This is a genomic window from Ruegeria sp. AG6, from assembly GCF_056541565.1.
In genome coordinates this window covers 113535-171205 of the sequence record NZ_JBQFYQ010000003.1, presented here as the reverse complement: position 1 = coordinate 171205, position 57671 = coordinate 113535, and the positions used below count along the sequence as shown (strand labels likewise).

The following is a 57671-nucleotide window of genomic DNA, read 5'->3' as shown; positions in this document are numbered from 1 at the left end:
CCACGCTGAACGTCTGTCAAACGCGGTCAATATCGGTTTCGCCGGGGAATTCGGCGCAGGCAAGTCAAGTCTGGCGAACATGCTGGCTGGCGCGGACATTCTGCCAACCGGCCCGCAGCATCTGAAATTGCCGCTTGTGATCGTCGCCTACGCGGATGCGCCCGAAACGACTGTCGGTTGGTGGAACAGGGAACCAAAGACATACTCCGGCATAGTGCTGGAAAAAGCGGCCCAGGAAGAGCCCGATTTCATATCGGTCGGTATCAATACTCCGGCCCTCAAGGAAATATCGCTGTTTGATCTTCCGGGCTCGGGTGCTCTGGATGATACCTACAAGCCGACTTTGGATCTGCTGAAATTCGTCGATTGTGCCATCTGGTGCACAAATGGAACCAATGCCTGGCGCGAGACCGAGCGTCACTTGTGGTCTCAGGTGCCCCCGGAGCTTCGGGCCAACAGCCTGCTCGCCGTAACACATGCTGATCTGCCACCGGTGCAGGGTGCCCTGGACCGCGTCCTTGCGCGTCTGAACAAGGAAAAAGAAGGAATGTTCCGCGCCGTTGTCCCAATTGGCACACCGGTCGCCGTGCGTGCCATGGCGCAGGAGCCAGAGCCCGACTTTGCGCTTTGGGAAACCTGCGGCGGGCAGAACCTTGCGGAACACGTGCTGGAAGCGGCATCCGACCGGCGCCGTGGCGATCTCGAGGCTGCGCGGAAAGATTTGCAGCAGGACTTCCTGCCCTATCTTGAGGCGCTGAAGGGCGCAGAGCCAGAACCTGTTTCGAATGACACCACATCGATGCAGTCAACGCTTGGGTCTGCCCTGCCCCCGTTGAACAACCCCATTCTCGAGGACTGGCTGGCCGCAATAGCAAGCATCTATGAAGATCTACGTGAAACCTCTGATATCGAACCGGCCGCGTTTCTGAGCAGCTGTCAGGAGATCGTCGAAGATTTTGCGGAACGGCTGGAACAAGGTGGCGAAATCGACCCCGAAGCTGATTGGATTCCCGCAGAATTTGAAAAGGCGACAGATTTGCTTCTGTTGCTGCAATTCGAAAGCGGGGACGCACCATTGAAGGACGCAATCAGCATTCTGGCGCAGCTGGGCGACAACCTTGCATGGGCTGGCAGCACGGTCGCAGCGGCGCAGCCGAAAACCGGAACCTGACGCTTTCCCGTCAAGATTGAGCTGCATTGCAGCGATTCGAAGGGCCGAGGAATCGGCCCTTTATTGTTTCGAATTCGTGGACCAACACGCTTGATTTCGGGTTTAAGTTTTCAATAAGCCCATACTCATTGTCTATATATAGATTCACTTATACCGTTAGGCACAACATATGCCATCACGCGAAAAACGATCCATAGTGAAGCCATCAGGCGGCCCCAATAAAGTCAAATTTGAAACGTCTAACCGTTCTCAAGTGTCCTGCGGTTGTTTTTGGTTGTGAGTTCGTGGGCTGTCGGCCCGGTTTTTCTAAGCCGCAAAATGAATAGAACGGGCGGATTGAAATGAGCCACAACCAGGCTGTCGGCGCGACGCACGACGAACCGAAAATTGAAGGATTGCAGCCAGGCGCAAAGCTGTTGCGCGGGCAGTATGAAATCCTCCGCTATCTCAGCAACGGCGGATTTGGGATCACTTACCTGGCGCGCGACAGCCTGGAGCGCGACGTCGTGATCAAAGAGTGCTTCCCCGGAGCGCTGTGCCGCCGCAACGGTGATCTGGTCGAACCAAACGACCCGTCCTTCAAGGACGACCTGCGCTCGATCATTGACCTCTTTATTCAGGAGGCACGCAATCATGCGCGTCTGGTACATCCCAATATCGTAGATGTGCATCAGGTGTTCGAAGACAATGACACCGCATATATCGCGATGGATCTCATCCGTGGGTGCGACCTGCTGGATTACGTGGAAAACCCGGAGAATGACGGCGGCCCTGATTTCATCGTTCAGGTCACCGAAAAAATGTTGTCCGCGGTGTCTTTCATTCACCAGAGCGGCATGTTGCATCGGGACATTTCGCCGGACAACATTCTGATTGATGAAAACGGAGACCCCGTCCTGATCGATTTTGGCGCCGCACGCGAGCAAGCGGCGAACAAATCGGCAGCATTGCTGACACTGCGCGTGATCAAGGATGGATACTCTCCGCACGAATTCTATGTGCGGGGCGCGGATCAAGGGCCCAGCAGCGACCTTTATGTTCTGGCCGCCACGCTTTATCACGCCATCAGCGGTGAACGCCCCATCGACGGCCAGAGCCGCCTGAACGCGTTCAACAACGGGCAGGATGACCCCTACACGCCATTGACCGGTCGTTTCGAAGGATACCCAGACGGGTTCCTCGAGGCGATTGACAAGGCGATGGAAGTTCACGCCACGGATCGTCTTCAATCTGCATTGGATTGGTTGCGCATGTTCCGCGGCCCTGGTGTCATGTTTGACACATTCGCCTATCGTCCCGTGTCCGTGATTGTCGGCATGGATCGCAAAGACAAAGAGGAAGAAAAGGCCCGGATCAAGGCCGAAAGCGAGAACGCCGAAGCCGTAGTTACGGCCCTGCTGGCCGGAAACTCGGACATCGTTCTTGGCAACGAAGACAAAAAAGATGGCGATCTGGCCAAAATCTCAAAGAAAGAGGAAACCCCGGTCGCTGTCGATACAGTGGTTCAGAGCGGGTCCGGCGGCAGCGGCAAGCTGATTGCAGGCGCGGCTGTTGTTGCAGTTGCGTTGGCCGCAGGTGGTTTCTTTGTGATGTCCGGCGACAAGACGGAAGACCAGGCAGAAACACCGGTCGCGCAGCCCATGGCAGACATACAATCCGCTGAGACAGAGGCGCCCGTTACCGATCCTTCTGTCACAGAGGCCACCGATCCCGAACCCGAAGTGGTCGTTGCACCCGAACCCAAACCGGAAGAGCCTGTCGAGCAGGCACAACCAGTACCTGCGGAGCCAGCTGCCACAGAAACAGCCTCCGTAGACACTGAACGTTCCGAAATTCCGGCACAGTCGGAAGAAGTGACTGATATTGCAGCAGTGTCTGAGATCGAGACACCTGCGACTGATGCAATCGCCAACGCCGGTGTTCCGGCGGAACAGCAGGTGGCGTTTGCGCATTGGGATGTCGATATCCCCTTCCAGACATCCCGCCGCCGCGGCTCGACCGGAGCCACCATTGCAGTTACGGGGGTGGACGCCAATCAAGACATGAGCGTGATCGGCGATTGGGTACAGCGTGGCGCTGTCATCTATACCCTGAATGGCAGCCCGGTCCGCCAGGATGTACCTTTTGCGGCGCAGGTTCTGGATAACCTGAAGGTTGATGCCGATGGGTACACAAGGGTTGCTGCCCGCTATCGCCCGCTGGGTCAGACCCGGGCGCAAAATGGTTTGTTGGCCCTTCCCGCCATACGATCCGTTGGTTTAGAAAATGGTTACACCTTTACCGTGAGCGCCGATGGCAATAGCGGATGGCAAACCACGGTGAACGCAGTTCCGGCTGACGCGGCAGTAAGCCTGCAAAAAGACGATGTCCTTCTGAATGAAAGCCATTCCGGCATCACATTTGACGGCTCGGAAAGCCTTGATGAGATGCTGGCCGCACTCGTTTCAAGCGAGCAGCCTGAGGCAAATCTGACAGTGTTGCGCAATGGGGCCGAGACGGCCGCAATCATGCAACTTGCACAGGAGTAATCTGACCGGTTCGATAGTGATCTGCCAGTGTGTGTTTGCTGAGGGTGGTATCAAGGTGTGCCACCCTGGCGGGAACCGGCCCGCCGCAGAATGTACCAGTTCCCATGGGTATCCATTGAGTGGCTCTGCGCTGACGTGCAGGGAACAGTAGCAGCTTACGACGCGGCTTATCTGCGTCACTAACTTGAAGGTGTCGACACCATGTTCAAATACAAAAGCCCTCTGAGCCGGCTTCTCGAAGGTGCCGGCAAATCCAAAGAAGAAGACGTTGCCGAGAAACCGGCCACAGTAGACGGTGCTGTAAGCGAAGAAGAAAAGCAGGAACCCATTGCGGATTTCAACGCTTTGCGCGCCGCATTGGCCGGTGGAAACATGACATCCGAATCCTATGAGGAAACGGATGAACTGATCCCCGAAGAAAAGATGCCCGAGTTTGACGAGGCCGAGCCGGAGGCAGTGGCCGAACCCGAGGAGTCGATCTTTGCCGAAGACAGTTCGGAAGAAGACAACTTGGAAGAGGGCGACGCTCTGAAAAACGTTCTGGTGGAAGAGAATGTCGAAGAACTGGTTGAGGTCGAGCAGGTTGTCACCCTGCATGTGACGGAAACACCCGCCGAGACTTCGCCAGAGGAAGCAACGGCCGAGGTCGTGTCCGAACCTACCAAGCCAGAAGTCGGCGAGGTTGAGGTTGCCGAAGCTCCGGCCCCAGAAGAGAAGCAGGTCGAAGACGCGGTTGAGCCGGTGATTGAGCAGGTTGAAACAGCCCCTGCCCCGGTCGAGGATCGCCGTTCACGGGTCAAGACGACATTTCTGGGATTTGAGCGCGCCGATACGCATGTTCAGGACCTGATCGAATCCTCCGAACCCGTAGCGAAAGCAGAAGCGGCGCAAGAGACATTCCCGGTGGGCTGGCTGGTCGTAACAGCCGGTCCGGGACGAGGTTCAAGCATTACGCTCACCGAAGGCCTGATGCAAATCGGGCGCAACGATGACCAGGCCATTCAGTTGGATTTTGGCGATACCGGCATTTCGCGCTCGAACCATGCAGTCATCGCCTATGACCCCGAAGACCGGAAGTGTTACTTGGGCCATGGCGGCAAGGCCAATCTTGTACGTCTGAACGGCAAACCTGTTCTCAGCACCGTGGCCCTGTCCAACGGAGACCTGATCCGCATCAGCGAAACCTCGATCCGGTTCATGGCTTTCTGCGACGACGGTTTTGATTGGCGGGATTCCTGATAAATGCTGGCAACTCCGGCATATGATGTTGCGCTGATCCTGAACCAGGGTCAGCGGGAAACGCAGGAAGACGCGATTGCAGCCCGCATGTTTGACGCGTCGGACGCGGGCTATGTTGTGATTGCGGACGGTATGGGCGGCCATGAGGCGGGTGAAATAGCTTCGGAAATGGTAGTGGCTGCATGGCGCGACGCGCTGGACGCAGAACTTGAGGCAGAAACCCTGAACGAAGGATCCGCGATAGATGCGCTTCCTTTGGCCGCCATGCAAGCCAATGCCGCGATCGCCAACTACACCGAGGCCAGGGGTCATGGCTTCAACATGGGATCAACCATGTTGGGTGTCCTTCTTCTGGGGCGGCGTGTGTTCTGGATTTCGATCGGCGACAGCCCTCTTTACCTGTTTCGGGACGGAGCGTTGACGCAGGTCAACGAAGACCACTCGATGGCACCCGTGATTGCGTCGAAAGTGGCTTCGGGCGAGATCACCGAAGCGGTGGCCCGGGACATGGACAGCAATCAATTAACGTCCGTGGTTACAGGCGGGGCCATTCCCAAAGTGGATTGCCCGGAAGATCCATTGATCGTGTCGCCCGCCGATGTCCTGATCCTTGGAAGTGATGGGTTGCAGTACATCAGCGACACCGAAATTCAAGCCATTCTGCGGGATCATCAACAGGGGCTGGCTCAAGACATTGCCGAAGCATTGCTGACGGCTGTGCAGGCCAAGGGTGACCCGGATCAGGACAATCTTTCTATCGCAGTGGCGAAACTCACAAGAACCTAAACAGGCAAAGCAACAGGACCCATGATAAAGCACTTACTCATATCAAGCCTTGCCCTTGCTGCCGCCACGGGCGCGGCATCTGCGCAAAAGGCGTGTTCAAGTTATGAAATTCAACGCGGCGATAGCTTACGGGAATTGGCAATCGAAGTGTATGCGACCGAGGACTTTCGCATCATTTTCGACGCGAACCGGGATGTTATCGGTTCCAACCCCAATATCATCCGCGTCGGCGACGTTCTGGAACTGCCCTGTCTGGAAGATGTCGGGCGTGCTCCGGCGCTTGCTGACACCGAGGCAGAGCGGCTGGCCGCCGAAATGGCGGCAGAGCTGGTAAAAGCCGCAGAAGAACGTGCCGAGAAAGCCGTGGCCGAAGCGGAAGCCCGCGTTGCCGCAGCGGAAGCCGAGGCAAAGAACGCGAGTGAAGAGGCGGTCGTTGCAGCACGCGCTGCTGCCAAGGAAGAGATCGAAGCCGCCCGTGCCGAAGCTGCCGCTTTGATCCGAAATGCCGGAACGGGTGAACGGCCCGAAATCCGGGACCGTCAATTGCTGTTGATCACTGGCGGTAACTACGCTCCGTTCACCGATGAATCTCTGCCCAATCGGGGGCTCTATACCCATCTGGTTGAGACAGCGATGTTTCGTGCCGCTCCCGAACAGGCCTACAAGATTCAGTTCGTGAATGACTGGTCTTCGCATCTGGACCTGTTGATGCCGACACTCGCATTTGACGCCACCTTCCCCTGGTCGCGTCCCAATTGCGAAGAGGCCGTTGCGCTGTCGGAAGATGATCGCAATCGGTGCGAGACCTACAATTTCTCAAACCCGTTCTACGAGGTCGTGGATACGTTCTTCGCCCGCGAAGGTTCCGGCTATGAGGAGACATTGACCTATGCCGATTTTGCCGGTGCAACGATCTGCCGGCCAGAGGGTTGGTCTTTGTCTCACATGGACGCTGTAAGCCTGTACGAACCGGTCATCAAACTTCTGCGGCCAACGTCACCGGATGATTGCTTTCACGCTTTGATGGAAGGCACCGCAGATATCGTCGCCATCGAGGCACATCTGGCAGCCGAGGCAATTGAACGGCTTGGGTACAAACACCGGATTATCGAAAACCCCAACCTTGCGGCCATCAAGTCGCTCAACGTCATGACCCACAAAGATAATCCTGATGGGGAAGCGATCCTTGAGACGCTGAATCAGGGTCTGGCAATCATGCAGCAATCGGGCGAATGGCGCGACATCGTGTCAACCGCCCTGCGTCATCAAATGGAAAATGGATAAGGCCCCGATCTGGCCTGACAAACTAAAGTCTGGAGGAAGTGGACATGTTTAACGAGAAGATGAAAAAGGTAGCGCTTTCAGCAACTGCTATTACCGCTCTGAGCGCAGGTGCCGCTGCAGCACAGGAAGCTTGCACCAACTATACCGTCCAAGACGGCGACACCATGGCGACCATTGCAATCGCAGCTTATGGCACGTCGAACTATCAGCCGATTTTCAACGCGAACCGGAACGAAATCACCAACCCCAACGCTCTGGAGCCAGGTCTGGTTCTGGCCCTTCCCTGTGAGGACGGTAGCCTGCCCAATGGTCAGAGCGCGCAGGAAATCATCGCAGCTGAAGAACAACGCGCGGCCAGCGTCAAACGTTCGAGCGTCTACCAGCCACCGATCAAGCTGGTGACCGGCAATGGCTGGGCACCTTTCGCCGATGAATCGCTGAACGGCGGCGGAGCAATCACCCGTCTGGGCACCACGGCTTTGCAGCGTGGCGGCAACGCGCGCGACTATTCCGTAAGCTTCGTGGATGATTGGAACTCGCACTTGGAAACTCTTCTGCCTCTTGGCGCCTTTGACGTGTCCATGGCGTGGAACATGCCGGATTGCACCAACCGCACCTACGAATGGTCCTGGGAAACCGAGGTGCGCTGCACCCAGTTCGATTCATCTGTTCCGGTCTACGACATTGTCGTCGGGTTCTACACCATTCCGGAAAGCCAGTATGCGAATGCGACAACCTTTGAAGAGCTGAAGGGCGCCACGATCTGCCGTATGGATGGCTGGTTCATCCATGATCTGGAACAGGAAGGTCTGCACAACGGTGAAACCATGACGCTGATGCAGCCGATCACCGCACGCGAATGCCTTGACGCGGTCCTGACCGGCACCGCAGATGTTGCAACCTTTGAAGTTCAGCTGTTCTCGGACACAATGGTTGAAATGGGCCTGAACCAAAACGACCTGGTTGAGAACCCGTACGTGACCTCGCTTTCCTCGCTGCGCTTTATCAGCCACCGCAGCAATCCGTTCGGCAAGCAATACCTGGCGATGCTGAACAAAGGCCTGAACGAGATGCGCGAAACCGGGGAATGGTATGCGATCGTCTCCGACACGCTGCGCGAGCACAACGAAAAACTGATGGCAGCGTCGAACTGATCCCTCGGTTCAGCTGAAACTTTGGGGCCGGTTCTTCAATCGGCCCCTTTTTTGTCAGCGTCAAACACGAGGTTTTTCAGAATGACAAATTTTGGCCTCTTATCTGCTTCATAACAGCCTCAAATACGCAGCACCTTCAACCCCAAGCACGATCATCATTCAATTGATGCCAATGAAAGAGCGTGATTTGCATATGATACAGGGCGCCTTCAATATTCAGAATAACTCACCGTCGTCCGCGACCAGATCGGATTTGGACGTTGCAGTGATCTTGCCCTGCTACAACGAGGCCGTTGCCATAGGTGAAACCGTTCGGCAATTCCGCGCGGCCCTGCCCGACGCAACGATTTACGTATATGACAACAATTCCACCGACGACTCCGTCAAGGTCGCGCTTGAGGCAGGCGCGCGGGTCTATTCCGAAACATACCAGGGCAAAGGCAACGTGGTCCGTCGAATGTTTGCCGACGTTGATGCGGATGTCTACGTTATGGCTGACGGGGATGCGACCTATGACAGCGCGGCGGCGCCGGAATTGATCGACATGCTCGTTTCGCAGAATCTGGATATGGTCAACGGCGCCCGTGTGAATGAAGAAACTGAAGCCTATCGGCGCGGCCACAAATTTGGCAACGCGTTGTTCAGTTGGCTTGTGAAATTCTTCTTCAACAGCAAAATCAACGACCTGCTTTCGGGTTACCGCGTTTTCAGCAGACGCTTTGTCAAAAGCTTCCCCGCAGTATCAAACGGGTTCGAGATTGAAACAGAGCTAACAGTTCATGCGATGCAGATGCGCATGCCAATCGGTGAGGTTCAAACAAGGTATTCGTCACGCCTGCCGGATTCGAACTCTAAGCTGGCGACGTTTTCCGACGGGTGGCGGATTCTCAAAATGATCGGCTTGTTGATCAAGGATGAAAAGCCCGTTGCGTTTTTCCTGTCATTGGCCGTGTTGATGTTTTTGCCTTCGCTCTTTGTGTTTGCATCCGTATTCCGGGAATTTTTGGAAACAGGGCTTGTCGATAGAATTCCGTCTGTCGTCGTCGCAGTATCCGGTTTTGTTGCGACAATGCTGTCCATAGTCTGCGCTTTGATTCTGGAATCTCTGGCTCTTGCCCGGAGGGAAGCACGTCGTCTGTCATATTTGCAGCACAAAGGTGTAGCTGCGTCAGGCGTTGACCAAATCAAGCCATCGCTTGTCGAGGCTCAAACCCGTCGATTTGGCTGATTAAAATCAACCCCCAGTTCAATGCTAGGCAAATGAACGGCCTGTTCGCGCGTAAGCGTCTGAACACGCTGGTTTGTTCAAGGATTTGGTGAACCAGATACGCAAATGGCCAGCACCCCAAATGCTGGCCATTTTTCTGAGTGAGTGATATAGCCCTAAGGCCTCACCAGTGAAATTCTTTGTCCCCAAATACCTAACGCGGACTGAAAACCGGCGCTATTGGGGGAATCCCGTAAATCTTAAATTTTTCCAAAAATCAGGATTTTTCGATCCTTGCTGACCGCCCTGTTCGCAGTTTCAGGAAAGCGATCGAAATTTGCGCCTGGTGTCCGGACGGCCCAAGCGCTGGAACCCAACGTGATGCGCAGATGTTTACCGGGCACACATTGCGCAAGTCGTTCATAGGACCTGACAAGGTTGGTTTTAACGGCGCAGCCACAGCAAGCTACAGATCGTCAGGCGTAAGGTTCGGGGCGGGTCTTTGGGCAATCCCGCGTTCCATGAAAAGGACCGCACAAAGGCGGTCCCTTCGTGTTTTGATGTCGGACGAAACTCGCCCGCCTGTTCGACGGCGATCAGCCGATGATTGCGTTCAGCGTAGCGCTGGGGCGCATCACAGCGGCGGTTTTGACCGGGTCAGTGTGATAGTACCCGCCCAAATCCACCGACGGTCCTTGGACTGCGGCCAGTTCCGACAAGATCTGCTCTTCTTTCTCTGCCAGCGCTTTTGCAAGTGGTGCCATTTCAGCTGCCAGATCGGCATCGTCAGATTGGGCAGCCAAGGCTTGGGCCCAGTAGCGCGCGAACCAGTAGTGGCTGTCGCGGTTGTCCGGTTCGCCGACTTTTCGACTTGGCGACCGGTTGTTGTCCAAAATGCCCTGAGTTGCGGCCTCTGCCGCAGCGCCAAGAACACCTGCCTTCGCGTTTCCTTTGGCGTCGGCCAGGAAGTTCAGTGATTCCCCAAGCGCGCAGAATTCACCCATCGAATCCCAGCGCAGGTGATTTTCCTCGACCAATTGCTGCACGTGTTTCGGTGCCGAGCCCCCTGCCCCGGTTTCGAACAGGCCGCCGCCATTCATAAGCTTGACGATCGACAGCATTTTGGCCGAGGTGCCCAGTTCGAGAATCGGGAACAGGTCGGTCAGATAGTCACGCAGCACGTTGCCGGTGATGGCGATGCTGTCCTTTCCGGCGGTGATGGTTTCCAGCGTCTGGCGCGTTGCCTCGCGCGGGGCCATGATCTGGAACTTGTCAGCCACGCCCGCAGCCTCGAGCGCCGGTTCGACATATTTGATCAGCTCTGCGTCGTGGGCACGGTTCGCATCCAGCCAGAAGATCGCCTCGGATCCGGTCAGGCGCTGACGGTCCATCGCCAACTGTATCCAGTTCTCGATCGGCGCCTTCTTGACGGTGCAGGCCCGCCAGATGTCACCCTTTTCGACCTCGTGCGAAAGCAGGGCCTCGCCATTGGCCAGAACGATGCGCATTGAGCCGTCGGCGGGCGCCTCGAAGGTGGTCGGGTGGCTGCCGTATTCCTCGGCCTTCTGCGCCATAAGGCCAACATTTGCGACCGCACCGGCAGTGGCGGGATTCAATGCACCATTGGCTTTGAAGAACTTGATGCTTTCATCATAAACAGTTGCATAGCACCGGTCGGGGATGACGCAATTTGTATCACCCTTGGCACCGGTCTCATCCCAACCCTTGCCGCCCGCGCGGATCACCGCTGGCATCGAAGCATCAATGATCACATCGGAAGGAACATGCAGGTTGGTGATGCCCTTGTCGCTATCCACCATATACATGGATGGACGATCAGACTTGATCGCGTTTATTGCGGCGACGATCTCGGCATTGTTTTGTACCCGCTCAAGCAAATCGCCAAGACCCGAGTTCGGATTCACACCCAGCGCATCCAGTTCCGCACCGAATTTGTCGAAAACCGGCGCCAACCAGACCTTGACCGCATAGCCAAAGATGATTGGGTCCGAGACCTTCATCATCGTGGCTTTCAGGTGCAACGAGAACATTGTGCCGTCTTTCCTGGTGTCCTCGATGGCCTCTGCAAGAAAGGATGACAGTGCTTTGACTGACATGAAGGTCGCATCAGCCACGGTGCCTTCGTCCAGCGACCACGCGTCCTTAAGGACAGTCACACTGCCGTCTTTGCTGACAAACTCGATCCTTGCATCGCCCGCTTGGGCAGCGGTGATGGTGGACGATTTCTCATTGGCGTAAAAATCGTTGCCCGACATGGACGAGACTTTGGTTTTGCTGTCCGAGGTCCATTCGCCCATGGAATGCGGGTTGTTGCGGGCATAGTTTTTGACAGCCCGCGCCGCACGGCGGTCACTGTTACCTTCACGCAGAACCGGGTTCACGGCCGAGCCTTTGATGGCATCATAACGCGCACGGATCGCCTTTTCTTCGTCGGTCGAAGGTTCTTCGGGATAGGCCGGGATATCATAGCCTTGCGACTGCAACTCTTCTATGGCGGCCACCAGTTGCGGAACCGATGCCGAGATGTTCGGCAGCTTGATCACATTGGCGTCCGGGGTTTTTACCAGCTCACCCAATGCTGCCAGATCGTCCGAGACACGCTGCTCATCCGTCAGGTTTTCGGGGAAGGCTGCCAGAATGCGCCCGGCCAGTGAAATGTCCTTGGTGCCCACGCTGACGCCAGCAGCCGAAGCGAACTTGCGAATGATGGGCAGGAACGAGGCGCTGGCCAGTTCGGGCGCTTCGTCTACAATGGTATACAATATGTCGAAGTTCGATTTATCTGCCATATTCTTTTACCTTTTTAAGCCTTTCGGGGCGTGCGATCCAAGAGTTGAAGCCACTTCAGCGTGGCGCGGGAGGGGCGCGATCACGATACCGCCCCTGGGTGACTCTGTTTTGACAGGGCCTCCCTTAAATCACGTTACGCTGGGAATCAATCATCTGTGCCCGCGCGTTTTGCCACGGGCTGGGCTTGGATGGCTTTTGATGTCATCAGCTCAACGTTTCACCCGGCTGTCTTTGGCGTTTCCCTTCAGGTCACGCCACATGTTTTCCATGAAGCTGCCCGGCTGGTCCCACGAATTTTTTCGGGTTGCGGCCAAGGATTACCGAAATCTCTGCCCTGTCTCGGGATCAAATACCATGGCACGGTCAGGTTGAATGGATATGCCAATCCGGTCGCCGGTTTTGCTGCGCTGGTCATCCCGCTCTTCCACAATCAGTTTGTCTCCATTTGGCGTCAGCAAATACGAGTAGGATACACCCCCAAGCGCTTCGGTCAGGTCCACAGTGCAGGTGTCGGCAGACCGGTCGATGTGAATATGTTCAGGGCGCATCCCCAACGTCACCTTGCCCGTTCCGGCAGGAACAGTTGCCGAGACCGGCAATGGCTGGCCCAAAGCGGGATGGGTGACATGGCCGTCAGTATATTCGCAATCAAGAAAGTTCATCGCGGGCGAACCGATGAAACCTGCAACAAACCGGTTGTCAGGATCACGGTACAGATCCATCGGGGCGCCGACCTGTTCGATCCGGCCATCGCGCAGCACCACAATCTTGTCGGCCATCGTCATGGCTTCGACCTGATCATGGGTCACATAGATCATGGTTGCACCGATTTCCTGATGCAGACGCGCGATTTCGACGCGCATCTCGACACGCAATTCAGCGTCCAAGTTGGACAGGGGTTCGTCAAACAGAAAAACCTCGGGCCCGCGTACAATCGCCCGCCCGATCGCAACCCTTTGCCGTTGCCCCCCGGACAGGGCCTTGGGTTTGCGCTTGAGGTAGGGATCAAGCTTCAGGATGCTCGAAGCCTCCTGCACCTTCTGGTCGATCTCGGCTTTTGGGACACCATTCATGCGCAGGCCAAATCCCATGTTTTCCGCAACTGACATGTGCGGGTAGAGCGCATAAGTCTGAAACACCATCGCCACGCCGCGCTTGGCTGGATCCATATGTGTCACCTCGCGCGATCCGATGTGAATCTCACCTTCCGAGGTTTCTTCTAGCCCTGCAATCATCCGCAACAACGTGGATTTTCCGCACCCTGAAGGCCCTACAAAAACGCAGAACTCACCATCTTCGATTTGCAGGTCGATCCCATGAATGACCTGTGTCTGACCGTACCGTTTGATTGCCCGATTCAGAGTTACACCTGTCATGTCATCAGCATCCTGTCGTTTTTGGAACTAGGGCCTGTTTCGGGAAACCGCCAGGCTTGTGCCTCGGTTCCGATTTGTTCAGCCACGCGCCGCAGGCGCGGCACCCAGGCTTCGAGTTGATCGAAATCCATTCGTTCGGTGGACCCGGTTATCGAAATTGCCCCAAGCATCCGACCGTTCGACGTCAGAACTGGGCAGGCGATGCATATGATGCCAGGCTCGTGCTCTTCATCATCGATGGCAAATCCCCGGCTGCGAATTCTGTCAAGATCAGCCCGCAACATCTTTTCGGATGTCAGAGTTTTGTTGGTGAAGCGGTGATAGCTTTGCTGCGACGCCGCCCTGTTCAACGCATCTTCGTCCAAAAATGCCAGCATCGCCTTGCCGACCCCTGTGCAGTAGGCCGGGCCAACTTTACCAGCCTGAGAGTACATCTCGATTGGTTGTGCGGCGTTGCGTTTGTCGACGTAAAGAACCTGACTGGAATCAAGCTGCGCCAGATGCACGGTTTCACCGGTTTCTTGACTGAGGGCATCCAGAAAAGGCCGCGCTATCGGGGCCAATGAGCTTTGCGTCCATGCCGCATGGGCCAACCGGACCAGTCGCATCCCGGGCGCATAGGTCTGCCTGTCGCGGTTATAAGACAGCATTCCCTGGTTGGTCAGAGATTGCAGAAATCGATACAGGGTCGCCTTTGGAAAATCGCTGCTTTCCAAAAGTTCAGCGAATCGAACGGGGCGCTCGAACGATGCTACGTGATCCAGCACATCACATGCTTTGCCTATAGTTCCGTCACCTGACACGGGCCATCATTCTCCTCCGATTATCCCTCGCCATCCTCACGAGGGTCTTGACAACAGTAACCGAGTCGATGTGTAGTTTTCAATATATAAAACACGGTTTCACTATTTGGAACCTTGTGGGAGAGAAACAGGGAGGAAACTATGTATTCAACTTTCAAGCGCACGACGGCTGCGCTGGCGCTTGGTGTCGCGATGGCGGCACCAGCAGCTGCGGAACTCACCGGAGAGCTGCGGATCTTTCTGGACACATCGAACCCGGCGCCACGCGCGACGATGGAGGCGATGATCGAACGGTTCGGGGCACAGCATCCGGGGTTGGAAATCGAAACAACCGTCATCGACCGCGAAGCCTATAAAACGCAGATCCGGAACTTCCTGACGGCTGACACCCCGGACGTGGCCACGTGGTACGCGGCCAACCGTATGAAACCATATGTCGAGGCGGGTCTGTTCGAGGACGTTTCAGATTTGTGGGCCGAGCCCGAGATCGCCGACAATCTCGCTTCGACCAAGGGCGCTTTGACAATCGACGGCAAGCAATGGGGTGTGCCGTATACCTATTATCAGTGGGGTGTCTACTATCGCAAAGACATCTTTGACGAGCTGGGCCTGAGCGAGCCGATTACTTGGGAAGAAGAACTGTCCAACTGCCAGAAAATCGTCGATTCAGGACGCGCCTGCTACACGATCGGCACCAAGTTCCTTTGGACCGCTGGTGGCTGGTTTGACTACTTGAACATGCGCACAAACGGCTTTGATTTTCATCAGCAATTGGCCAATGGCGAAGTCAGCTGGGAAGACGACCGGGTCAAGCAGACCTTCGCCAACTGGAAACAGTTGATCGACATGGGCGCATTCATCGACAACCACCAGACCTACAGCTGGCAGGAAGCGCTGCCCTTCATGGTCAATGGTGAGGCAGCAGCCTATCTGATGGGCAACTTCGCAGTGGCACCGTTGCGCGATGCGGGCCTGACAGATGACCAGCTGGATTTCTACCAGTTCGTCGCGATCAATCCCGATGTTGAGCTGGCCGAAGACGCTCCGACAGACACGTTCCACATCCCGACCAATGCTTCGAACAAGGAAGCTGCGCGCGAATTCCTGCGTTTTGTGGTCTCTGCTGATGAACAGACCGAAATCAACAACGGCGCGAATCTCGGCCAATTGCCGGTCAACGCGCAATCCGCTGTGGATGACGACAAGTTCCTGCAACAGGGCTTTGAAATGCTTTCGTCCAACAGCCCCGGTGGGGTAGCCCAGTTCTGGGACCGCGACGCGCCTGCGGAAATGGCCAAAGTGTCCATGGAAGGTTTCCAGGAATTCATGGTCAAACCCGACAACTTGGACCGGATACTGGCCAAACTCGAACGCGCGCGCGAGCGTATTTACGATAACTGATCAGGCAAGGGTCGGGCCAAAGCCCGGCCCACGCTCCTTTGAATCGTAGGGCGGGTTCCGACCCGCCTTGCTCCAACAGACCCGAGTTTCCAATGACAGTTGCAGCCGACGCCTCAGAACAGGAAAGCTGGTTCCATCGCAATCAACAACGCATCGCACCCTGGCTGTTTCTGGCCCCCGGGATGCTGTTCTTCTTGGTCTATGTGATTATCCCGGTATTTCAGTCCTTCAACCTGTCGCTTTACGAGTGGGACGGCCTGGGCGCTGCGGAATACGTCGGCTTTCGCAACTACGAAGACCTCTATTGGGAATGGGTAGACCGGGATGCTTTCTACATCTCGATGAAGAACAATCTGATCTGGCTGATCCTGTACCTGGCCGCGATTCCGGCAGGTTTGTTCATCGCCCTGTTCCTGAACCAGACAGTTTGGGGCATCCGCCTGTATAAGTCCCTGTTTTTCTTTCCTTTCGTGATTTCTCAGGTCGTGGTGGGGCTGGTGTTCACCTGGTTCTACGATCCGACCTTCGGGTTGCTGAACGAATTCCTCGACCTCTTCGGCCTTGGTCCCCTGAACGTGCTTGGCGATGAGCGCTTTGTGACCTACGGCATCATCTTCGCCGGCCTCTGGCCACAAACCGCCTATTGCATGATCCTGTACCTCACCGGCCTGAACGCTGTGGACCCGGAACAGATCGAAGCGGGACGCCTGGACGGGGCCAAGGGTTGGAAGATGCTTTGGCACATCATCATCCCACAATTACGGCCCGCAACCTTTATCGCGTTTGTCGTGACCATCATCGGCGCATTACGGTCATTCGACCTGATCTCGATCATGACACAAGGCGGACCTTTCGGATCCTCCCGCGTGCTGGCCTATTACATGTTCGAGGTCGCCCTGTCCGAATATGGCTTCCGCATGGGTTATGGCGCGGCCATCGCCGTGATCCTTTTCCTGATCATGTTGTGCTTCATCGCCTACTTCCTGTGGTCGATGTACCGTGAAGAGAAGGGGCGCTGAGATGTTTCCCAAACCCATCGAAAAACAACCCCGCGCGGCGCAGATCACGTATCAAGCCATGCTTCCATTGGCCCTTCTGTTGTGGCTGGGTCCCCTGCTGGCGGTTGCTCTTTTCTCGGTAAAACCCGCTGCTGACTTCACCAACGCGAATTACTGGGGGATGCCGTCCAGCTTTGAGGGCGCCTTCAACTATGGGCAGGTGTTCTTTAATTCGGACATGCCCCGATACCTGCTGAATTCATTCATGATCACCGTCCCTACCGTGATCGGAGCGGTGGCGCTCAGCTGCATGACCGGCTTCGCGCTTGGCATCTACAAGTTCAAGTCGAACCTCTGGATCTTTTTCATGTTCGTGGCCGGGAATTTCGTGCCCTTTCAGATCCTGATGGTGCCGGTTCGGGATCTGACCCTGCAACTTGGGCTCTACAACACCAAGACCGGGCTGGTCCTGTTTCACATCGCCTTCCAGACCGGGTTCTGCACCCTGTTCATGCGCAACTTCATCCGCGCCCTGCCCTTTGAACTGATCGAGGCAGCACGGGTCGAAGGCATCAGCGAATGGCGCATCTTCTGGTACGTGGTCCTGCCGCTGATGAAGCCCGCGATCGCCGCGCTCAGCGTGCTGATCTTCACCTTCATCTGGAACGACTATTTCTGGGCCGTCGTTCTGACGCAAGGCGCGGAAAGCCAGCCTGTAACTGCCGGAATCACCAGTTTCAACGCACAATTCCGCGCCGCTTATCAATTGATGAGCGCGGGCTCCATCGTGGCGGCTCTGCCACCGGTGGCCATGTTCTTCCTGATGCAGAAACACTTCATTGCGGGTTTGACCCTCGGAGCTGTGAAATGACCAAAATTACCTTTATCGGTGCCGGGTCCACAATTTTCATGCAGAACATCGTTGGAGATGCTCTGTTGACCCCTGCGCTGGCCGACAGTCACTTTGCGCTTATGGATATCGACCCCCAGCGCCTTGCGGAAAGCGAAGCAGTTGCGCGCTCCATGATCCGCTCGGTCGGGGCCGGGGCGACTGTCTCGACCCATACCGACCGCCGTGCGGCGCTGGACGGGGCCGATTTCGTCATCACCGCCTTTCAGGTCGGGGGGTACAAGCCCTGTACGATCACCGATTTCGAGATCCCCAAGCAGTATGGCTTGCGTCAAACCATCGCTGATACGCTGGGCGTCGGAGGAATCATGCGAGGCCTGCGCACGGTTCCGGTGCTTTGGGATGTCGCAGGGGACATGATGCAACTCTGTCCGAACGCGACATTGCTGCAATATGTAAATCCGATGGCCATCAACACCTGGGCACTGGCCGAACGCTTCCCTTCCCTGAAACATGTGGGCCTTTGCCACTCGGTTCAAAATACGGTCGAGGAACTGGCCCACGATCTGGATCTGCCAAAGGATGAGTTCCGCTACAAAGTCGCGGGCGTCAATCACGTCGCATTCTTTCTGAAACTGGAACATCAGGGCCGCGACCTGTATCCGGCACTGCGACGGGGCTATCACACGGGGAAATTCCCGAAGGCACCGCTGCTGATGCCGCGCTGCCCCAACAAGGTGCGGTACGAGGTGATGGATCACCTGGGCTATTTCTGCACGGAAAGCTCGGAACACCTGGCCGAATACGTGCCGTGGTTCATCAAGGACGGGCGACAGGACCTGATCGAGGAATTCTCGATCCCACTGGACGAATACCCCACCCGCTGCGTCGAGCAGGTCGAGATGTGGAAGGAACAGGCCAAGACCCTGACCGACGGGCGCAATATCGATGTCACGCGCAGCCACGAATTCGCCGCCGACCTGATGAACGCGATCGCAACGAACACGCCCTACATGGCCTATGGCAACCTGCCCAACACCGGCCAGATCCCGCAACTGCCCATGGGCGCGGCGGTCGAAACCCCCTGCCTGGTCGACAGCAACGGCGTACAGCCTTCTGTCGTGACCGACATCCCGCCGCAGTTGATTGCCCTGATGCGCACCCAGATCAACGTACAGGAACTGACTGTTCGGGCCCTGACAGAACAGAACCCCGAATATATTTATCACGCCGCGATGATGGATCCGCACACCGCCGCCGAACTGGACCTGCGCCAGATCCGAAACCTTGTCACGGATCTGCTGACGGCCCATAACGATTGGCTGCCCGACTGGTGCCGACCGGCCCGCGCCGCCTGATCTTCATCATTTTACAAATACTCAGATCCAACTTCAGCCAAGAAAAACAAAGCCAGACATGATAAAACGCCGCTCACAGCATTGGTATGGAAAACTCGACAAGGATGGCTTCATCCACCGGTCGTGGATGAAAAACCAGGGCTTTCCCGACCACGCTTTTGACGGACGACCCATAATTGGCATCTGCAACACCTGGTCGGAACTGACCCCCTGCAACTCGGGCCTGCGCGACCTGGCCGAGGGCGTAAAACGCGGCGTGTGGGAGGCGGGCGGCTTTCCGGTAGAATTCCCCGTCATGTCGCTGGGTGAAACCCAGATGAAACCCACCGCGATGCTGTTCCGCAACCTGCTGGCCATGGATGTCGAAGAATCGATCCGCGCCTATGGTATTGACGGGGTCGTTCTGCTGGGCGGCTGCGACAAGACCACGCCGGGGCAACTGATGGGGGCCGCTTCAGTCGATCTGCCTTCGATCGTCGTCAGTTCAGGCCCGATGCTGAACGGTAAATACCGTGGACAGGATATCGGATCCGGCACCGACGTCTGGAAGTTTTCCGAAGCGGTTCGGGCCGGCGAAATGACCTTGCAGGATTTCATGAACGCCGAATCCGGCATGTCGCGCAGCGCTGGCGTCTGCATGACCATGGGCACCGCATCCACCATGGCGTCGCTGGTCGAGGCGATGGGCATGAGCCTGCCCACCAATGCCGCGCTTCCGGCGGTCGACGCCCGCCGCATGGCGCTGGCGCACATGACCGGCCGGCGCATCGTCGAGATGGTCGACGAAGACCTCAAGCCCTCGGACATCCTGACCAAAGAGGCGTTCGAGAACGCCATCCTCGCCAATGCCGCCGTAGGAGGCTCGACCAACGCTGTGGTTCACCTGCTGGCGCTGGCGGGGCGTGTCGGGGTTGACCTGACCCTGAAAAACTTTGAAATCGGATCCGAAATACCGCTGCTGGTCAACTGCATGCCGTCGGGCAAATACCTGATGGAAGACTTCTGCTACGCAGGCGGCATGCCGGTTGTACTGAATGAACTCAAATCGTTCCTGCGCCCGGCAAAGACGGTTCTGAACAAGGATATCTCAGCACATTACGAAGGGGCCGAGTGTTGCAACTCGGACGTCATCCGTCCCTTCGATGATCCTGTAAAGCCCGCTGCGGGCCTGCGAGTCCTGCGCGGCAACCTTGCGCCGAATGGGGCAATCGTCAAGCCTTCGGCGGCCACTGACGCGCTTCTTGAAACCGAGGGCGAGGCTTTTGTGTTCGACAACATCGAAGATCTGAAGGCCAATATCGACCGTGAAGACCTGCCGGTCACAGCCAAGAGCATTCTGGTGCTCAAAGGGTGTGGCCCCAAGGGGTATCCGGGCATGCCCGAGGTCGGCAACATGCCAATTCCGGCGAAATTGGTGAAAGAGGGTGTGCGAGACATGATCCGGATCTCGGATGCCCGCATGTCGGGAACAGCTTATGGCACCGTCATTTTGCATGTTAGCCCCGAAGCACAGGCGGGTGGCACGCTGGCGCTGGTCAAAAGCGGAGACCGCATCCGTGTTTCAGCCAGCAGCGGCGAACTGGAACTTCTTGTGGACGAAAACGAACTGAGCGCCCGCCGCGCCGCGTGGCAACCGGATGATCCGCACTACACACGCGGATATGCAAAACTTTACATCGACCACGTGCTGCAAGCGGATCAGGGGGCGGATCTGGATTTCCTTGTTGGCAAAGACACGCGCCTCGTGACCAGAGAGAGCCACTGATGACCCAACCAGCTACATTCCACGATCTCAACGGGGCCTCCGTCTATATCACCGGCGGCGGCTCGGGCGTTGGTGCGGCGCTGACAGATGGATTCATGGCACAGGGGGCCAATGTGGCCTTCATTGGTCGGTCGGATGCCAGCGGTTTTGTCGAAGAGATGCGCGACAAGCACGGCCGCGCGCCGCTGTTCCTGCAAGGCGACATAACGGATACCGAACTGCTGCACGCGACGATGGCCAAAGCTGCCGAGGCTCATGGCCCTTTGAACGTCTTGGTGAACAATGCAGCCAACGACCAACGTCATACGCTTGAGGAAACCACGACGGAATTCTGGGACTGGATGATCGAGGTGAACCTGAAAGCCTATTATTTCGCGTGTCAGGAAGCCGCCCGGCAAATGAAAGATGGCGGGTCGATCATCAATTTCAGCTCGATCAGTTACATGATGGGCAATGCTGGCTATCCGATCTATACGACCTCGAATGCCGGGATTACAGGGATGACACGGTCATTGGCACGAGAACTGGGGCCGAGGAAAATCCGCGTAAACGCTCTGGCCCCCGGCTGGGTTCTGACGCAAAAACAGTTGGATAAATGGGCCACGCCCGAGGATCTGGCGGCGCATTTGGACCGGCAATGTCTGAAAGCGCACCTGAAGCCCGAGGATATGATAGCACCAACACTTTTTCTGGCGTCCAAGGCCAGCCATGCAATGACCGGGCAATGTATGGCTGTTGATGGCGGCGTCGTGGTTTCGGGGTGATGTTATGAACGCTGAATGGATCGCCGTCGACTGGGGAACATCTCATTTACGGGCCTGGGCCATGCAGGGTTCGACTGCGCTGGACCATGCGCAATCCGACAAGGGCATGGCGCATGTCGGGCCTGACGGGTTTCAAGCCGCCCTGCTGGATTTGATCGAAAACTGGTTGCCCGGCGCGCCGGTGGATGTGGTCGCTTGCGGAATGGTCGGCGCACGCCAAGGCTGGGTGGAAGCCCCTTATTCGACCGTGCCGTCGGCCCCCTTGCCCGATGTCCCGATCCGCGTACCCGGATCAGATCCGCGCATCCGGGCCTATGTCATACCCGGTCTGAAACAGACAACCCCGCCGGATGTGATGCGGGGTGAGGAAACCCAGATTGCCGGATTTCTGGGCGCGCGCCAGAATTGGGACGGCGTTATCTGCCTGCCCGGAACCCACACGAAATGGGTTCAGGTAAGCGCTGGCGAGGTTGTAAGCTTTCGTACCTTCATGACGGGTGAGTTGTTCGACCTGCTATGTGGTCAGTCCGTGCTGCGGCACTCTGTAGGCCCGGGCTGGGACGAAGACGCTTTCGCCGAGGCGGTTGCGGATACGTTGTCAAAGCCCGAACAATTGGCTGCGCGTCTTTTCAACTTGCGAGCGGCGGACTTGCTGCAAGGTCAGGCCAAAGCCACCGCACGCGCGCGCCTTTCCGGAATGTTGATCGGGGCCGAATTGGCCGCGACACGGCCCTATTGGCTGGGCCAGCAACTGGCCATTATCGGAGCAGAAGGCGTATCGCAGACATATGCAACAGCCCTGCAACGGCAAGGCGCGTTCGTGGAAACCGCAAACGCCACCGAGGCAACTCTGGCCGGGCTTGCGCTGGCCCGAAACATGACAAGGCAAACCGCATGAGCCGTCCCATCATCGCCATATTGCGTGGCTTGCAACCGCACGAAGCCAAAGCCGTTGGCCGCGCCATTATCGATGCCGGCATCGACCGGATCGAAGTGCCGCTCAATTCTCCGGATCCGCTCAACAGTATCAGAACTTTGGTTGATGCGTTTGGAAACCAGGCCCTGATCGGCGCGGGCACTGTTTTGACAGTCGATCAGGTGGACGCTGTGTCGGCCGCCGGAGGCAAGTTGATCGTATCGCCCAACTATGACGCCGAGGTCATCAAGCGTTCAGCCGCGTTAGGCCTGCAAAGCTGGCCGGGGGTTTACACCCCAACCGAAGCTTTTGCGGCCCTCAAGGCCGGGGCCACCGGTTTGAAGCTGTTCCCCGGGGTGATGGCTGGTCCGGCGGGATTGGCCGCCTTACGTCCAGTTTTGCCCATAGGCTCGCTTGTTTTTGCCGTTGGCGGTGCCGGACCCGACAATTTCGGGCAGTGGATCAAAGCGGGCGCGGATGGCGTTGGGATAGGCTCTGCACTTTACAAACCCGGAATGGATGTCGCCGAAATCGCCGAGCGCGCCCGGCATATCGTTACGGCCTATGACGAGGCCGCCGGATGAGCACTATCTTTGACGACCGCCCCTGCGAGTTGGGCGAAGGCCCGTTGTGGCATCCTGAAAGACGTCAGCTTTTCTGGTTCGATATCATAGGCAAACGTCTGATGACCCGCGAGCGGGGAATGCCCAAAAGCTGGAGCTTCGATGAAAATGTTTCGGCCGCAGGCCGGGTGGATCGCGATACGCTTCTTATGGCGTCGGAAACGGGACTGTGGCGTCTCGATTTGCAATCCGGAAAGCGGAACTTGATCACGCCTCTGGAAGCCGACAACCCCGTCACGCGTTCAAACGATGGCCGCGCCGATCCGTGGGGTGGGTTTTGGATCGGCACAATGGGCAAGCAGGCGGAACCCGGGGCCGGATCAATCTATCGCTTCTGGAAAGGCGAGTTGAGACGATTGGTTCCGGATGTGACAATCTCCAACGCGATCTGTTTTGCCCCCGATCGTTCGGTGGCCTATTTCTGCGACACCGCAACGAAACAAGTCAGGCGCTGGCGTCTGAACGCCGAAACCGGGTGGCCGGAAGGCGACAGCGCAGTTTTTCTGGATTTGCGCAAAGAAGGTCTGAACCCGGATGGCGCGGTCATCGATGCCCAGGGGAATATCTGGATTGCACAATGGGGTGCCAGCCGAATTGCGGTATACAAGGCCGACGGCATGTTTCTGAAGGCCGTTGCATTTGACGCATCCCATACGTCATGTCCCGCTTTCGGGGGCGATGAACTGAATACGCTTTTCTGCACAACGGCCCGTCAGGGATTGAACGCAGAAACAATAGACAGCCAACCGACCAACGGCATGACCTTTGCCGCGCGAAATGCAGGTCAGGGTCAGGCAGAACACAAGGTCATCTTATGAAGCCGGAACTGGGCGTTTGTTATTATCCTGAACATTGGCCAGAGGCGATGTGGGCAGACGATGCCGCGCAAATGGTCGAAACAGGCCTGACATGGGTGCGCATTGGCGAGTTCGCGTGGAGCCGCATCGAGCCGCAATCCGGCGTTTTTCAATTCGAATGGCTAGATCGCGCGATTGAGACACTCGGAGCAGCCGGATTGAAGGTCGTGCTGGGCACGCCAACCGCAACACCGCCGCGCTGGATGCTGGACAAACATCCGGATATGCTGGCCGCCGATGAAAACGGCAACCCGCGCAAGTTCGGATCACGGCGGCATTACTGCTTTAGCCATCAAGGCTATATCGACGAATCTACCCGCATCGCACGCATATTGGGTGAACGGTTCGGTAGGAACCCGCATGTGGTCGCGTGGCAGATTGACAATGAATACGGGTGTCACGACACCACTCTCAGCTACAGCGCAGCTGCCCAACAGGCATTTCGCCATTGGCTGGCCGAACGGTACGGAACAATTGAAACGCTGAACCAGGCGTGGGGCAATGTGTTCTGGTCGATGGAATATCGCAACTTCAGCGAAATCGACCTGCCCAATCAAACGGTGACCGAGCCGAACCCGGCTCATGTGCTGGCATTCCGGCGCTTCAGTTCGGATCAGGTCGCGGCTTTCAACAAAGCACAGGTGGATGCGCTGCGCCCGTTGACCGATGCGCCGCTTTTGCACAATTACATGGGCCGTATTCTGGACTTCGACCATTTCAAGGTTGGCGCGGATCTGGATATCGCCACCTGGGACAGTTATCCGATCGGTTTTCTGTCGGACCGGCTGGATGCCGACGACGCGCACAAGACCGCCTTTTTGCAACAGGGTGATCCGGACATGCAGGCGTTTCACCATGATCTCTACCGGGCGGTCGGGCGCGGCCGTTGGTGGGTGATGGAACAACAACCCGGCCCGGTGAACTGGGCACCGTATAATCCGGCGCCCCTGCCCGGAATGGTGCGTCTTTGGTCCGTGGAAGCCGTGGCTCATGGTGCCGAGGTGGTGAGTTATTTCCGATGGCGGCAAGCCCCGTTTGCGCAAGAGCAAATGCATGCGGGCTTGCTGACATCGAACAATCACCCTGCTGCTGCACTGGCAGAGGCCCGCCAGACCGCAGATGACCTGAACACGTTGGGCGCGGTGCAACAGATACAGGCCAAAGTGGCCATTCTGTTTGATTACGCCTCGGACTGGGCGTGGACCACACAACCACAAGGCGCGGGATTTGATTATTTCCGATTGGTTTTTTCGGCTTATCGCGCGCTGCGACGGGCTGGTCTGTCGGTAGACTTTGTTTCGGCGAAGGACATTCCCGGTGATTACTCGGTGATCTTTGCCCCCGGTTTGGCCACAATGGATCCTGATTTGGAACAACGTCTGGCAGAGAGATGCGATCTTGCCATTCTGGGACCGCGCGGCGGCGCGATCACCCGCGATTTTCAAATTCCTGAAAAGGGCAGACCCGGTCTGAGAAGGATCGATTGCGATGTTGATCTGGTCGAAACTCTGCCGCCCACGGTTGAACGCGCGGTCAAGGGTGGCGGTGCGGCGCGGCATTGGATCGACCGATTGTCAGGAACGGCCAAAGACTTGCTGAGTTTCGAAGACGGAACACCTGCTCTCAAGGCAGGGGACGGAATCTGGTACTTGGCCGGCTTCCCGGATGCAAACCTTTGGGATCGCGTGATAGCCATGGCGGCGGAAGAAGCCGATTTGACATTGCGCAGGATGCCGCAAGGCCTGCGACTGCACGAGACGGCCGATCATGCCTTCCTGATCAACTACAACGCAGGACCGGTGGATTGGAACGGGCTCACCGTCGAAGGTTGTGACGTCAAAATCCTGAAACGCAATCCGCCCGAACAAACCTGAGGTCAGTCCGGGCGGATGCCGAAGCTACGAACCTGCGCCGCTATTCGTCGTTTTGCAGGCTATTGGGGTCAAACACCCCGCCGAAACCACTGTTATTGGACGGAGCGTTTTCGGATTCAGGCCCACTATCTGCGCCTTCGCTTTCTTCGCCCCCTAAAGAGTTCGGAGCGAAAACATTGCCAAAGCCGCTGTTGTTCGTCGGTTTCGGGGTGGATTGCGCACCGCCCTGTTCCGCTTCTTCAGCTTCGCGTTGCTTGCGGCGTTCTTCACGCTGTTTACGCAACTCCTGAATACGCTGTTCCGCTTCCAGCTGCTTCTGCTCGCGAATATCGGCGATACACTGCGCCGGATTGTAGGTGGCCGCAGTGCCGACAACTGTGATCGTTGCGACGGCAAATACAACCAACAGAACCGCTGCCATGTTGCCGGAAAAGAAGCTGGGCAGTTTGATCTTGCCGGCCAGCTCCTCAACCGTCGCGTTCTTGCGCGCCGCTGCCACCAGTTCCTGACGTTTCAGCTTGGCTTCGTTCAGCAGAGCGAAGAACACTGTCAGCGCCACGATGATGAAGGCCAGCGCCGAGATTGCGGGTGTGATGCCATACCGGACTTTTTGGGCCAGCTCGATCGTCAACGTCGGGTATTCACCGAAGGTAAAGGTGGTGGTGTTGTAGTTTTCGAACGATGCGAGGAACGCCAACACCGCTGCCGATGCAATCGCCGGACGCATGAACGGCAACAGGATCTTGCGGAAGGCCTGGGCGTGGCTGGCCCCAAGGTCCAGTGCCGCCTCGGTCAGGGCCACGTCGTAGCGCTGCAAGCGTGCCACCAACACCAGCATGCAGTAGCTGGCGATAAAGGTGGATTGGCCGATCACCGTCAGAAAAATGCCATTTGACAGGAAGCTGTCCGCCCCCAGTCCCAGCATCCGGTTGATACGATCCCAGAACACCAGCGTCGAGATACCCAGAACAACACCCGGGATCAGGATCGGAGCGATAATGATCGTATAGTAAGTCGCCCGCAGCTTTGGCCAGATCTGGGTCAGCATCAATGCGCCCGCCAGACCCATGGCCACTGACAGGATGACCGTGCCGATCCCGATGATCAGTGAGTTCTTGATACCGTTCAGGATGCGCTGATCCTGAAACAACTCGCCAAACCACTGGAAGGTCAGGCATTCCCACGGGCTCATCCGCGGGAAGCCGGACGAGTTGAACGCGGTGATCGACATGATCACAAGCGGGCCCAGCAGATACAGGAAGAAGATCGCCAGATAGACCCAGATGCTTATGCGGAGAAAGGAATTGTTCATTTCCCAATATCCCCCATGTTCACTTTGAACAGGCGCATCATGGCCAGCACGAACAGGATACAGGTCACCAGCAGGACGATCGCATAAGCAGCCCCTTGCGGCCAGTCGTTGTTATCGTTGAACTGCTGATAAATCAGCTGTGTGAACCACAGCGACGACGGCCCGCCCAGGATTTGCGGTGCCGCCAGCGCGCCCGCAGACAGCATGAACACCATCGTACAGCCCGAACTGATCCCTGGCTTGGCATAAGGAATGACCACACGCCAATGTATCCGCCACCACGGCGCGCCAAGGTCGCGCGCGGCTTCGATCTGATTTTTGTCCAGGCTTTCTATGACGTTATACATTGGGAAGATCATCAGCAGAATATAGGCATAGCCCAGCCCGGCATAGAGTGCGATATCGTTTCGGATGAAGTCGAACGGCGTATCCCAGACCCCCAGTCCCACGAACAGCGTGTTCAGAACACCGGTTTCACCGAAGATAATGCGCAACGCAAAGGCGCGCAGGATTTCGTTGATCCAGTAAGGGATGATCAGCATGATCGCGAAGATGCGGATATGGCTGCCTTCGGACTGCCCCAGATAGTAGGCGATCGGATAGCAGATGATCAGGTTGAAAATCGTGACGCAAACGGCCGCCACGAGGGTGCGGAAGAACACCCGCAGGTCAACCGTGTTGTAATCCTGACTGCCACCTTCGGGGCCGTATATCAGGTACTTGTAGTTCTCCAGCGTATAGACGTCCTTCGGCCCGCCAATTTCTGGTGGGGGCAGGTTTGGACGGAACGAGAAATCCAGCATCGACAGCTGCGGCAGGATAATAAGGCCGATTGTCCAGAACAAAACCAGACCTAGGATCGCCAAGCCCATACCGGTGCCGTTGCGATTGAAGAATTCTTTCAGAAATCGGGGCATGAACTGTTCCCCTTATTCCGCAGCCAGCTCACCCGCGGGAACGACGACGGCATTATGCGTCTCGTATTCCAGCGTGATGTTCTGTCCGGTGTGGTCCTCGAAGGATTGCCCATGGTTGGGGATCGAGACCTTGATTTCCTTTCCGCCTTCGCCTTCGGTGAAGATGTTGAAGACGTTGCCTTCGAACTCTTCATGATTGACCCGGGCGGTGACGAAGTGATCGCCCGTTGCGCCATCGGGGGCAATTGCAAAGGCCTCAGGGCGGATGAACATCATCGCGTCATCACCTTCTTTCATCTTGCCCTGATTGGCCGTCGAAATCCTTGCCACCAGATCCCCCGAACGGTTGGTCGAGATCAAAGCTTCCTTGCCCATCACTTGCTTGATTTTACCGCGGAACACATTGTTTTCGCCAACGAATGAAGCCGCAAAAGCCGTGTTGGGATCGTTGTAAATCGTCTTCCCGTCGGCGATTTGATCAATCACACCGGCACGCATGACGGCGATATTGTCCGACATGGTCAGCGCTTCACCCTGATCGTGCGTGATGTAGATGAAAGTAATGCCGACACGCTGTTGAATTTCACGCAACTCGGTCCGCATGTGCTGGCGCAGCTTCAGGTCAAGTGCCGACAGAGGCTCATCCAGCAACAGCACGTCCGGTTCGGCGCACAGAGCACGGGCAATAGCAACACGCTGACGTTGACCACCTGACAGTTCACTTGGCAGTTTGTCCCCCTGCCCCGGTAACGCAATCATGTCCAGAAGCTCATCGGCGCGCCTGCGGCGTTCGGCAGCACTGGCCCCTTTGATTTCCATGGAAAACGTGATGTTTTCCCAGACCTTCATCAGCGGGAACAATGCGAGGTTCTGAAAGATCAGCGCCGTCGGGCGCTTGTTGGGCCCGATGCCACGCATATTGTTGCCACCAATCAGGACGTTGCCTTCGCTTGGTTCAAGAAAGCCGGACACTGCCCTCAGAATGGTTGTTTTTCCGCAGCCCGATGGCCCGAGGAAAGAAAAGAAATCTCCCCCGTTGATGTTGACGTTTGCATCGCGCACGGCGACGAAGTCACCGAAACGGATCCACAGGTTTTCCAGATCGACTCCGACCCCTGCACTCATTTTTGGTTTCTCCCTGAGGTGCGTGTTGTCACCACACAGTATTAGCGTCCGCCACGCCGGGACGGCGCGCAGATGGGTGCCCCCCGCAGGATGCGGAGGGCGAAGGTTCGAAACGCTTAAGCGCTTTTGAACTTGTTGACGAACTCGGTCCGGGTTTCAGCATACCACGGCGCTTCTGCAGGCCACGGATTGAGGTTGGCCAGCGAGTCGCCCGGATAGGCCTCGGCAAAGTTCTTCTTATAGGTGTCGCCGGAATACTGGTCGGCCCCTAATACCGGCGAGTTGTAGCCATGACTGTCAATGGCGACACCGGCCGGCTTGGCCTGATAGGCAAAGTCGATAAAGGCGTAAACCTGATCGATATTCGCGGCACCAGTCGGCATGGACATACCATCCACCCAAGCCATCGCACCTTCGACGGGTGCCTGATAGTGCACCGGCTCACCTGCGGATTTCAATGCAAGGGGTGGGCCGTCCCAAGTTTGGCCAACGACAACGCCTTCGTTCAGAAGACCGTTCTTCTGTGTGTCGGCGTCGTTCCAGATCAGCTTGATGCGGTCCTTGCGTGCAATGCACCAGTCGGTGATCTGGCCCCAAACCTTGCGCATGGTGTCTTCATCACCATATGCCGCCCAGACCGAACCCGGCTCCATCTCGCCAGCGCGTTCCATATAAAGGCCGGCGCCCAGCATCATGGAATGCGCGCGGCCCATGGTTTTGCCAGCGTTCGCTTCCGACCACACGTCGCCATAGGACGGCGCATCACCATCCGGCAGCCACAGGTCAGTACGATAAGCAATACCTTCTGTACCCCAGATATGCGGAAGCCAGTGCGCACCTGAATCGCCAAAGTTCCACGCATCAGTACCAATCTTTGCCATGGCCGGGTTCACCAGATCGATCGGAACCTTGTTCATGTCGAAGGGCTGGAGCAGCTCCAGCGGTTCCCACTGCAACGACCGGTTGTTGGTCGGTGAAACGATATCAAAACCCTGGCCCTTGGTGGCCTTCATCTTGTTGATGATCTCTTCGTTCGAGCCGATGCCGGTATAGTTCACCTTGATTCCGGTCAGAGTCTCAAACTCTTCGATGAAACTGGGCGGCAGGTAGTCCGACCACATCAGAATGTTGATTTCGCCCGACGACGCCAGAGCGCTCTTGCTGTATAGGGGTGCCGCAAGTGCCGCAGCACCTGCGCCTTTCAACACAGAGCGTCTCGAAAGTGACGAATGTTTAGCCATAGGTGATCTCCCGTTGTTGGATGAGTTTATTTTTGTCTTTATATTCATAGGACTTTCTGTGCCCGTTCGTCAGTCCAAAAGTGACAGTTTGCGGAAATCTTATATCCAGTTTTTGTTTTTGACACGTTTTGGTTGAATCTCAGGGCGTTAGTTTACCTGCCAGACTGTGAATTCGTGCGCGCCGACCGGATCAGAGCCGATCAAAATTCGTCGTGATCCACCACCAGGCAGGGGTTTGGACATGTCACCAAAATTGAAGGCAAAATGCAACGTACCGAAGCGGGTTACACGTAAGTCTGGATCGCAGTCCAGAGGCTTCAGCCCTGCCCATTCCAAGACATCGCGCATAATCTCGTACAAGAGCGCACCGCAGGGCACCATGGCCAGATATGTCGCACGATCCGACCGGACAACCGCTGGGCTGGCGTCGCAATAGGCACTTTTGAAGCGCGCCAGGACATTTGCCTCGGTCTCGATGATTTCGCGCCAACCGGCAAAGTCAAAAAGCTGACCGTTCTGCAACAGCACGGATTCTCTTGCAATATCCGGCAGCGATTCGACACGGACGACACGGACGCCGGTCAGATCCGCCAACGCACCAGGCGCCAGATTCGAAGGCGTCTGCATTTGAGCCGTCTTGCTGCCGGACCGGGCACCAATCAAAAGCTTTGCCCCCGAAGCCTCAAGTCTTGCGGCCAGATCCGGGGTCACGATCATGCTTTGCGGCAGCACGATCAGGGCGTAACCTTCCAAACCATCCTGGGGACCCACAAAATCAATGTCCACCCCCAGACTGCGCAAGGCAGTGTACCATTCACGGAAGATATGGGAATTGGGGAAGTCATCATCATGCGGCAGAATATCGGCCGCCCAGATCGAAGCGTAATCCAGCATCATCGCCACCGAGGCTTTTCCGCGCGTCGTCGGCGGAAGCTTTTCACGATCCTGCACAATTTGAGCCAGTTCGAGCGCGGCTTGATCCACACTGCCATCCGAGCGCAGCAAGGCTGTATGGTATTGCTCCTGCGCGAACTTTGCCTGTCGCCATCGAAAGAACATCACAGCTTGCGCGCCGTGTGCATATGCGGCCCAGGTCCAAAGCCGAACCATCCCTTCGGCTGGGGAAGGGTTTTGTGCCGCCCAGTCCACCGGCCCCGGCTGCTGTTCCAACACCCATACCCGCCCCCGCCCCTGACTGCGATACAGGTCACAATGAAATCCCTGATAATCAGGCGCGCCGGTTCGCAGATAACGGCGCTTTTCCTTCTCTGACAGTGTTGAGCCCATCAAATTACCCAGCGGGTAGCTGTCAAAGCCGACGATATCCAGATCGGCGGCCACTGCGTGGTGATCGAATTCGAAACTGCCGGCCATGAAGTTGTGCGTGATATCTCGACCCGGCGCATGTTCGCGCAGCACGTCCACCTGTGTCTTGTTGAACAACCGCACCCTGTCCGAGGAATAGCGCCTGAAATCAAGGGCATGGGTGGGGTTGGGTGTAGCGACCAGACCATTGGGCAGTTCAATCTGGTCAAAGCCGGAATAAAGGCTCCCCCAGAACACGGTCCCCCAGGCCTCGTTCAATGCGTCAATTGTGCCGTATCGTTTTGCCAGCCAGCGCCGAAAGCCCGCCTGGGCAGCATTAGAATAGCTGAGAACGGTGTCGTGGTCATTGTACTCATTGTCGATCTGCCAGGCATGGACATGCGGGTTCTGGCCATACCTGGCGGCATATTCCGTGGCGATCCTTTGCGCCTCGGCCAGGTACACGTCACTGGAAAAACAATAATGTCTGCGGGAACCATAACCCCTGACCCGGCCGTCCGGGCCAACCGGCAGAATTTCGGGGTGCTCATCAATCAGCCATTTGGGAGGCGCAGCCGTTGGAGTCGACATCATGACCCGCAGGCCGGCCCGCCCCAGAATCTCGATGACGTCATCCAACCAGTTCCAATGAAACCGGCCGCGTTCCGGTTCAATCAGACCCCAGGTGAACTCGGCGATTCGAACCCAATCCAAACCCATCTCGACCATCCGTGCGGCGTCACTGCGCCACTGGGACGGGTCCCATTGTTCGGGGTAGTAGCAAACCCCAAGCTCCAGTTTGCTCATCGGTTGTCCTTTGCCGTGCGCCGTTCGATCCATTTCAGGAAGCTTGCGCAACAGAGGGTGAGTACCACATACAGAATTGCTGCCGTATTGAACGGCGCAAAGGGCAGAAAGCTTGCTGCCTGAAACTCTCGCATCCTTTGGGTCATGTCGCGGACGGACAGGATGGACAGCAACGAGGTATCCTTGATCATCGCGATGAATTCGTTGCCCAATGGCGGGGTGACGATCCGCAGGGCTTGCGGCAGAACGATCAGCCGCGCCGTCTGCCAGCGCGACAAGCCCAGCGAACTGCCTGCTTCCAGTTGCCCTTTCGGGATGGCCTCGATCCCAGATCGGAATATTTCCGCCATATAGGCCGAATACCCGACCGAAATCGCGATGATCCCGCGTGTCATGTTGGTCATATCAATGCCGCCCCCCGTGGCATCCTTGACCGCGCCCGCCAAGGGCAGGCCAATGTAAAGAATGATCACCAACATCGGAATGCCGCGTATCGTGTCCACGAAAAATTCGGCCCCGACCGCCAAGGGATGCAGCTTGTGCTGTGCGCCGCCAATGGTCAGCGTCAGCAGCAGAAAGCCGAAAACAGCAAAAGCCAGTGCGGGATTCCGGTATTTGTCAGGCAAGAAACTGGTCTGCCACAGAACTGGATAGCCTTGTGAATGAGCATCCACGGGAACAAACGCTCCGGAAACGCTGTCGACGGTTTCAATCTGCTCCAGGGCGGCCGCTGCATCAGTGGCGCTGCGTATGCGGTATTGTTGTTCGCCGGCACCGTCGAACTCTCCAAACCGGATGATGTCAGCCTGCGCCTGTGGTGTGCCGCGCACAATGGCAATGCGCCCTTCGGTGCTTCCGACCAGAACGTAACTGACCTGCGGCTGCATGAAGAAAAAGGCTGATATCGCAAGCAATGACAGGCTGATGGAACCATACAGAATCGTGGTGCGCGCCCGTGGTTTGAACGATTGCAACCCCACCCAGATCAAGCCCAGAATGGCCGAGAAGATATAGGCGAAGATGGCTGCGCGAAACGTAATGGCAACGCCCGTCGCGAACTGCCAGTGGGCCATGAACATCAGATAGAACAAAACCGCACCTGTAAGGCATTCCAGCCCCAAAAGAACGCGCCTGCGCCAAGGGGGTTGCAACCCCGCGGACAGCAGGCTCAAGGCGACAACACCTGTGTATGCGGCCAGAAGAACTTGCAGTCCTGTCTGAATCTGGGTCACGACTTCGGGATACAACACCCACGTCTGACTGGACCGGTCGATCAGGGTTGATGTGTTCTCGCTGAGCGCATGAAAGAAAACGGATTCCGCGAAGGGCATCAAAAGCTGTGGAGATAAAAAGCTTATGACCAAAAGCGCAATTGACGCGGGCAGCGCCGCAAGGGCCGAAGCGCGCAACCAGCCGGGGGCGTGATTGGTAAAACGTGCATACCGGGCGCAGAGATATCCAAGGATTGCAACCGAGACGATCAGCAGAAAGCCGACGAAAATCGGCCCTGCATTGTTGCCGATCCCCAGAATTGCAATCAGAGATCGCAGATATTTCGAGGACGTGGCGAACAGATAGACGATGAAGGGAGCGGCTGCGAGCAATACAAGATTGCTCGGGCGGATCGTGCTGAGACGCGACATGGAACTTCTCCGCTGAAACATGGCCCGGCAACGACTGCCGCCGGGCCCAGAAGGGCTTGGAGGATCAGTTTGTGCCCCAGTATTTGGCCTTCAGCGCGTCCAGCGTGCCGTCTTCCTGAATGGCGGCAAGACCGGCATTGATTGCATCCACCGTCGGGTCACCTTCCTGAAACACGATTCCCAATGGATCGGATTGCAGGCCTGTGATGCCTACGGTCAGTTCTCCGGCAAACTCCTGCTCGTAGGCCGCGGCAGAGGTGCCATCGATGATCACCCCTTGCACGTCTGCGTTCTGAAGCGCCAGAATAGCCGCCGAGAAATTGTCGTAGAGGCTGACATTCTCGCGCCCTACAAGCTCTTCCGCCAGTTGGGCGTTGGTCGTCGCGGTTTGTGCCGCCAGTTTCTGGCCACCCGCTTTGAAATCCTCAAGCGTCAAATCCGCGTTGTCGACTTGCATTAAAATGGCCTGACTGACAACGATGTACGGTTCGGAAAAGTCCATAGTTTCTTCACGTTCGGGCGTGATCGATACGCCCGAGATGACCAGGTCGAACTCACCCTGTTGAAGCGCCGCAAAGATGCCATCCCAGGCGGTGTTTACGAAATTCGGAACGCAGTTGATCTTTTCACAGATTGCATTCATCACATCGACATCAAAGCCTACGATTTCGCCAGTTGTTTCGTCGACGGTTTCCATCGGGGGATAGGTCGCATCCGTTCCGATCTTGAGAACGCGACCTTCCAGATCGGCGGCAAAGGCCGCAGGCGCTGTCAGCATTGCAAGCGTTGCAACGGCAAATAGGTTTTTGAACATGTTCGGTTTCTCCTCTGTTGGCTCAGTTGGTCTGCGCCATACCCGGCGCCGGGGTGTCAGGTTGCCGCTCGATCAATGTGGCCCTGATCTTTTTTTGCGTTTCCGACGGATCAACGCCGTCCAGTGTTTTTAGCATGAATTCACCCAGCAGGCGGCTGGTCTCGCCGATTGGCAAATAATAGGTGCTGGGTGGGGGGACGAAATACTGGCTGAGTTTCAGATCGTCGTTTGAAATGACGACGACATCCCTGCCGACCTGAACGCCCATATCGGCGGCGGCGGACAATGCGCCAAGGGTCATCGCCTCGTTGGCGCAAATGATGGCGCTTGGCCGGTTGTGCATTCGCATGAGCGACGCAAAGGCCCTTTGCCCGGTCTTCGCCGTGGTCGGGCCGGGAAGAACAAGGGCCGGGTCAAACTCCATGCCACCCGCCGACAAAGCATCAGAGTATCCCTGAAGTCGTTGACGGGCATAGATCAGGTCATCCGGCGGGTTGATAAGCGCTATCCGCCTGTGCCCCAATGCCAGCAGCCGAGACGTTGCATCAAAAGCAGCAGCCTGACTGTCTAGATCCACGTAAGGATGTGGTTGGGCACTGTCACTCATCCCGTATGTGACAAACGGAAATCCCTCATCTTGCAGATAGGCGATACGCGGGTCATTCACCCGAGTTCCCGAAAAGATTACGCCGTCTGCCAACCCTTCCTGTACAATGGAATGCAGGGTCTGCAATGCGGCTTCAACATCTCGTACACTGAAGACACTCAACTCATAGCGTGACCCTTGAACCGCGTCGGATATTCCGGCCAGGATCCGGGTGAATTCCACACCCTCCCACTCTTCAGCGGCGCTGCCCGAAACGCTGACCAATACCGCAATCCTGTAGGATTTATTGGTGCGCAGCTTCAGGCCGTCCAGATTGACCCGATACCCAAGCTCCGACGCCGCCTTTTGGATCTCTTCCCGCGTTTCCCGTTTAACCGACGAAGCGCCGCGCAGGGCGTTTGAAACCGTGCCTACTGAATAGCCTGTCATACGGGCGATCGATTTGATCGTCGCCCGCGCCATCAGCCGATACCCCCAAGCCGTTCAGTCAAAAACAACCGCCCCATTTGCAAGGTGCGCCTGTGATCGGCGGTTTCATCATGCTCGACGAAAAGGTCGGTGCACTTGGTGCTTGAAAGGGCTCGTATCGTGGCGTCCCAATCGACAACACCCTCACCCGGATTGCGCCAGCGCCTGTCGCCTGATCCGCCCTGCGGATCCACGTCCTTTGCATGAACCGACAGGATACGATCCGCATGGCGCACCAGCAGGTCAGCCACGTCCTGACCGGCCGCGACAATCCAACCGATATCGGGCTGCCAATAGATGTTTTCTTGCGCCAGAATCAGTTCAAGAGGTGTTTTTCCCGGCGCGCCGAACAGATCAAAGTCGTGGTTGTGATAGGCCAAACTGACGCCGTGATCTCCAAGTTGATCTGCCCAATCGGACAACTGGCCCGACACTGCCTTCCATCCCTCGACAGTGCCGGGCCGCGCCTGTGGCGCCAGCCAAGGCATGACCGCCACCTGGCATTCCAAAAGGTGCAGTACTTCAACGATGTCGTCGAAACGCTCGTGGAACTCCTCCCAATCAAAATGTGCAGAACGAAGGTTAAGACCTGATTGATGGACGATGCGTGCCATCTCTTGCGGTGTCATGTCATGCAGACCGGTAGTTTCGATATCCGAAAACCCGCAAGCGGAAACCAACTTCAGTTGGTCCGAGAGGTCACCGTATTGCCGAACCGTGTAAAGCTGCGCCGATACCCGCATTTTTCACCATTGAAACGTTTCAATTATGGTGAAACACAAAACGCAATTCTGTCAAGAACTGCGTTTCGCTGCTATTTGCGCATGGACAATCCATTGTGGAACAGATGCACCTTGTCCGGTGAGGCCGTGACCGAGACCGTCTGGCCGCGCAGGTTCCGCTGAACCCCCGGAAGCTTTGCAGTGACTGCATCCGCACCATCGGTTTTCTCAAAATACAGCAGCGTGACTTCGCCCAGGGCTTCGGTGAAATCCACCTTGCCGGACAGAATCGCGGAGTCTTCCGACATGGCCAAGTCTTCGGGGCGCACCCCGATATTGACCTTTTTCCCAAGGTCAATGTCTTCGGTTGGAACCGCGGATCTTGCAATCCCGCCTGATGACAGTTCAACGGTGGTCGTTTCGCCGGTTCCGGTGATTGTGCCGGACAGCAGGTTCATGGAAGGCGAACCGATGAACTGCGCAACAAACTCGTTGTCAGGCGCCTCATACAGTTCAAGCGGTGTCCCGACCTGCGCGATGCCCTTGTTGGCCAATACCACGATCCGACTGGCCAGTGTCATCGCCTCGACCTGATCGTGGGTCACGTAGATCATGGTGCTGTCAGGCATGGCCTCTTTCAGACGCGCGATCTCGATCCGCGTGGCCACCCGAAGTGCCGCGTCGAGGTTCGAGAGGGGTTCGTCGAACAGATACACCTTTGGGTCACGTACTATCGCGCGCCCGATGGCAACGCGTTGACGCTGCCCCCCGGAAAGAGCTTTTGGCAGGCGGTCCAGGAATGGTTCCAGCTGAAGGATTTGAGCGGCACGGTCCACGGCAGCATCAATCTCGGCCGTGGGCATCTTCGCGATTTTCAGGGCAAAGGCCATGTTCTCGCGAACGGTCATGTGGGGATACAAGGCATAGCTTTGAAACACCATCGCGATGCCCCGCTGTGCAGGCGGAACATCGTTCATGACCTGCCCTTCGATTTCCAGCGTGCCGCCTGTAATCTTCTCCAACCCGGCAATCATCCGCAGCAGGGTGGACTTGCCGCAGCCGGAAGGACCGACAAAAACGATCAGTTCGCCTTGTTCGATGTCGAGGTTGATGTTCTTCAAAACATCGACAGGGCCATAGGACTTGGCGACGTCCGTGAGGTTGAGTTCAGACATGCTTTATCCCTTTTTCCTGTACATCAGGATGAACTGCGCCGCGTTCAGGACAACGTTGCCGCTTCCTTCGACACCGCCCAGGTCCTGACCCATCACCTGCCAACTGCCTTCGGGCAGCTTGAACGCGGTAGAATCCGTGCCCAGATTGAAGGCGCAGAATATCTGCTCATGCGAATCCTCACGCATAAAAGACAGAATCGAATTCGTTTCCCTCATGCCGGTCTGCGCCCCCGCTGCCAAAGCAGGATGCGCATGTCGCAAGGCAATGGCGCGACGGTAGTGGTTCAACATCGAGCCTGGATCCGCCTCCAATCGGTCCACCGCCTGCCCGGCCTGCTGTGCGCTTACCGGCAGCCAGGGCTCTGCTGTGCTGAAACCCGATTGTTCATCTTGTGCCGCCCAAACCATCGGCGTGCGGCAGCCATCGCGGCCCTTGTATTCGGGCCAGAACTCGATGCCGTAGGGGTCTTGCAGTTTCTCGAACGGCACATCCGCTTCGTGCAGGCCCAGTTCTTCGCCCTGATAAAGGCAGGCAGAGCCGCGCAGACACATCATGAGAACCGCGTGCTGGCGGGTTGCGGCGTCATCCAATTTCCAGCGCGAGACGTGACGTTGCACGTCGTGGTTGGAAAATGCCCAACATGGCCATGCGTCACCTGCCTTCGCTTCCAACTGGTCGAAAACGTGCTTGGTGTAAGTGGCCGTCAATGCACGTTTTTCCAGGAACTCGAAGGCATAGCACATGTGCATCCGCTTATCCCCGGATGTGTATTCGCCCATGATCTCGAGCCCACGCTGCGCATCTCCGACCTCGCCCAAACAAGCCCGGCCTTCATATTCGTCCGTCAAGGCCCGCAGTCTTTCGAGGAAGGCGATGTTCTCGGGCTGGCTTTTTGAAAACAGGTGGTCCTGATGGTTGTAGGGGTTCACGGCCGGTGCGATCGTGGCGTTGCGTTGATCCATCGGCAGCGCAGGATTGTCGCGCAGCGCCTTGTCGTGGAAATAGAAATTGATGGTATCCAGCCGAAAGCCATCCACTCCCAGATCAAGCCAGAACCGCGCCACGTCCAGCAACGCATCCTGAACATTCGGGCAGTGGAAATTCAGATCCGGCTGCGATGTCAAGAAGTTGTGCAGATAATATTGCAGCCGTCGGGCATCCCATTGCCAGGCCGAGCCGCCGAAGATCGAAAGCCAGTTGTTTGGTGGCGTGCCATCCGGCTTGGGGTCAGCCCACACATACCAATCGGATTTCGGGTTTTCACGGCTGCTGCGGCTTTCGCTGAACCAAGGGTGCTGGTCCGACGTGTGCGACAGAACCAGATCGATCATGATCTTCAACCCTTTGGCATGCGCCTGATCCAGAAGCTCTTTGAAGTCCTCAAGCGTTCCGAACATGGGGTCGACGTCGCGATAATCGCTGACGTCGTAACCAAAATCCTTCATCGGCGATTTGAAAAACGGCGAGATCCAGATTGCATCAACGCCCAGCGAGGCGATGTAATCCAGTCGCGCAGTGATGCCCTTCAAATCACCGATCCCATCCCCGTTGCTGTCCTGAAAACTGCGTGGGTAGATTTGATAGATCACACCACCGCGCCACCAGTCCGAAGACAGTTTCGTTGCTTTGCATTGTTCAGGGTTGTTCTGCACGTTCATCAGACGCCTCTATTTGACAGATCCGGCCAGCAGGCCCCGGACCAGGTATTTTTGCATTGCGAAGAAGACGACCAGCGGCACGAAGATCGAGACAAAGGCAGCGGTGGCAAGGATTTCCCAATTGCCGCCACGTGTACCCAGCAGTTCGACGATGCGGTTCGTCATCACGGTTGTCTGGCCGGTCGCGTCGATCAGGAAAACCTTGGCAACAAGCAGGTCATTCCATGTCCACAGGAACTGGAAAATCGCGAAAGACGCCAGCGCCGGGAAGCTGAGTGGCAGGATCAGTTTGGTAAAGATCTGAAACTCTGTGGCGCCATCGACGCGGGCGTTTTCGATCAGATCACGCGGCAATCCGGCCATGTAGTTGCGCAGCAGGTAAATCGCCAGGGGCATCCCAAAGCCTGTATGCGCAAGCCAGACTCCCAGATAGCCTTTGCCGATCCCGATATTGAGGTGAAATTTCAGCAACGGGATCAAGGCCAATTGAAGCGGAACGACCAAAAGGCCAACAACGGCCGCAATCAGCAGGGCGCGCCCGGGAAACTCCATCCACGCCAGCGCATAAGCCGCAAAGGCGGCAACCAGAATCGGGATGATTGTTGCAGGGATGGTCACCGTCAGCGTGTTGAAGAACGCCTTGGCCATGCTGTCCGTACTGCTTTGATCCAGAAGAACCTTTCGGTAGTTTTCCAAAGTGAACTCGGGTGGCAGTTCCGCTGTTACGAAGATGCGCGCACCACGTTTCCCGGTGAATTCCTCGGTGTTTTCCATACGATAGTTGCCCGCCGCATCCACCGTGATCGTACCACCTCGGCGCAGCTCGGCTGTTTGGCCCGGTTCAAATGCATCAACCTCGCGCGAACTGATCCCCCATCTGGAAATCGTTGCTTGCTCATCTTCGCCGAACAACGCCCCCTGAATGACATACAGTCCGTTTTCCAGCACCTGCGTCTCGGGCGCGGCACTGCGAAGCGTCAGGTTTTGTTCAGAGGGAAACAGCGACCGCCACCAGCCGCTGGACGAAATCTGATCTGCCGTCCGAAAGGACGAAATCAACAAGCCAAGCGTAGGAATGACCCAAAGAGCCACCAGGAAGATGACTGACAGATGCACCACCCATCTGAGCGCTGGTTTGGTTCCGGCGATATCGCTCATGGCTTACTCCATCTCCTTGCGCGCGTTGCGCACGTTCCAGACGAGGATCGGCGTAACAAGCAACATGATCACCATGGCCGAGGCGGATCCGACGCCCCAGTCATTGGCCCGGAAAAGCTTGTCGTACATGTAGTTTGCCAGCACCTGCGTCTCCCACTGGCCGTTCGTCATGGCAAAGACGATGTCGAACACTTTGAGAACGGTGATCGTGATCGTCGTCCAAACAACAAGGATCGTGGTTTTGATCTGCGGTACCTTGATCTTGAAGAAGATCTGAAAGGGATTGGCCCCATCCAAAATGGCCGCCTCGATGGTTTCTTCGGGAATACCGCGCAAGGCCGCCGACAGGATGACCATCGCGAAACCCGTCTGTATCCAGATCAGGACAACCATCAGAAAGAAACTGTTCCAGAAGGGGATTGTTAACCAAGTGTTGGGTTCGGTTCCGCCGAAGAAGATGTACAGCGCGTTCAGGATGCCTATCTGGTCCTGTTCCGCTGGTCGCGCATCATAAACCAGTTTCCAGATCACCGATGCACCAACAAATGAAATGGCCATCGGCATGAAAATCAGGGATTTGGCAAAGTTGCCCCAGCGGATGCGGTCGGTCAGTTGCGCCACGAGAAGACCAAAAGCCGTTGACATGGCCGGCACGACGATCAGCCAGAACATGTTGTTGCGCATGGCTTCCCAAAACTTCGGCTCCGCCGCCATTTGGGTATAGTTGTCCAGGCCAACCCAACGGTATCCGCCACCGGGCACGCGTTCCGTAAGCGAAAGGCGCAAGGTTTCAACCACCGGATACGCCAGATACAGCCCCAATGCAGCAAGCGCCGGGAACAGAAACAACCACGGGCGGATCAAGTTCGCACGGTTGATGTTTCGGCCCGCCTTTGGCCCGCGCGGCGGAAACAGGACTTTGTCCAGAAACTGGTTGGAAAGATAGAAGTAGCCCACGCAACCCGACACGCCGATGGCGATCGTCAGCAGGCCTTGTAATGCGGGTGTCATGATACGCCCATCCGTTTGGCAAACGGGGCGGCCTCAGGACCGCCCCATGAGTTGGTCACTTGATTGCGTCCCAGGAGGCCTGGATTTCACGTGCCACGGTGGCTGCATCTTTTGCACCCGACGAGTAATCGACCATCCCGGTCCAGAACGTACCTGCCCCGACTGCACCGGGCATCAGGTCGGACCCGTCAAAGCGGAAGGTCGTTGCGTTGGTCAGAATTTCACCCTGTCCCCGCTGTGAATCATTCGAATAGTTCGCCGGGTCCGCACCCAGATGTGGCGTCAGGAAACCGTCCTGCGACATCATGATCTCATGGGCGAAAGGTGTCTTGAGGAACTCCAGAAAGGCTTCGGCAGCAGGGTTTGGGTTGGTGATTGTGAACAATGTCCCTGCCCCAAGTACCGGTGTCCCCAGGTCTTTTTCGGCATAAGCCGGGAAGTAGAAGAAATCAGCATCCACCCCCAATTCGGTGCCTTCCGGAAAATAGGCGGGAATAAACGAAGCCTGACGATGCATCATGCAAGCGGGCGGGCTATCGAAAAGACCTTTGGGGCTGTCACGGAAATCGATTGCCGCCGTGTCGTCTGCGTCACCTACGACATAGTCGTCATTCCGGGTAAAGCTGCCATATTCCTCAATCGCGGCTATGACGCGGGGATCATCGAACTTCATTTCGTTCGAAACCCATTGGTCATAGACTTCAGGTGGTTGCGTACGCAGCATAAGATCCTCGACCCAGTCCGTCGCAGGCCAACCCGTTGCGCCGCCCGAGGCCAGACCGACGCACAAAGGCGTCTCGCCGTCCTCGACCATCTGATCGATCAGAGCCTTGAATTCTTCCATGGTTTCGGGCACTTCATACCCAAAGTCTTCGAAGTTTTCGGGCACGTACCAAACCAGCGATTTGACGTTCACATTGAAGAAGAACCCGTAAAAATCGTCAGACCCTTCCGCGTCCTCAAACGTACCCAGATCGACCCAGGATTGTCCCGCGGCGAAGTTTTCCTTGATCCAGTCCGCAGTGCCTTCGGCCAATGGCGTCAGATAGCCCTGTTTTGCGAGGTTTGCCGCCAAACCAGGCTGCGGGAAAACAGTCAGATTCGGCGCCGAGCCTGCGGCCGCATCAATCAGGATCTGCTGTTCCAGAGAATCCGAACCCACATAGCTGGAATTCGCGCCTGTTGCCTCATCGAAATAGGCCACGAGGTTTTCGAAGGACTTGCCCTCGCCAGCCAGCCAGGGGCCGAAAATGGTCAGGCTTTCGCCGGAAAGATCATTCGCTTCGGCAAAGGCCTGAAACCCATCCCAGTCAAAACTGCCCTCGCCGACGGCGTGGATCATCTCACCCTCTGCCTGAACTGATCCGGCCATCAGGGCGAGTGCCGCCGCACCTGCGTAAAGCCCGTGTTTCATCAAATCCTCCTCCCAAGCTTTCATGTACTCAAAGACTCGCTTTCAAAGCGCTTTGGATGACGTGTGTTATCCGCTAACATCGGCACCCTGTCAATGTTTTGCTTCCCAGCGCCAAAATAAATTATATTTTTTGCTTTTAACGCAAAACAAGTTGACGGATGCCGTATTTGCTCACAAAACAAAAAAGAGCCACTCAATTTAAGGCGCTTTGAATCGTAAAATGAACCTGAAGCAGCTCTCGGAAGTTCTGGGCCTTTCGCAAACTACGGTCAGCCGGGCGCTGAACGGGTACCCCGAAGTGAGCGAGGACACACGTGCGCGCGTTCAAGCCGCGGCACGCAAACACGGGTACCGGCCGAACAGTCGCGCCAAAGGGCTTGCGACCGGACGATCGATGGTGATCGGCCACGTCATTCCCAGCTCGTCCCGGCATGAAATGGTCAACCCGATCTTCGGAGATTTCGTCGCCGGTGCCGCAAAGAAATACGCTGAACATGGCTATGACATGATGTTCACCAATGCCGACGACACTTCGATTGAAGAAGCGTATCGGAGTCTTTTTAAGCGCGGCGCGGTGGACGGAGTCGTGCTGCAAGGCCCCAAAGTAAACGAACCACGGATCGAAGTCCTGACCCGCATGGGCGTCCCATTCATCGTGCACGGACGCTCGACCGGCGTCGACGCTCAGTATGACTGGATCGACGTGAACAACAAAAGTTCGTTCATGCGCGCCACGCGCTTTCTGATTGACCTTGGCCATCGCCGTATCGCTCTGATCAACGGTCTGGAAGATATGGATTTTGCCCAACGCCGCCGCGACGGATATCTTGAGGCGCTTGGTCAGGCCGGGCTTGCGCCCGATGCAAATCTGATGCGCAGCGCTGAAATGACAGAGGTTTACGGCCATCACGAAACGCAGAACATGTTGCGCCTCGATTCCCCTCCGACCGCTATTTTGTGTTCATCGATGATCTCTGCCATCGGCGTACGGCGTGCGCTGTCCGAAAACGGGCTTGAGATGGGTACGGATGTGTCAGTGATCGCCCATGACGACGACCTGTCCTATTTGAAGAACGGGCAGGATGTTCCGATTTTCACGGCAACACGCTCATCCGTCCGTCAGGCGGGTGAAATGGCGGCTGACATGTTGATCCAGCGCATCAAATCCCCGAATGATCCCGTCAAAACTAGGCTGCTGGAGGCCGAGCTGGTCGTTGGTAGGTCAACCGGCCCTGCACCCAACAGGGTGCAACCATGAAATACGCACGCGCTGACTTTCCCAAAGATTTTCTCTTTGGTGTTGCCACTTCTGCGTACCAGATTGAAGGCCACGCACAGGGCGGGGCGGGGCGAACTCATTGGGATACCTTTGCGGCGTCGCCAGGCAACGTGGTGCGCGGGGAAAACGGAGACGTCGCCTGCGATCACTTGAACCGGTTCGAGCAGGATTTCGATCTGGTGCGCGAGGCCGGGTTTGACTGTTATCGTTTTTCAACCAGCTGGGCACGCGTACTGCCGGACGGGCGTGGTCAGGTCAATCAGGCAGGGTTGGATTATTATGACCGATTGGCGGACGCCCTGCTGGAGCGCGGTATCCGCCCCTGTGTGACGCTTTATCATTGGGAATTGCCGTCAGCGCTTGCGGATCAGGGGGGATGGTGCAATCGCGACATCGCGGATTGGTTCGCGGATTATACACAGGTCATCATGGGTCGGATCGGAGACCGGATGTTCAGTGCCGCGCCGATCAACGAACCCTGGTGCGTCAGTTGGCTGAGCCATTTTGAAGGCCACCATGCGCCCGGTCTGCGCGATATCCGCGCCGCGGCCCGGGCGATGCATCACGTTTTGTTGGCCCACGGGCGGGCCATTCAGACCATGCGCAGTCTTGGGATGAGCAATCTGGGTGCCGTGTTCAACCTCGAATGGTCCGAGCCCGCGGATGACAGCGCAGATGCGCGGCTTGCGGCAGATCGCTACGATGCGATCTACAACCGGTTCTTCCTTGGCGGTGTTTTCAACAAGGAATATCCCCAAATAGCCCTGGAGGGGTTGGAGCCGCACTTGCCCAAGGGCTGGCAGAACGACTTTGAAACCATCGGCACACAAGTCGATTGGTGCGGGTTGAACTACTATACCCGAAAGTTGATAGCCCCGGCGGACACCGCTTGGCCCAGCCTGCAAGAGGTTACCGGACCGTTACCCAAAACGCAGATGGGATGGGAAATCGATCCCTCTGCCCTAACCCGCTTTCTTGTCAGAGCAAGGAAAGACTATACGGGCGCCCTGCCAATCTATATCACCGAAAACGGTATGGCGAGTGAGGAGCGAGTGCAGGACGATGATCGTATCGATTATCTCGACAAGCACCTTGCGGCCGTACTGGACGCTTTGGCACAAGGTGTTCCGGTGGATGGCTATTTTGTCTGGTCGCTGCTGGACAATTATGAATGGGCCTTCGGGTACGAGAAGAGGTTTGGACTGGTGGACGTGGATTTCGAAACACTTGCGAGAACGCCCAAAGCGTCTTTCATGGCGCTGAAATCCGCCCTGTCCGGGGGTCAGAGTGTCTCTCAGCCGTTAGCGCAACCATTCGGTGCCGTGCATGAGCATTGGAACCTGGTTGCGGATATCGGCGGTACGAACACACGTCTGGGCGTTGTTACGAACGGAGAATTGGCAGATCTTCGGAAACACCCGACGGGGACATTGGAAGATCTGCTCGAGGCGTTCCATGACCTCAGGGACGAGATCGGAACCAACCCACAGGCCGTCGTAGCAGCCGGAGCCGGGCCGGTCAGGGACGGAACGATTCAGTTGACCAACGCGAACCTGGATCTTTCGGAAACCGAGCTGACGAAAGCAACAGGAGCAGAGCGCACTTTTGTCATAAATGATTTCACCGCTGCGGCGTGGTCAGTGGCCGAGGTGACTCGGTCGGATGTTGCGGTCTTGCAGGGTCAGGAGGCGCCGCCCGCAGGCACACGGCTGGTTGTAGGGCCCGGAACCGGGCTTGGCGTTGGTGCTTTGCTTTTTTCCGAAGGCAGGTATCACACGGTCTCCGGCGAAGGCGGGCACGTGGGCCTGTACCCGCGCCATCGCGACGAAGTTGAGATCTTTGAGGCGGCACGTCGCATCGCACCGGGCTGTTTCTTTGGCGACAGCCTGGCGCTGGAAGCAGAAATGTTCCTGAGCGGAACCGGCCTGCCGATCCTGTATCAGGCGGTTGAATTGGCAGCCGGTCAGGCGCGGTCTCAGGCGCGCTCTGCAAAGGAAATTCTGAACGATGCCCGCAACGGTACCGATCTGGTCGCCGAAAAAGCCGCGCAGATTTTTACCACCCATCTGGGTGCTTTGATGGGTGATCTGGCGGTCACCTTGATGCCAGAGGGAGGCGTTTTCCTCGTCGGCGGCGTTGCCGAGAAAAACCGCTGGCTATTCAGTGACAGTTTCAAGGATGCGTTCAACGGCGGCGGCCGCTTCAGCGATTTGCGCCGTTCCCTGAACCTCTACGTGTCTGAACAGGCAGAGTTCGGGATCATCGGCGCAAACAACTTCTGCAAGAACGCGCTGAGACAGCAACCAGACTGACCGAATTCTCTGTACCAAGAAGGACCAAGACATGATTCTGTGCTGTGGTGAAGCGCTGATAGATATGATTTCAGAACCGACCGCGTCGGGCGCAATTGGTTTTGTGCCACATACTGGTGGTGCAGTTCTGAACACAGCCGTCGCGATGGGACGTCTGGGTGTTCCGGTTGGGATGCTGACAGGTTTGTCATCGGACATGTTCGGCCAGCAACTGATCGATGCGCTGAAAGCGAGCCATGTGGACACGACACATGTCATCATCTCGGACCGCCCTACCACGCTTGCCTTTGTGCAGCTCTCGGATGGACACGCGTCTTACAGCTTTGTTGATGAAAACACCGCAGGCCGGATGTTGCTGCCCGAGGACATGCCCGATCAGCTTCCCGCTGTCTCTGCCCTGTATCTCGGCGGAATCAGCCTTGCGTGTGAACCTTGCGCAGATGCATATGCCGCCCTTCTGGACCGCCACGGTTCCGACCGTGCGGTGATGCTGGACCCGAATATTCGCCCGGATTTCATCAAGGATCAAACCCGGTTTCGGACGCGTTTGAACCGCATGATCTCGCGTGCGGATATCGTCAAGGTTTCAGACGAGGACCTGGACTGGATCATTCCGGGCGCTGAATCCGAAGCCGCAAAGGCGTCTGTGCTGTTGCAGGCGGGTCCTTCCGTTGTCATCGTCACGCGCGGCAGTGACGGGGCGCACGGTTACCTGGCGGATGGTTCCGAAGTTTCGGTTCCTGTGAAGCCCGTTGAAGTGGTCGATACGATCGGCGCAGGTGACACGTTCAACGCCGGCGTTCTGACCGAGCTCAGCCGCGCAGGGCATCTGACCAAGTCAGGTCTGCGCGGATTGACGGTTGAAAGCCTGCAAGCAGCCATGGAACTGGGCGCTGACGTGGCGGCCGTGACCGTTTCCCGAGCCGGGGCAGAACCCCCCTGGGCGCACGAACTTTGATCTGTGGGACGGCATGATGAAACGATCCGAAATCAACCGTATCAAGACCCGGGCACAGGCGTTCATTCAGTCCTTCGGTGCCGCGTTGCCACCCTTTGCGGATTGGTCGCCCGAGAAAATGCGCAGCCCTCTGGCCGAAACGATCCGCAGTCGCGGGCTGGGATGGGACATTACCGATTACGCCCAGGGCCGTTTTGATGAACTTGGACTGTTTCTATTCACTTTGCGCAATGGTGAGGCGAAGGATCTGAAATCCGGGCGCGGGATGCTCTATGCGGAAAAACTGTTGATCTCGAAAGAAAATCAGCTTTCTCCGATGCACCGGCATATCATCAAGGCAGAAGACATCATCAACCGGGGCGGCGGCGATCTCGTTCTGGAAATCCATGCGTCGGATCCAAACGGTGGCGTCGACCGCGACAACCCGGTGACGGTCCCAAGCGATGCCTGCCCTGTAACCTTGCAACCCGAAGAGCACTTGCGGCTGAAGCCGGGGCAAAGCGTAACTCTGATGCCCGGCATCTGGCACGCTTTCTGGGCCGAGCGCGGTGATTGCCTTATTGGCGAGGTATCGACCGTGAATGACGACCGAACGGACAATGTGTTTGAAAAGCCAATCCCACGGTTTTCAAAGATTGAGGAAGATACCGAACCGGATTTTCTTCTTGTATCAGACTATTGACACCGTTCGGTCCGGGCTGGCGCAGCAGGATCGCTGGCTCAACCGTTGCAATTCCGTCCACCACCCTTTCGCCTGCCGCTTGACAAGTCAGGCGTAGCCGGACTAGCTGAGCGGGATGGTTCCGTAAGAGATGAAAATGGGAACACGGTGCGGCGCTGGAATGTGCCAAGTCCGTGACTGCCCCCGCAACTGTAAGCGGTGAGCGACGCCACTTCACCACTGACCCAAAAGGGTTGGGAAGGTCGGCCAAGCAACGACCCGCAAGTCAGGAGACCTGCCATCACACTATGAACCAACCCGAGGCGGGGCGTCTCGGAAGGAGGCTTGATGGCGCGTTTGCGTAATATCCGGGTATGTGCCCTCTGTTTGCATCTGGCAAACGACGGAGAAGGCAATGACCTGCTATTCTGATCACTACGTTCTGATCTGTTCAACATGTCAGGGGACGATGTCTGCCGAAGCCGCACAAGACGCGCTGGATGCCCGGTTGCCTGACGGTTTTGAAACCCGAATGGTGGCCTGCATGGCAGGTTGTGAACGGGCCATGACCGTCGGATTTCAGGCCCCGGGCAAAGCGCAGTACCTGTTTGGCGATATCACGACATCCCGCGATCTGTCTGCCTTGGTCGAATTTGCGATCCAGTTCGGCGACAGCGACGACGGCTGGACCAGTGCCTCGGACCGCCCCCCTGCCCTTTTCGCAAAGACCTTATCGCGAATTCCCGCTTTACCTTTCGGGGGGTCATCATGAGTTTTCTGATTGCAGAGAATTTGGGATACTACGCTCTCAATGGCGACATCCTGTTGCAGGATGTGTCCTTTCGTCTGGAAGAAGGATCAATTCTGGCAATCGCCGGGCCGAACGGCGCCGGCAAAACCACTCTGCTGAAACTGCTGTGCGGGATTGAACGGATTGCGTTGGGCGATGTTTGGATAGAAGGACAAAGCCTTCGGACCCTGTCCGCCCGCCAACGTGCCCGCTCCATTGCTGTGGTCGGGCAGCAGGAAATGCCCGACGGGCGGATGCGCCTGCAAGACTACGTTGCGCTGGGGCAAATCCCGATTCAGGGCGAACGTTCGGTGACTCAGCACAGGGCTGATCTTGAACGGGTGCTGACGACGACCGAGCTGTTGCATTTTGCCAACAAAACGATGGGTCAACTGTCCGGCGGAGAACGTCAGCGCGCGCACATCGCGCGCGCTCTGGCCCAGAACCCGTCCTTGCTGTTTCTGGACGAGCCAACCAACCATCTGGACCCCGATGCCAAGGGGCACATGCTGTCTCTGGTCGCTGATCTGGGGGTAACGGTCGTCATGATCGTCCATGATCTGGTCATGATCCCGGAATTCGCCACCCATGTGGCGTTGATGAAAGCCACGCGCCTGACGGGGTTCGGGCCTGTTGGCGAAGTTCTGACCCCAGACCGGGTAAGTGAGACATTCGGCGTGGATTATCTGTGCTTTCAGCACGAAGGCCGCATGATCCCCGCACTGGACATCCGAAAACGGAAATTGTCATAATAACAGGAACTTACATATGATGCAGAAACTCTGGCCGGTGGTTGTCTTCGCTGGCTTCGCAGGTGGCGTGGCAGCGGAAGCCGTCACCGTGGACAATTGCGGCGAACCGCTGGTTTTTGACTCGGCGCCGGAACGTCTGGTCGTACATGATATGAACATGGCGGATATGGCCTTTGCACTCGGCCTTCAGGACAAGATCGTGGGACTTACCGGGATTTCGGGCTGGTACAAAACCAGCCCTGACTTTGATGCTCAGCGCGGCGACATCCCAGAGCTTGCCCCCAAGTACCCGACGATTGAAAACCTTGTGGCCGTCGAACCTGATCTGTTTTTTGCCGGTTGGTACTATGGCATGAAACCCGGCGGAGATGTCACGCCCGACACGCTGGAACCCTTTGGTATCAAGACCATGATCCTGACCGAAAGCTGCGTGCATCTGGACGAGGATCGCCCCGAAGCCAGCATGAACCTGTTGTTTGATGACGTTCTGCGCCTGGGCAAGGTCATGCAGGTCGAAGACAAGGCCGAGGCGCTGGTTGCCGGCTGGAAGGACAAGTTGTCCGCCATTCAAGCAAAAACAGCCGATCTGGAAAAGCCGCGGGTATTCCTGTTGGACGGACCGGCCGATGCTCCGTTTACCGCCGGCAAGTTCGCCATTCCCGATGCGATGATCGCAGCCGCTGGCGGTGAGAACGTAACTCATGATCTGGATACCAGCTGGGGCCGCACGTCGTGGGAAGCTGTGGCAGCGGCTAACCCGGAATTTCTGGTGCTGCTCGACTATCAGTCCGGCAACGGCGCAGAGGACACTTTCCAGTTCCTCAAGGATCACCCGGTGATGTCACAAACGGACGCGGTAAAGAACGAGCGCTGGATTGGCCTGCGTTACGAAGAGCTGACTCCCGGCCCGGCAAATATCGAGGCGATCGAGAAGATGGCACAGGCGATGCACCCGGAGACCAACTGATATGGTCCAATTGGGCCGTTTGATAGTGCTGGGGGCGGTTGTTCTGACCGCCCTTTTGCTGTTGTCGATCGTCTATGGGACCACCCCAATCCCCGTGCGCGAAGTCTTTTCGGCAATCGGCCTCGGAACCGGTATGGTGGAAGGAGACATGTCGCCCTTGCACCGGATCGTCTTCGACCTTCGCCTGCCCCGCGCCCTGTTTGCCGCCGTGATTGGTGCGGGTCTGGGCGTCGTTGGTGTCGTTCTGCAAACAACGACGCGAAACGATCTGGCAGATCCGTTTCTGTTCGGTCTGTCCTCGGGTGCTGCTGCCGGCGCCGTTCTGGTGATCACCGTCACAGGGGATGTCCTGGGAATCTGGACGTTGCCGCTGGCAGCATTTTGCGGTGGCCTGATCGCGTCCGGCATTGTTCTGGCGCTGGTTCAGGGCTTGCGTACGAGCGCACCCGAAAAACTGATCCTGGCTGGCCTGGCGGTGTCCTTTCTGTTTTCCGCAATCACCAACTACCTTATTTTCTCTGGCGACAATCGCGCGGCTCATTCGGTGATATTCTGGATGCTTGGCGGCCTGGGACTGGCAAGATGGGAAACATTCCCGCTTGTCCTGATCGGACTGGGCCTGATCCTGAGCTATTCACTTTATCGCAGTCGGTGGCTTGACGCGCTGCTGACCGGGGATTTCACAGCCTCGTCACTGGGTATTCCCGTTCAAGGTCTGCGGTTCAGCATGTTTTTCGTTGCCGCTTTGGCGACGGCCAGTTTCGTTTCAGTTGCCGGTGTCATCGGCTTTGTCGGGCTGATGGTGCCTCATATTGCACGCGGCATCGCCGGTACTCTGCACCGAAACCTGCTGATCGTCTCGGCGATCGTGGGCGCGATTCTGCTGACATTGTCCGATATCTTGTCACGCCTTCTTCTGGCCCCGCAGGAGTTGCCCGTCGGAATCGTCACAACGTCAATAGGATCACTTTTTGTCTTTTTGTATTTGTTCAAATCTGATCGCGGAAGCTAGTTTTCCAAGGTTGCGCAACACTGTCATTTCTCAGCATTGATGAGGTCAAGCAGTTCAGCATGCAGTTCAGGGGTTGCGGCGGAAACGACCGCGCCATCTGAATCGAGGGCCAACGCATGCCCGTGCCAATCGGTCATCACTCCGCCAGCAGCCGTGATCAGAGGTGAAAGCGCCAGATAGTCATAAGGTTGCAGATCGTAATCCACCACAGCATCGACATGGCCCGAAGCAAGCAAGGCATGGGGGTAACAATCATAGGCAAATCGGCGCGTCTGCCCTGCATTCATCAACCGGTTGAACAGGTCAGGATGGTCGCAAAAAATCTTGTCGCCTTCATTCACATACAAAACCGAATGATCCAGACGCGTGGTGTGCGACACCTCTATCGGCCGCCCGTTCAGGCTGGCCCCGTTACCAACCACACCCAAATAGGTCTCATGCAAGGCCGGCATTCCGACCAGCCCCAACCGAGGGCGCCCATCCACAAGGTGCGCCAAAAGGAACCCGAACAAAGGATGGCCGGACAGAAACGAACGGGTTCCGTCAATCGGGTCAATCACCCACATATGACGCCCGTCGCCTGCTTCTTGCCCGTGCTCTTCGCCAAAGATGCCGTGTCCGGGAAAATGCTGTTTCAGGTAGGTTCGTACTTCTGCCTCAACTGCCTTGTCGGCCTGCGTCACCGGGCTTTCATCCTGTTTGAATTCAATGCCCAAAGACCCCCGAAAAAACCGCATCGCGGACTCCGAGGCAATATCAGCAATCTTCATCGCATGCTCAGTCAACGCATCTGGGGTTACCATTTCCGGTCCTTTCGGCTGAAGTCATCCAATCTCCGACGGATGAAAGGTTGTTTACCCAGAAAGCTGAATGAGAAGTCTTGCAGTTCAGTTTTCAGATGGGCATGAGGTGTGACAATACTGAAACTTTATCAATGGCTTATGGATCGAAATCCGTCAGATTCGACGAACTTTCGCACATTCGGGGCGGATTTGCCCTGTTTGCATGCTTTCCCCATGTGTTCCGATCGCCGTGCGTGTGTCGGTAGATCTGCTCTTGCACCCTCGGGTCAGGTCTTCACCCGGCTCATCTGCGGGTCGTAAAGCGGTTGCAGCGTCACTTCGCAAGGAACCCTCTGAGTGGCGACATCCAATTCATATGTCCCTGATGTGACGTATTGTGCGTCGACACCGTTGGCGTTTCGGATGTAACCGTAGCCGATCGACTTTCCGACGGTGTAACCATAGCCGCCCGAAGTCAGCCATCCGACCCTTTCGCCATTCCGATAGATCGTTTCACGCCCCAGAAGAACAACCTCGGGGTCAACCGTGAAACATGCCAGCATCTTCTTTACGCCGCCGGTTTTTTGCGCCTCAGAGGCGGCGCGCCCTTTGAAATCAATATTTTTCCGGAGTTTCACGGCCCAGCCCAAGCCGCTTTCGAACGGCGTATGATCCGGCCCGATGTCCGAGCCCCAGGCGCGATAGCCTTTTTCAAGACGCAGCGATTCAATTGCCCTGTAGCCCGCATTGATCAAACCATGCGGGCGCCCTGCCTCCGTCAAGGCGTCATACACGGTCTGTGCATATTCCACCGGCAGGTGCAGTTCCCAGCCCAGCTCACCCACATAAGTCACGCGCAGCGCCTTGACCGGGCACCCCGCGATCCCGATGGTGCGGATCGTGCCAAACTTGAATCCGCTGTTCGAGACGTCATCGCGCGTCACCGCCGCCAGAATCTCACGCGATTTTGGCCCCATCAATGACAGAACCGCATTCGATGAGGTGATATCGAACAGCTGGCAATTCATGCCCTCGGGAATGCTGCGGTTGATCCAGTCGAAGTCATGGGTGGCATAGCCGGTGCCGGTGACGATATAGAACTCATCATGGGCTACGCGCCCAACAGTCAGGTCACACTCGATCCCGCCCTTGTCGTTCAGCATTTGGGTATAGACAAGCGCACCAACCGGCTTGTCCACATCATTGGCACAGATCCAGTTCATCGCCGCCAAAGCATCCGGGCCCTTGAGGGCGAATTTGGCGAAAGAGGTCTGATCGAACAACACAGCCGCTTCGCGTGCCGCTTTATGTTCGCGCCCGACAGCATCGAACCAGTTCTGGCGGCCAAAGCTGTATTCATCCTTGGGCACCTCGCCCTTTGACGCGTCCGCGTACCAGTTGGGGCGTTCCCAGCCCAGTTTCTCGCCAAAACACGCGCCCTGCTTTTTCAGCGTGTCATAAAGCGGCGATTTTCGGCAGGGGCGGCCCGAGTCATGTTCCTCATGCGGCCAACCCATCGTGTAGTGTTTGCCATATGCCTCGACGGTACGTGTGCGAACCCAGTCGGTGTCGAAATGCGGGCGGCCAAAGCGGCGGATATCGGCAGACCACAAATCGAAGGGCGGCTCACCCTTGTGCACCCATTCCGCCAGCGCCATGCCCGCACCACCGCCAGCCGCGATGCCAAAGGCATTGAAGCCCGCACCGACGAAAAAATTCCTCAACTCGGGCGCTTCGCCGATGATGAAATTGCCGTCGGGCGTGAAGCTTTCCGGCCCGTTGGTCAGCGTCTTGACGCCAGCGTTCTCCAACGCGGGCACGCGCCCCAGCGCAAGTTCCATCAGCTGTTCGAAATGATCGAAGTTGCTGTCGAGAAGGGTATAGTGGAAACCTTGCGGAATACCCTTGGTGGCCCAGGGGATCGGGTTCGGCTCATAGCCGCCCATGACCAGACCTCCGACTTCTTCCTTGTAGTAAGTCAGCCGGTCGGGATCGCGCAAAGTGGGCAGATTGCCGGGCACGTCGAAAGGTTCTGTCACCATGTACTGGTGCTCCATCGGAACCAAAGGAACGTTGACGCCAAAGCGGCTGGCAAAGGTGCGGGACCATTGCCCGGCGCAGCAGATCACTTTTTCACACTCGATCCGACCGTGTTCGGTGATTACCGCACGAATTTTGCCATCTTCGATCTCGATATCGGTGACTTTGGTATCTTCGAATATCTTCGCCCCGGCCATGCGGGCGCCCTTGGCCAATGCCTGCGTGATATCTGACGGGTTCGCCTGACCGTCTGTCGGCAGGTAAGCCGCGCCGATCACGTCAGAGACATCCATCAAGGGCCACAGCTCCTGCGCCTCGGATGGGGTCAGAAGCTGCATGTCCAGACCAAAGGAATGCGCCGTAGTGGCCTGGCGTTTCACCTCGGTCCAGCGCTCTTCGTTGCAGGCCAGACGCAAGCCGCCGTTCATCTTCCAGCCAGTGCCAAGCCCTGTTTCCTCTTCGATCTTGTTGTACAGATCGACGGAATAGCCCAGCAATTGCGTGATATTGGCGTTCGAACGCAACTGTCCCACCAGCCCTGCGGCGTGGAAGGTGGTGCCCGAGGTCAGTTTCCTGCGCTCCAGCAGCACCGTATCCGTCCAGCCCAGCTTGGCCAGGTGATAGGCGGTCGAGCAGCCGATGATCCCGCCACCGATAATGACGGCTTTGGCTGTATTCGGAAGGTCGGTCATGTCTGTCCTCAGGTGTTTTTGAAATCGGTTAGGGCTGCGCGGAACCGCGCCAGGTTTTCAGCTGTGTAGGCTGCGTAATCAAAGTCGATATCCGAGGTGATCTCGGACACCATGCTCCACATGGTTTCCCGCAGCAGCGAGGCGCATTTCATCGCCGTATAGCGGTGGCGCAGATCGTCGGTGACCGGGGCTTCAAAATAGCTCTCCAACACCCAGTCTTCCTGTTCAGGCGACAGGCCATTGTTCGACGCCAGCCCGCCCAGATCGAACAGCGGAGAATTGAACCCGGCATAGTCGAAATCGATCAGCCAAAGGCGGTTGCCGTCGTTCAGAAAGTTGCCACAGAGCAGATCGTTATGGCCAAACACCATGTCATACGGGCCGGCCTCGCGTTCCAACGTAGCGCCTGCATCGATCAGGTCAGGGATCAGCGTTGTATGGACACTGCCGCGTTCAGTGAGTGTCGCGGCATAGTCGCGGATGACGTGGAACACCCAGAACACCAGCGATGGACCGCGCAGGTGCTTCGGTACCTCGGCATGGCACGCCTTAACCAATTCCAGCACGCGCGGCAGCATATCCGGGTTGCGGACATCTTCCTCGGTCAGTGTACGGCTTTCGATGAACTCTAGCACCGTCAGATCGCCTGACGAGTGTACAACCGCTGGCGACAAACCCGCCGCATGGGCGGCTTTGCTGGCGGCCAGCTCATTGAACCGCATCACCTGATGCAGGGGGATGTCGTCGCCTACACGCACCACATAAGACCCGCTGCCATCCGTGACCTTGTAGTTCACATTGGTTATGCCACCGGTCAACGGAGCGGCCTCGATCTCTCCCTGCCAGATCGGCAGAGCGCGGATGCGGGTCATCAGGTCGGGATGGCTCATATCAACTCTCCAGTCCAAAGCGGATGCGGGCCTGACGGGCACTGGCATTGATCAACCGATCGGCGATGATGGCGATGAAGGCAATCGACAGGCCGGCCACCAGACCGCGGCCGGTATCGGCCTTGGTCAGGGCGATATAGACCTCCTGCCCCAGATCGCGGGTGCCGACGAGGGCGGTGATCACCAGCATCGACAGCGCCAGCATGATCGTCTGATTGACGCCCAGCAGGATTTCAGGCAACGCCATCGGCAGGCGGATATGGCGCAGCAATTGCGTACGGGTGCAGCCGGAAACCAAACCGGCTTCAATCAGTTCCTCACTGACCGAGCGCACGCCATGGGCGGCATAACGGACCGCCGGGGCCAGCGCATATAGAACGATGGCAATCAGGGCGGTGAAATCGCCAACCCGGAACAGCATGACGACAGGGATCAGGTAAACAAAGCTGGGCAGGGTTTGTAGCGTGTCGATCAGCAGGTTGATGGCCGTCCCAGCGCGTTTGTTCAGTGCCGCCAGAACACCCAGAGGCACCCCGATCAGCGTCGCCAGAGTGACAGATGCGCCGCACAGATAGACCGTCACCATCGCCTTGGACCACAGGCCCGACACAAGGATCAGAGAGGCCATTCCTCCGCACAACAATGCCAGACGCCAGCCGCCCGCGTGCCAGCCCAACAGGGTCAGCATTGCAATGACCCATGGCCACGGGATGCCCAGCAGAACCGTTTTGATCGGGATCATAAACCAGGTCAGGAAGAAAACCTTGATGGCCTCGAACGTGTCGAAATAATTTACGTTCAGGTATTCGACCGTGTTGTCCCAGAACGCGCCGGTGGTGATGGTCTGGCTTTCAGGATATTCCAACAACAGAGGCGAGAACTGTCCCAGCACCCAGGTCAGCAGCATCAGGACCACAACCAGAACCGTCCGGCGATGACGCGCGATCCACGAGCCGGGGACCTCATGATGCACTTGCCCCATCCGTTCGGCAAAGGCCTGGCTCAGACGGTCGACGGCGATGGCCAGAACCACGATGGCGATGCCGGCTTCGAACCCTGCCCCAATGTCCAGACGGCGCAGCGCGGCGAGGACGTCAAAGCCCAGCCCCCCAGCTCCGATCATCGAGGCGATGATGACCATGTTCAGGGTCAGCATGATCACCTGATTGACGCCCACCATCAGGCTGTGGCTGGCCGAGGGCACCAGCACGCGCCACATCAACTGCCGCCGGGTCGTGCCCGCCATGCGTCCGAAATCCAGAATCTCAGGATCCACACCTTTCAGCGCCAGCGTTGTGATCCGCACCATCGGCGGGGTCGCATAGATGATCGTCGCGACCAAGGCAGAGATCGGGCCAAAGCCAAACATGAACAGGATCGGCACCAGATAGGC

General features: G+C 57.0%; 46 protein-coding genes, 1 pseudogene and 1 riboswitch (2 of these 48 cut by a window edge). Of the genes and pseudogenes, 26 read left to right on the top strand and 21 right to left on the bottom strand.

Annotation, left to right across the window (positions count from 1 at the left end):
* The 7 genes from ACR0I0_RS09865 to ACR0I0_RS09835 form a co-directional block, all read left to right on the top strand.
* Nucleotides 1-1171: the 3' portion of a dynamin family protein gene (locus tag ACR0I0_RS09865; protein ID WP_209833922.1), read on the top strand. The gene continues 116 nt to the left of window position 1, outside the view; 1171 of the gene's 1287 nt are visible here — the last part of the coding sequence; its start codon lies off the left edge, out of view; it ends in the stop codon at nucleotides 1169-1171.
* A 341-nt stretch (nucleotides 1172-1512) separates the two neighbouring features.
* Complete coding sequence (locus ACR0I0_RS09860) at nucleotides 1513-3699, top strand: serine/threonine protein kinase (RefSeq protein ID WP_209833920.1); 2187 nt, start codon at nucleotides 1513-1515, stop codon at nucleotides 3697-3699.
* Between the two features lie 201 nt (nucleotides 3700-3900).
* A complete protein-coding gene (locus ACR0I0_RS09855) occupies nucleotides 3901-4938 on the top strand; it encodes an FHA domain-containing protein (RefSeq protein ID WP_480491216.1) in 1038 nt (345 codons plus the stop codon).
* Between the two features lie 3 nt (nucleotides 4939-4941).
* Nucleotides 4942-5724, top strand: a complete 783-nt coding sequence (locus tag ACR0I0_RS09850; protein ID WP_171723769.1) for a PP2C family protein-serine/threonine phosphatase — start codon at nucleotides 4942-4944, stop codon at nucleotides 5722-5724.
* Nucleotides 5725-5859: 135 nt separating this feature from the next.
* Nucleotides 5860-7008 carry a substrate-binding periplasmic protein gene (locus tag ACR0I0_RS09845; RefSeq protein ID WP_480491215.1) on the top strand — a complete coding sequence of 383 codons (1149 nt, stop codon included), beginning with the start codon at nucleotides 5860-5862 and terminating at the stop codon, nucleotides 7006-7008.
* Nucleotides 7009-7052: 44 nt separating this feature from the next.
* Nucleotides 7053-8162, top strand: coding sequence for a LysM peptidoglycan-binding domain-containing protein (locus ACR0I0_RS09840; RefSeq protein ID WP_171636092.1), 1110 nt, complete (start codon nucleotides 7053-7055; stop codon nucleotides 8160-8162).
* Nucleotides 8163-8427: 265 nt separating this feature from the next.
* Nucleotides 8428-9390 carry a glycosyltransferase family 2 protein gene (locus ACR0I0_RS09835; protein WP_348539516.1) on the top strand — a complete coding sequence of 321 codons (963 nt, stop codon included), beginning with the start codon at nucleotides 8428-8430 and terminating at the stop codon, nucleotides 9388-9390.
* Between the two features lie 575 nt (nucleotides 9391-9965).
* On the opposite strand, the gene ACR0I0_RS09830 is transcribed toward ACR0I0_RS09835, so the two are convergent.
* From ACR0I0_RS09830 to ACR0I0_RS09820, 3 genes are all read right to left on the bottom strand, one after another.
* Complete coding sequence (locus ACR0I0_RS09830; RefSeq protein ID WP_480491213.1) at nucleotides 9966-12179, bottom strand: NADP-dependent isocitrate dehydrogenase; 2214 nt, start codon at nucleotides 12177-12179, stop codon at nucleotides 9966-9968.
* A 318-nt stretch (nucleotides 12180-12497) separates the two neighbouring features.
* Entirely contained in the window at nucleotides 12498-13556 is a 1059-nt protein-coding gene (locus tag ACR0I0_RS09825) for an ABC transporter ATP-binding protein (protein WP_171636098.1), read from the bottom strand.
* Nucleotides 13553-14359, bottom strand: coding sequence for an IclR family transcriptional regulator (locus ACR0I0_RS09820; protein WP_480491211.1), 807 nt, complete (start codon nucleotides 14357-14359; stop codon nucleotides 13553-13555). The genes ACR0I0_RS09825 and ACR0I0_RS09820 overlap by 4 nt, the downstream gene beginning before the upstream one ends.
* A gap of 141 nt (nucleotides 14360-14500) precedes the next feature.
* Here ACR0I0_RS09820 and ACR0I0_RS09815 point away from each other — a divergent pair, with 141 nt between their 5' ends.
* The 10 genes from ACR0I0_RS09815 to ACR0I0_RS09770 all read left to right on the top strand — a co-directional run bounded on the left by ACR0I0_RS09815 (nucleotide 14501) and on the right by ACR0I0_RS09770 (nucleotide 25765).
* On the top strand, nucleotides 14501-15760 hold the full coding sequence (locus ACR0I0_RS09815; RefSeq protein ID WP_480491209.1) for an ABC transporter substrate-binding protein: 1260 nt from the start codon (nucleotides 14501-14503) through the stop codon (nucleotides 15758-15760).
* 92 nt (nucleotides 15761-15852) lie between these two features.
* Nucleotides 15853-16779: a carbohydrate ABC transporter permease gene (locus ACR0I0_RS09810; RefSeq protein WP_171636104.1), complete on the top strand. Its 927-nt coding sequence runs from the start codon at nucleotides 15853-15855 to the stop codon at nucleotides 16777-16779.
* 1 nt (nucleotide 16780) lies between these two features.
* Nucleotides 16781-17629: a carbohydrate ABC transporter permease gene (locus tag ACR0I0_RS09805; protein WP_170345350.1), complete on the top strand. Its 849-nt coding sequence runs from the start codon at nucleotides 16781-16783 to the stop codon at nucleotides 17627-17629.
* Nucleotides 17626-18966: an alpha-galactosidase gene (melA, locus tag ACR0I0_RS09800; RefSeq protein WP_480491207.1), complete on the top strand. Its 1341-nt coding sequence runs from the start codon at nucleotides 17626-17628 to the stop codon at nucleotides 18964-18966. The genes ACR0I0_RS09805 and melA overlap by 4 nt, the downstream gene beginning before the upstream one ends.
* 58 nt (nucleotides 18967-19024) lie before the next feature.
* Complete coding sequence (locus ACR0I0_RS09795; protein WP_480491205.1) at nucleotides 19025-20731, top strand: IlvD/Edd family dehydratase; 1707 nt, start codon at nucleotides 19025-19027, stop codon at nucleotides 20729-20731.
* On the top strand, nucleotides 20731-21495 hold the full coding sequence (locus ACR0I0_RS09790; protein WP_480491203.1) for an SDR family NAD(P)-dependent oxidoreductase: 765 nt from the start codon (nucleotides 20731-20733) through the stop codon (nucleotides 21493-21495). The genes ACR0I0_RS09795 and ACR0I0_RS09790 overlap by 1 nt, the downstream gene beginning before the upstream one ends.
* Before the next feature lie 4 nt (nucleotides 21496-21499).
* Complete coding sequence (locus tag ACR0I0_RS09785; protein WP_480488193.1) at nucleotides 21500-22393, top strand: 2-dehydro-3-deoxygalactonokinase; 894 nt, start codon at nucleotides 21500-21502, stop codon at nucleotides 22391-22393.
* Nucleotides 22390-22995, top strand: coding sequence for a 2-dehydro-3-deoxy-6-phosphogalactonate aldolase (locus ACR0I0_RS09780; protein ID WP_480491202.1), 606 nt, complete (start codon nucleotides 22390-22392; stop codon nucleotides 22993-22995). The genes ACR0I0_RS09785 and ACR0I0_RS09780 overlap by 4 nt, the downstream gene beginning before the upstream one ends.
* Nucleotides 22992-23852 carry an SMP-30/gluconolactonase/LRE family protein gene (locus tag ACR0I0_RS09775; protein ID WP_480491200.1) on the top strand — a complete coding sequence of 287 codons (861 nt, stop codon included), beginning with the start codon at nucleotides 22992-22994 and terminating at the stop codon, nucleotides 23850-23852. Before ACR0I0_RS09780 ends, ACR0I0_RS09775 begins: the two co-directional genes overlap by 4 nt.
* Nucleotides 23849-25765 carry a beta-galactosidase gene (locus tag ACR0I0_RS09770; RefSeq protein ID WP_480491198.1) on the top strand — a complete coding sequence of 639 codons (1917 nt, stop codon included), beginning with the start codon at nucleotides 23849-23851 and terminating at the stop codon, nucleotides 25763-25765. The genes ACR0I0_RS09775 and ACR0I0_RS09770 overlap by 4 nt, the downstream gene beginning before the upstream one ends.
* 40 nt (nucleotides 25766-25805) lie before the next feature.
* Here the strand turns inward: ACR0I0_RS09770 and ACR0I0_RS09765 are convergent, their stop codons facing one another.
* The 14 genes from ACR0I0_RS09765 to ACR0I0_RS09700 all read right to left on the bottom strand — a co-directional run bounded on the left by ACR0I0_RS09765 (nucleotide 25806) and on the right by ACR0I0_RS09700 (nucleotide 43143).
* Nucleotides 25806-27077: an ABC transporter permease gene (locus ACR0I0_RS09765; RefSeq protein WP_209833903.1), complete on the bottom strand. Its 1272-nt coding sequence runs from the start codon at nucleotides 27075-27077 to the stop codon at nucleotides 25806-25808.
* Nucleotides 27074-27994, bottom strand: a complete 921-nt coding sequence (locus ACR0I0_RS09760) for an ABC transporter permease (RefSeq protein ID WP_171119259.1) — start codon at nucleotides 27992-27994, stop codon at nucleotides 27074-27076. Before ACR0I0_RS09760 ends, ACR0I0_RS09765 begins: the two co-directional genes overlap by 4 nt.
* 12 nt (nucleotides 27995-28006) lie before the next feature.
* Complete coding sequence (locus ACR0I0_RS09755) at nucleotides 28007-29119, bottom strand: ABC transporter ATP-binding protein (RefSeq protein ID WP_171636122.1); 1113 nt, start codon at nucleotides 29117-29119, stop codon at nucleotides 28007-28009.
* Between the two features lie 116 nt (nucleotides 29120-29235).
* Nucleotides 29236-30360: an extracellular solute-binding protein gene (locus ACR0I0_RS09750; protein WP_171723781.1), complete on the bottom strand. Its 1125-nt coding sequence runs from the start codon at nucleotides 30358-30360 to the stop codon at nucleotides 29236-29238.
* A 147-nt stretch (nucleotides 30361-30507) separates the two neighbouring features.
* Nucleotides 30508-32472 (bottom strand): beta-galactosidase, encoded by a 1965-nt coding sequence (locus ACR0I0_RS09745; protein ID WP_480491196.1) that lies wholly within the window; start codon nucleotides 32470-32472, stop codon nucleotides 30508-30510.
* Complete coding sequence (locus ACR0I0_RS09740) at nucleotides 32469-34115, bottom strand: amino acid ABC transporter permease (protein WP_210092922.1); 1647 nt, start codon at nucleotides 34113-34115, stop codon at nucleotides 32469-32471. Before ACR0I0_RS09740 ends, ACR0I0_RS09745 begins: the two co-directional genes overlap by 4 nt.
* 64 nt (nucleotides 34116-34179) lie before the next feature.
* The gene (locus tag ACR0I0_RS09735; RefSeq protein WP_171636130.1) at nucleotides 34180-34929 is read right to left on the bottom strand and encodes a basic amino acid ABC transporter substrate-binding protein; all 750 of its coding nucleotides are present in this window, start codon (nucleotides 34927-34929) and stop codon (nucleotides 34180-34182) included.
* A 22-nt stretch (nucleotides 34930-34951) separates the two neighbouring features.
* Nucleotides 34952-35998, bottom strand: a complete 1047-nt coding sequence (locus ACR0I0_RS09730; RefSeq protein ID WP_480491195.1) for a LacI family DNA-binding transcriptional regulator — start codon at nucleotides 35996-35998, stop codon at nucleotides 34952-34954.
* Nucleotides 35998-36747, bottom strand: coding sequence for a sugar phosphate isomerase/epimerase family protein (locus tag ACR0I0_RS09725; protein WP_480491194.1), 750 nt, complete (start codon nucleotides 36745-36747; stop codon nucleotides 35998-36000). Before ACR0I0_RS09725 ends, ACR0I0_RS09730 begins: the two co-directional genes overlap by 1 nt.
* A gap of 71 nt (nucleotides 36748-36818) precedes the next feature.
* Entirely contained in the window at nucleotides 36819-37901 is a 1083-nt protein-coding gene (locus ACR0I0_RS09720; protein ID WP_480491193.1) for an ABC transporter ATP-binding protein, read from the bottom strand.
* A 3-nt stretch (nucleotides 37902-37904) separates the two neighbouring features.
* Nucleotides 37905-39560, bottom strand: coding sequence for an alpha-amylase family glycosyl hydrolase (locus ACR0I0_RS09715; RefSeq protein ID WP_480491192.1), 1656 nt, complete (start codon nucleotides 39558-39560; stop codon nucleotides 37905-37907).
* A 9-nt stretch (nucleotides 39561-39569) separates the two neighbouring features.
* The gene (locus tag ACR0I0_RS09710) at nucleotides 39570-40718 is read right to left on the bottom strand and encodes a carbohydrate ABC transporter permease (RefSeq protein WP_171636140.1); all 1149 of its coding nucleotides are present in this window, start codon (nucleotides 40716-40718) and stop codon (nucleotides 39570-39572) included.
* Between the two features lie 3 nt (nucleotides 40719-40721).
* Nucleotides 40722-41729: a carbohydrate ABC transporter permease gene (locus tag ACR0I0_RS09705; RefSeq protein ID WP_171723788.1), complete on the bottom strand. Its 1008-nt coding sequence runs from the start codon at nucleotides 41727-41729 to the stop codon at nucleotides 40722-40724.
* Between the two features lie 55 nt (nucleotides 41730-41784).
* On the bottom strand, nucleotides 41785-43143 hold the full coding sequence (locus tag ACR0I0_RS09700; RefSeq protein WP_480491189.1) for an ABC transporter substrate-binding protein: 1359 nt from the start codon (nucleotides 43141-43143) through the stop codon (nucleotides 41785-41787).
* A gap of 220 nt (nucleotides 43144-43363) precedes the next feature.
* Here ACR0I0_RS09700 and ACR0I0_RS09695 point away from each other — a divergent pair, with 220 nt between their 5' ends.
* From ACR0I0_RS09695 to ACR0I0_RS09655, 9 genes and pseudogenes are all read left to right on the top strand, one after another.
* Entirely contained in the window at nucleotides 43364-44401 is a 1038-nt protein-coding gene (locus ACR0I0_RS09695) for a LacI family DNA-binding transcriptional regulator (protein WP_171723790.1), read from the top strand.
* Nucleotides 44398-45699, top strand: a pseudogene (locus ACR0I0_RS09690) (GH1 family beta-glucosidase); the annotation flags it as partial. The gene ACR0I0_RS09695 and the pseudogene ACR0I0_RS09690, both read left to right, overlap by 4 nt.
* The gene (locus ACR0I0_RS09685) at nucleotides 45676-46734 is read left to right on the top strand and encodes a glucokinase (protein WP_480491361.1); all 1059 of its coding nucleotides are present in this window, start codon (nucleotides 45676-45678) and stop codon (nucleotides 46732-46734) included. The pseudogene ACR0I0_RS09690 and the gene ACR0I0_RS09685, both read left to right, overlap by 24 nt.
* Before the next feature lie 31 nt (nucleotides 46735-46765).
* Nucleotides 46766-47692, top strand: coding sequence for a carbohydrate kinase family protein (locus ACR0I0_RS09680; RefSeq protein WP_171723792.1), 927 nt, complete (start codon nucleotides 46766-46768; stop codon nucleotides 47690-47692).
* Between the two features lie 16 nt (nucleotides 47693-47708).
* Nucleotides 47709-48374, top strand: coding sequence for a D-lyxose/D-mannose family sugar isomerase (locus ACR0I0_RS09675; protein WP_480491187.1), 666 nt, complete (start codon nucleotides 47709-47711; stop codon nucleotides 48372-48374).
* Nucleotides 48375-48473: 99 nt separating this feature from the next.
* A riboswitch (cobalamin riboswitch) is annotated at nucleotides 48474-48670 on the top strand.
* A gap of 98 nt (nucleotides 48671-48768) precedes the next feature.
* Complete coding sequence (locus ACR0I0_RS09670) at nucleotides 48769-49125, top strand: DUF1636 family protein (protein WP_171636155.1); 357 nt, start codon at nucleotides 48769-48771, stop codon at nucleotides 49123-49125.
* Nucleotides 49122-49895: an ABC transporter ATP-binding protein gene (locus tag ACR0I0_RS09665; RefSeq protein ID WP_480491186.1), complete on the top strand. Its 774-nt coding sequence runs from the start codon at nucleotides 49122-49124 to the stop codon at nucleotides 49893-49895. Before ACR0I0_RS09670 ends, ACR0I0_RS09665 begins: the two co-directional genes overlap by 4 nt.
* A 16-nt stretch (nucleotides 49896-49911) precedes the next feature.
* Entirely contained in the window at nucleotides 49912-50862 is a 951-nt protein-coding gene (locus tag ACR0I0_RS09660) for an ABC transporter substrate-binding protein (protein WP_480491184.1), read from the top strand.
* Nucleotide 50863: 1 nt separating this feature from the next.
* Complete coding sequence (locus ACR0I0_RS09655; protein WP_171636159.1) at nucleotides 50864-51874, top strand: FecCD family ABC transporter permease; 1011 nt, start codon at nucleotides 50864-50866, stop codon at nucleotides 51872-51874.
* Nucleotides 51875-51897: 23 nt separating this feature from the next.
* Here the strand turns inward: ACR0I0_RS09655 and ACR0I0_RS09650 are convergent, their stop codons facing one another.
* The 4 genes from ACR0I0_RS09650 to ACR0I0_RS09635 all read right to left on the bottom strand — a co-directional run.
* On the bottom strand, nucleotides 51898-52677 hold the full coding sequence (locus ACR0I0_RS09650; RefSeq protein WP_480491183.1) for an inositol monophosphatase family protein: 780 nt from the start codon (nucleotides 52675-52677) through the stop codon (nucleotides 51898-51900).
* 266 nt (nucleotides 52678-52943) lie between these two features.
* The gene (locus tag ACR0I0_RS09645; protein WP_480491182.1) at nucleotides 52944-55388 is read right to left on the bottom strand and encodes a GcvT family protein; all 2445 of its coding nucleotides are present in this window, start codon (nucleotides 55386-55388) and stop codon (nucleotides 52944-52946) included.
* A gap of 8 nt (nucleotides 55389-55396) precedes the next feature.
* Nucleotides 55397-56278, bottom strand: a complete 882-nt coding sequence (locus tag ACR0I0_RS09640) for a phosphotransferase (protein WP_480491180.1) — start codon at nucleotides 56276-56278, stop codon at nucleotides 55397-55399.
* A gap of 1 nt (nucleotide 56279) precedes the next feature.
* Nucleotides 56280-57671 carry the 3' portion of an ABC transporter permease gene (locus tag ACR0I0_RS09635; protein ID WP_480491178.1) on the bottom strand. Its footprint extends 600 nt past the window's final position, so the window shows 1392 of its 1992 coding nt (coding positions 601-1992); its start codon lies beyond the right edge, outside the window; its stop codon occupies nucleotides 56280-56282.

Bases quoted from the DNA above. Each gene is read 5' to 3' on its own strand.
- ACR0I0_RS09860 (WP_209833920.1), top strand. From the start codon at position 1,513: ATGAGCCACAACCAGGCTGTCGGCGCGACGCACGACGAACCGAAAATT.
- ACR0I0_RS09855 (WP_480491216.1), top strand. From the start codon at position 3,901: ATGTTCAAATACAAAAGCCCTCTGAGCCGGCTTCTCGAAGGTGCCGGC.
- ACR0I0_RS09850 (WP_171723769.1), top strand. From the start codon at position 4,942: ATGCTGGCAACTCCGGCATATGATGTTGCGCTGATCCTGAACCAGGGT.
- ACR0I0_RS09840 (WP_171636092.1), top strand. From the start codon at position 7,053: ATGTTTAACGAGAAGATGAAAAAGGTAGCGCTTTCAGCAACTGCTATT.
- ACR0I0_RS09830 (WP_480491213.1), bottom strand. From the start codon at position 12,179: ATGGCAGATAAATCGAACTTCGACATATTGTATACCATTGTAGACGAA.
- ACR0I0_RS09825 (WP_171636098.1), bottom strand. From the start codon at position 13,556: ATGACAGGTGTAACTCTGAATCGGGCAATCAAACGGTACGGTCAGACA.
- ACR0I0_RS09815 (WP_480491209.1), top strand. From the start codon at position 14,501: ATGTATTCAACTTTCAAGCGCACGACGGCTGCGCTGGCGCTTGGTGTC.
- ACR0I0_RS09810 (WP_171636104.1), top strand. From the start codon at position 15,853: ATGACAGTTGCAGCCGACGCCTCAGAACAGGAAAGCTGGTTCCATCGC.
- ACR0I0_RS09805 (WP_170345350.1), top strand. From the start codon at position 16,781: ATGTTTCCCAAACCCATCGAAAAACAACCCCGCGCGGCGCAGATCACG.
- melA (WP_480491207.1), top strand. From the start codon at position 17,626: ATGACCAAAATTACCTTTATCGGTGCCGGGTCCACAATTTTCATGCAG.
- ACR0I0_RS09795 (WP_480491205.1), top strand. From the start codon at position 19,025: ATGATAAAACGCCGCTCACAGCATTGGTATGGAAAACTCGACAAGGAT.
- ACR0I0_RS09790 (WP_480491203.1), top strand. From the start codon at position 20,731: ATGACCCAACCAGCTACATTCCACGATCTCAACGGGGCCTCCGTCTAT.
- ACR0I0_RS09785 (WP_480488193.1), top strand. From the start codon at position 21,500: ATGAACGCTGAATGGATCGCCGTCGACTGGGGAACATCTCATTTACGG.
- ACR0I0_RS09780 (WP_480491202.1), top strand. From the start codon at position 22,390: ATGAGCCGTCCCATCATCGCCATATTGCGTGGCTTGCAACCGCACGAA.
- ACR0I0_RS09775 (WP_480491200.1), top strand. From the start codon at position 22,992: ATGAGCACTATCTTTGACGACCGCCCCTGCGAGTTGGGCGAAGGCCCG.
- ACR0I0_RS09770 (WP_480491198.1), top strand. From the start codon at position 23,849: ATGAAGCCGGAACTGGGCGTTTGTTATTATCCTGAACATTGGCCAGAG.
- ACR0I0_RS09765 (WP_209833903.1), bottom strand. From the start codon at position 27,077: ATGAACAATTCCTTTCTCCGCATAAGCATCTGGGTCTATCTGGCGATC.
- ACR0I0_RS09760 (WP_171119259.1), bottom strand. From the start codon at position 27,994: ATGCCCCGATTTCTGAAAGAATTCTTCAATCGCAACGGCACCGGTATG.
- ACR0I0_RS09755 (WP_171636122.1), bottom strand. From the start codon at position 29,119: ATGAGTGCAGGGGTCGGAGTCGATCTGGAAAACCTGTGGATCCGTTTC.
- ACR0I0_RS09750 (WP_171723781.1), bottom strand. From the start codon at position 30,360: ATGGCTAAACATTCGTCACTTTCGAGACGCTCTGTGTTGAAAGGCGCA.
- ACR0I0_RS09745 (WP_480491196.1), bottom strand. From the start codon at position 32,472: ATGAGCAAACTGGAGCTTGGGGTTTGCTACTACCCCGAACAATGGGAC.
- ACR0I0_RS09740 (WP_210092922.1), bottom strand. From the start codon at position 34,115: ATGTCGCGTCTCAGCACGATCCGCCCGAGCAATCTTGTATTGCTCGCA.
- ACR0I0_RS09735 (WP_171636130.1), bottom strand. From the start codon at position 34,929: ATGTTCAAAAACCTATTTGCCGTTGCAACGCTTGCAATGCTGACAGCG.
- ACR0I0_RS09730 (WP_480491195.1), bottom strand. From the start codon at position 35,998: ATGGCGCGGGCGACGATCAAATCGATCGCCCGTATGACAGGCTATTCA.
- ACR0I0_RS09725 (WP_480491194.1), bottom strand. From the start codon at position 36,747: ATGCGGGTATCGGCGCAGCTTTACACGGTTCGGCAATACGGTGACCTC.
- ACR0I0_RS09720 (WP_480491193.1), bottom strand. From the start codon at position 37,901: ATGTCTGAACTCAACCTCACGGACGTCGCCAAGTCCTATGGCCCTGTC.
- ACR0I0_RS09715 (WP_480491192.1), bottom strand. From the start codon at position 39,560: ATGAACGTGCAGAACAACCCTGAACAATGCAAAGCAACGAAACTGTCT.
- ACR0I0_RS09710 (WP_171636140.1), bottom strand. From the start codon at position 40,718: ATGAGCGATATCGCCGGAACCAAACCAGCGCTCAGATGGGTGGTGCAT.
- ACR0I0_RS09705 (WP_171723788.1), bottom strand. From the start codon at position 41,729: ATGACACCCGCATTACAAGGCCTGCTGACGATCGCCATCGGCGTGTCG.
- ACR0I0_RS09700 (WP_480491189.1), bottom strand. From the start codon at position 43,143: ATGAAACACGGGCTTTACGCAGGTGCGGCGGCACTCGCCCTGATGGCC.
- ACR0I0_RS09695 (WP_171723790.1), top strand. From the start codon at position 43,364: ATGAACCTGAAGCAGCTCTCGGAAGTTCTGGGCCTTTCGCAAACTACG.
- ACR0I0_RS09685 (WP_480491361.1), top strand. From the start codon at position 45,676: ATGGCGCTGAAATCCGCCCTGTCCGGGGGTCAGAGTGTCTCTCAGCCG.
- ACR0I0_RS09680 (WP_171723792.1), top strand. From the start codon at position 46,766: ATGATTCTGTGCTGTGGTGAAGCGCTGATAGATATGATTTCAGAACCG.
- ACR0I0_RS09675 (WP_480491187.1), top strand. From the start codon at position 47,709: ATGAAACGATCCGAAATCAACCGTATCAAGACCCGGGCACAGGCGTTC.
- ACR0I0_RS09670 (WP_171636155.1), top strand. From the start codon at position 48,769: ATGACCTGCTATTCTGATCACTACGTTCTGATCTGTTCAACATGTCAG.
- ACR0I0_RS09665 (WP_480491186.1), top strand. From the start codon at position 49,122: ATGAGTTTTCTGATTGCAGAGAATTTGGGATACTACGCTCTCAATGGC.
- ACR0I0_RS09660 (WP_480491184.1), top strand. From the start codon at position 49,912: ATGATGCAGAAACTCTGGCCGGTGGTTGTCTTCGCTGGCTTCGCAGGT.
- ACR0I0_RS09655 (WP_171636159.1), top strand. From the start codon at position 50,864: ATGGTCCAATTGGGCCGTTTGATAGTGCTGGGGGCGGTTGTTCTGACC.
- ACR0I0_RS09650 (WP_480491183.1), bottom strand. From the start codon at position 52,677: ATGGTAACCCCAGATGCGTTGACTGAGCATGCGATGAAGATTGCTGAT.
- ACR0I0_RS09645 (WP_480491182.1), bottom strand. From the start codon at position 55,388: ATGACCGACCTTCCGAATACAGCCAAAGCCGTCATTATCGGTGGCGGG.
- ACR0I0_RS09640 (WP_480491180.1), bottom strand. From the start codon at position 56,278: ATGAGCCATCCCGACCTGATGACCCGCATCCGCGCTCTGCCGATCTGG.